Source organism: Paracoccus sp. SSK6, from assembly GCF_039770665.1.
Lineage (GTDB): Bacteria > Pseudomonadota > Alphaproteobacteria > Rhodobacterales > Rhodobacteraceae > Paracoccus.
In genome coordinates this window covers 1-43,685 of record NZ_JBDPNJ010000021.1, presented here as the reverse complement: position 1 = coordinate 43,685, position 43,685 = coordinate 1, and the positions used below count along the sequence as shown (strand labels likewise).

Here is a 43,685-nt window from a genome sequence, read left to right as displayed (position 1 = left end):
GCCGAACAGGTCAACCCCGCCGCGCCCATGTCCTGGATCGAGATGACGCTATCCGTCTGCATCAGTTCCAGACAGGCTTCCAGCAGGCATTTTTCGGTGAACGGGTCGCCCACCTGCACGGTCGGGCGCTTTTCCTCGATGCTGTCATCGAACTCGGCCGATGCCATGGTCGCCCCGCCGACGCCGTCGCGGCCGGTCTTGGCGCCCAGATAGACCACCGGCATCCCGATGCCCGAGGCGGCGGAATAGAAGATCTTGTCCGCGTCGGCCAGACCCGCCGCAAAGGCGTTGACCAGGCAGTTGCCGTCATAGCTGCGGTGGAAGCGGACTTCGCCGCCCACGTTCGGGACGCCGAAGGCGTTGCCATAGGCGCCGATCCCTTCCACCACGCCCTTGACCAGATGCGGCGTCTTGGGGTGTTCGGGGCGGCCGAAGGACAGCGCGTCCATGGCAGCGATGGGTCGTGCGCCCATGGTGAAGACATCGCGCAGGATGCCGCCAACGCCGGTCGCGGCGCCCTGGTGCGGCTCGATGTAGGACGGGTGGTTGTGGCTCTCCATCTTGAAGACCACGGCCTGTCCGTCGCCGATATCGACCACGCCCGCGTTCTCGCCGGGACCGCAGATCACCTGCGGGCCGGTGGTGGGCAGCGTGCGCAGCCATTTCTTGGACGACTTGTAGGAACAATGCTCATTCCACATGGCGCTGAAGATGCCCAGTTCGGTAAACGTGGGTTCGCGCCCGATGATCTGCAGGATGCGGTCGTATTCGTCGGGCTTCAGCCCGTGCGCGGCGATCAGGTCGGGGGTGATCGTCGGATCCTGCATGGTCGTGCCTTCCTGCGGATGGAAATCTGGCGCCTTTTAGGCACAGACGCCCCGCAAGGAAAGGCCCGCGCGACCAAGCCCCCGCGCAGGACCAAAAAAAAGCCGGGCACAAGGCCCGGCCTAAGTCCAACAGGGAGGTAGAAGGTGATGAGCGGTTACGCTGACCATCGCCTTCACAGCCCGATTTATGGGCAGGGTGTTAACGGTTCAAGAGGGATCACGCTGCACCCGCAGCATAGCGGACATGCAGTGACGGAATAGCTACACGCGAAAGTTGTAGCTAGGCCTGCGATGCCGGGACTTTCGTCGCAGGCGCCTCCAGCAACTGCGCCTCGCCCTGGCGGCGGCGGAAGGCCTGGATTTCCTCCAGCATGAAGTCGCGGAACACCGTGACCCGGCGGGTCTGGCGCAATTCCTCGGGATAGGCCAGGAACACCGGCACCTCGCCGGATTCGATATCGGGCAGCACCCGCACCAGACGCTTGTGATCGGCGGTCAGATAGTCGGGCAGGACACCGATGCCAAGGTTGGCCAGCACCGCCTGCAGGACGCCGAAGTAATTGTTCACCGTCAGGGTCGATCCGATGTTCTGGGACATGATTTCCTGGACCAGCCGCGCCCCCGCCGCGACCTGCGGCTGATCGGGCTTCTGGCAGATCAGGCGATAGGGCGACAGGTCGGCCATGGTCTCCGGCATCCCCGCCTTGTCCAGGTAATCCTGCGTCGCATAAAGCCGCATCCGAACGCTCAGCAACCGGCGGCGGATCAGGTCGGACTGGCTGGGCTCCTTCATGCGGATCGCCACATCGGCTTCGCGCATGGGCAGGTCCAGCACCCGCTCCTCCAGCATCAGGTCGATCTTGAGGTCGGGATACTTGTCATACAGCTTGACCAGCTTGGGCGCCAGCCACAGCGTCCCAAAGCCGACCGTCGCGGTCACCTTCAATTCGCCGAAGACATGTTCCTCGCTGTCGCGGATGCGGGCCGAGGCCGTATCCAGCTTGCGCGCCATGGACGATGTCGCCTCGAACAGCAATTCGCCCTGTTCGGTCAGAATCAGGCCGCGGGCGTGGCGATGGAACAGGGTGGTGTCCAGCATCTCCTCAAGCGCGCGAATCTGCCGGCTGACGGCGGATTGCGACAGATGCAGCACATCGCCGGCATGGGTCAGGCTGCCCGCATCGGCAACGGCGTGAAAGATTCGAAGCTTGTCCCAGTCCATGCTGTTACAATCCTGCCGTGTCTGCCATGCGATTTTTGCAGACCTATCCTGAATGCAGCATTCCGGCAAGCGAAAGCATCCGGCTGCATTTTTCCGTTGGTCGGTCAGCAAAGCTGACCTATACTGAAGGCCGGTGGAGGAGTCATTGGAATGAGCAAGCAGGAATTCTCGCTAGCCGACCGCTTCGATCTGGAAAAACCGCAGGTTCTGCTGAACGGCACGCAGGCCTTGGTGCGGCTGATGCTGATGCAGGCCGCGCGCGACAAGGCGGCGGGACTGAACACGGCGGGTTTCGTCACGGGCTATCGCGGATCGCCGCTGGGGGGCGTCGATCTGCAGATGATGCGCGAAGGCAGGCGGCTGTCCGACGCGAACATCCTGTTCCAGCCCGGCCTGAACGAGGATCTGGCCGCGACCGCCATCTGGGGCAGCCAGCAGGCGGAACTGCGCGGCGAGGGCAAATACGACGGCGTCTTCGCGCTGTGGTATGGCAAGGGTCCGGGCGTGGACCGTTCTGGCGACGCCATGCGCCATGCCAACATGGCGGGCACCTCCCCGCATGGCGGCGTGGTGATGGCGATGGGCGACGACCATACGGGCGAGAGCAGCTCGGTGCTACACCAGTCCGACTGGGCGATGGTGGACCGCTATATCCCGGTGCTGTCGCCTGCGGGTGTGCAGGAGATTCTGGATTACGGCCTTTACGCCTTTGCCTTGTCGCGCTTCGCGGGCGTCTGGACGGGGCTGAAGACCATGAAGGACACGGTCGAGGCGACTTCGGTCGTCAATGGCGATCCGTTCCGGCTGTCCTTTGTGACCCCCGACTTTCAGATGCCCGAAGGCGGGCTGAACATCCGCCTGCATGACACGCCGGTGGCATCCGAGGCGCGGATGATCGACTATAAACGCTGGGCGGCCGAGGCGTTTTCCCGCGCCAACAAGATCGACCACAAGGTCTGGGGCAAGCCGGGCGCCAAGATCGGCTTTGTCGCGGCGGGCAAGAACTGGCTGGATCTGGTCCATGCCCTGTCCCTGCTGGGCATCGACGAGGACGAGGCCGAACGGCTGGGCCTGACCACCTACAAGGTCGGGCAGACCTGGCCGCTCGATATGAAGTCCTTTCAGGAATGGTCGGAAACGCTGGAACTGATCGTCTGCGTCGAGGAAAAGCGCAAGCTGATCGAGGTGCAGTTGAAAGAGGCGATCTTCGACAACCGCCACGGCCGCCGCGTCCACGGCTGGAAGCATGACCGCACCGGGGCCGAACTGTTCCCCACCCGCTATGCGCTCGACCCCGTGATGATCGCCCAGAAGATCGGCGAGATCCTGATCGAGGAAGGCCGGGGCACCGACCACATCAAGGCGGGCCTGACCCGCCTGTCCGAGGTTCGCCGCGCCGACAACGCGCCCGAAATCGCCACCCGCACGCCTTGGTTCTGTTCGGGCTGTCCGCATAACACCTCCACCAAGCTGCCCGAAGGCAGCCGCGCCTATGCCGGGATCGGCTGCCACTACATGGTGCAGTGGATGGACCGCGAAACCACCGGCTTCACCCATATGGGGGCCGAGGGCGTGAACTGGGTGGGCGAGGCGCCGTTCTCGAACCGCAAGCACGTCTTCCAGAACCTGGGCGACGGCACCTACAACCACTCGGGGTCGCTGGCGATCCGGGCGGCCATCGCGGCGGGCACGACCATCACCTACAAGATCCTGTTCAACGACGCGGTTGCCATGACCGGCGGGCAACCCAACGAAGGCGGACTGACGGCGCATCAGATCGCCGCCGAACTGGTTGCCATGGGCGTGAAGCCGTTGGTCGTGGTTTATGACGAAAAGGAAGACATCGACCGCGCGCAGTTCCCGGCGGGCCTGCGCTTCGAGGAACGGGCCGAGTTGATGGCCGTTCAGCGCGACTTGGCGGAAACGCCGGGCGTCAGCGCGATCCTCTATATCCAGACCTGCGCGGCCGAAAAGCGCCGCCGCCGCAAGAAGGGCAAGTTCCTCGATCCCGACCGCCGCGTCTGGATCAACCCCGAGGTCTGCGAGGGCTGCGGCGATTGCGGCGTCCAGTCGAACTGCGTGTCCATCGTGCCGCTGGACACCGAACTGGGCCGCAAGCGCCAGATCGACCAGTCGTCCTGCAACAAGGATTATTCCTGCCTCAAGGGCTTTTGCCCCAGCTTCGTTACCGTCCAGGGCGGCAAGCTGCGAAAGCCGCAGGCCGAGGCCTTCGACATCCCCGACCTGCCCGCACCCGCCCTGCCCGCGATCAGTGGTACCCATAACGTCGTCATCACCGGCGTGGGTGGCACCGGGGTCGTGACGCTGGGCGCGGTGCTGGCCCAGGCCGCCCATATCGACGGCAAGGGCGCGGGCATGATGGAGATGGCGGGCCTCGCCCAGAAGGGCGGCGCGGTCCATATCCACCTGCGCCTGGCCAACCGCCCCGAAGACATCAGCGCTATCCGCGTGGCGGTGGGCGAGGCCGACTGCATCATCGGCGGCGACCTGGTCGTCACGGCGGGCGCCAAGACCATCGGGCTGATGACCACGGGCCGCACCAGCGCGGTGGTCAACGACCACGAGATCATCACCGGCGACTTCACCCGGCTGCGCGATTTCCGCGTGCCCTCGGACCAGTTGAAGGTCTCGCTTCAGGCGCGGCTGCGCGACCGCGTGGCCTTCTTCGACGCCAACGACCTGGCGCTGCGGATGCTGGGGGATTCGATCTATTCCAACATGCTGGTGCTGGGCGCGGCCTGGCAGCAGGGGCTGCTGCCCTTGTCGCTGGAGGCGATCATGCAGGCGATCGAGTTGAACGGCGCCAAGGTCGCGGAAAACCAGCGCGCCTTCCAGATCGGCCGCTGGGCCATGGCTTTCCCCGACCAGACCCGCAAGCCTGCCGAAGTGACCCAACTGCCGCCCGATCCAGTGGCCTATCGTGAATCGCGGCTGGTCGGCTACCAGAACAAGCGGCTGGCCCGGCGCTTCCGCAAGCTGGTCGATGCCGCCCCTGCCCCCCTGCGGGAAAGCATCGCGCGCGGGTATTACAAGCTTCTGGCCTACAAGGACGAATACGAGGTCGCGCGGCTGCACCTGACCACCGCGCAGCAGGTCGCCGAACAATGGGACGGCGACACGAAGCTGACGCTGCACCTCGCCCCGCCGATCCTGGGCGGCAAGGGCGCGGACGGGCGCCCGAAGAAGCGCGAATACGGCGAGTGGATGCTGCGGGGCTTCAAGGTTCTGGCGCGCATGAAGTTCTTGCGCGGCACGCCCTTCGACCCCTTCGGCTACACGACCGAACGCCGCCACGAACGCGCCGCCATCCGCGACTACGAATCCGACATGCGCGAGGTTCTGGCCACGGTGACGGACGCCACCATGCCCATCGCCATCGAACTGGCCGAACTGCCCCTGACCGTGCGCGGCTATGGCCCGGTCAAGGCCCAGGCCGAAGCGATTGCCGCCGCCCGGCGGGCGGAGTTGCTGACGCAATTCCGCAGCGGGCAGGCGCCCCTGCAACAGGCGGCCGAATGACCACCTTTCGGTGACCACCTGATCTAAGTCATTTCCAAAATCCGCGATGCGCCCTAATAAGGCGCCTCGCGACAGGAAGAAGGGTGGCACCATGGCGGTAGGCGTTTTCGATTCGGGTTTGGGCGGGTTGACGGTCCACCAGGCCATCGCCGCGCGCCTGCCCGACCTGCCGCTGGTCTATCTGGGCGACAACGCCCACACCCCCTATGGCACCCGCACCGCCGACGACATCTTCGACCTGACCTGCGCGGGCGTCGAACGGCTGTGGCAGGAAGGCTGCGATTTGGTGATCCTGGCCTGCAACACCGCCAGCGCCGCCGCCCTGAAGCGGATGCAGGAAACCTGGCTGCCATCGGACAAACGCGTGTTGGGCGTCTTCGTCCCCATGATCGAGGCGCTGACCGAACGCCGCTGGGGCGACAATTCGCCGCCCCGCGAGGTTGCGGTGAAGCACGTCGCCCTGTTCGCAACCCCCGCGACCGTGGCCAGTCGCGCCTTCCAGCGGGAACTGGCTTTCCGCGCCGTGGGCGTGGATGTCGAGGCGCAGCCCTGCGGCGGCGTGGTCGATGCCATTGAAATGGGTGACGAAATCCTGGCCGAGGCGCTTGTAGCGTCCCATGTCGAGGCCCTGCTGCGCCGGATGCCCCACCCCGAGGCTGCGGTGCTGGGCTGCACGCATTACCCACTGGTCGAAGCCGCGTTTCAGAAGGCGCTTGGCCCCAACGTCAAGGTTTTCAGCCAGGCGGGACTGGTCGCGGAAAGCCTTGCCGACTATCTCCAGCGCAGGCCCGAGTTTCTGGGATCGGGCACGACATCGAAGAACCTGACGACCGGCGATCCGGTCCGCGTGTCCGGCAAGGCCACGCAGTTCCTGCGCCGCCCGATCCATTTCGAGGCAGCATGAGGTTATCGCCATGGCTGGCATGAAATCCTTGAAGAAACGCCGCCGCATCCAGGTGATCGTCGCGGCTGCCGTGGCCCTGCTGATCGCGGTGGGCCTGATCGGCTACGGCTTTCGCGACGGCATCAACCTGTATCGCTCGCCCGCGCAGGTGGCGGAGGCCGCGCCGGAAGCGGACGAGTATTTCCAGCTTGGCGGGCTGGTGAAGGAAGGCTCGATCGTGAACCGCGACGGGGTGCAGTTCGACTTCGTCATCACCGACGGCGCGGCGGAAATCCCCGTCAGCTATGTCGGCCGCGACCCGCGCCCGGACCTGTTCACCGAAGGCCAGGGCACCATCGCCAAGGGATACTATCGCAACGGCCGGTTTGAGGCCCGCGACCTGCTGGCCAAGCATGACGAGACCTATATGCCGAAAGAGGTCATGGACACGCTGAAGGAAACCGGCGTGTATCAGGAGCCCAGCAGCTAGGCGCGACATTGGCGGGGCGGGATCAGGAAACATATACGTTTCCCCCGCCCGCTTGACCGGATGCCATCAAGGACAGTGCCATCCCGCGCCCCCGAGAGGCCCGGCGGCATGGGTGGTTATGGAATCACGTGGCAAAGGCGATGGCCTTCGCCAGTCAGCCGGATCCCTCCCCACCTTCCAGCAACCCCGCAATATCCTCGAACACCGCCTGCCACTCCGCATCCTCCAGCGGCATGAAGCGCAGGAAGTGCAGCAGGAACGCCCCTTCGGCAGCAAGAAAGGCCAGCCGGGCGCGGCGCCCCTCGACGCTGCCGGTGTCCAGCCCGGCAAGCCTGTCTCGATACCACTCTTGGGTCGAGGCCAGATGCTCGGGCGTCTGCATCAACCCCGCCATCAGGCTGGCGGCCTTGGTCATCGACACCTCGTCCGCCTCGCGCGTGGCCGCCAGATGCGCGCGGATCCGCTGCATCGCATCCGCAGCGGAACCGGCAATGGCCGCGAACTTCGCGTCATAGTCGCGGCCCCAACGCGCGAACATCGCGTCGATGATATCGTCCTTGGTGCCGAAGGCATATTGCACACCGCCCTTGGTGATCCCGCAGGCGCGGGCCAGGGCGTCGATGGTCAGCGCCGCCGCGCCCTGGCGGTGGACGATCTCCTCGGCCGCGTCCAGAAGCTTGTCCCGGTCGATGCTGCGCGGTCTTGCCACGGGGCCTCCATTTCCATACGATCGTATTTAAACCATCCGCAATCGACTCGCCACCCCACCCTGCCTCACCCAGGTGAAAGATGACCGTTCGTTCCCCCTGGCTTGTCCTCGCCATCGTTTCCAGCGCGCTGTTCCTCATCGTGATCGACATGACGGTGCTCTACACCGCGTTGCCGACGCTGACGCATGACCTGGACGCCTCGGCCACGGAAAAGCTGTGGATCGTGAACGCCTATTCGCTGGTCGTGGCGGGACTGCTGCCGGGCGCGGGGGCGCTTGGGGATCGCTATGGCCACCGGCGGATGTTCACCATCGGGCTGGTGATCTTTGGCGCGGCCTCGGTGGCGGCAGGGTTCGCGCCGACCTCGGCGGCGCTGATCGCGGCGCGGGCGGGTCTGGCCATGGGCGCGGCGGCGATGATGCCCGCCACGCTGTCGATCATCCGCCATACCTTCGAGGATCCAGACCAGCGCGCGCTTGCCATCGGCATCTGGGCAGCCGTCGCATCCGGCGGGGCGGCGCTTGGGCCAGTGATCGGCGGCGCGGTGCTGGAGCATTTCCACTGGGGCGCGGTCTTCCTGATCAACCTGCCGGTTGTTCTGCTGGCGCTGGCTTTCACCGTTGCTTTCGTGCCCAGGGGCCAAGGTCACGGCCATCATCCCTTCGATCCGGTCGGGTCGGTCCAGGCCCTGATCGGACTGGTCGGCCTGACCCTGGCCATCAAGGAGATCGCCAAGCCCCACCCGTCGTTAGCCGTTCTGCTGTTGTCGGCATTGGTCGGCCTTGCCGCCTTGGCGCTGTTTGTCCGCCGCCTGCGCCGCAGCGCCAGCCCCATGATCGACCTGACGCTGTTTTCCGACCCGCGCTTTGCTGGCGGCGTGATCGGCGCCCTCGTCTCGGCGGCGGCCCTGCTGGGGGTGCAGCTTGTGATCACGCAGCGGCTGCAACTGGTCCAGGGGATGTCGCCCCTGCAGGCCGGGCTGTTCGTCCTGCCGATCCCCCTGACGTCCTTCATGGCGGGGCCGCTTGCGGGCATGATGCTGGGCCGCATTGGCGCGGGCCGGTTGCTGGCGGCGACCCTGGCGGTCAGCGGTGCGGGGATCCTGATCTATGCCGCGGGATTCGGCCGGACGGGGGTCGAGCTTGTCAGCTTTGTCCTGACCGGCGCGGGCATCGGGGCGGCCATGACCGCCGCGTCATCGGCCATCATGCTGAACGCGCCCGCGGACCGCGCGGGCATGGCGGCCTCGGTGGAGGAAGTGTCCTATGAACTGGGCGGCGCGCTCGGCATCGCCATCCTGGGCAGCCTGATGGCCGGGGTCTACAGCGCAAGCTTCGCCGCTGCGGGCGGCTTCGGCGCGGATGCGGCGGATTCGCTGGACGGCGCGCTGGCCTTGGCCGCGACCCTGCCCGCGCCGCAGGCCGACCGGCTGCTGGCCCTTGCCACCGGCGCCTTCGACCGGGCCACCTGGGCGGTCGCCCTGGCGGCGGGGCTGGCCCTGCTGGCGGCGGGTTTCTGGATCGGCCGGATCGACCGCGCGAACAGCCTGGCGCGGCAGGGCGCTTGACGCAAGGCGGGCTGCGGGGCAAGCAGTCCGCATGATCGACATCCGCCCCGTGGCCCATCCGATCGGCAAGATCATCGTGACCTTGGGGGTTTCGATGCTGGCGCCCATGCTGGTGGACTGGTGGCACGGCGACGGGCATTGGGTGACCTTTCTGCAATGCGCCGCGCTGACCATTGTCGCGGGCACGCTGGTCTCGATCGCGACTTGGGGGGATTACCGCAGCCTGTCGATTCAGCAGGCGTTCCTGCTGACCTCCGGGCTCTGGGCGGTGCTGCCGGTGTTCGGCGCCCTGCCCTTCATGCTGGGCCAGCCCCATGCCAGCTTCGCGGACGCCTATTTCGAATCCATGTCGGGCGTCACCACCACCGGCACCACGGCCTTTCCCCTGCTGGACAGCCTGCCGCGCGGCACGCATCTGTGGCGCGCCCTCCTGCACTGGATCGGAGGTCTGGGGATCGTCGTCGTGGCCATGGTCTTCCTGCCGATCATGAAGGTCGGCGGCATGCAGTTCTTCCGGTCCGAGGGCTTCGACACCCTGGGCAAGATCATGCCCCGCGCCGGAGAGATCGCGGCCGAGATGACGCGCATCTATGTCATGCTGACGGGCTTCTGCACCGTGACCTATCTGGTTCTGGGCATGAGCGGGTTCGACGCCATCGTGCAGGCCTTCGGCACCGTGTCCACAGGGGGATTCTCCAATTACGACGCCAGCTTCGGCGTCTTCCGGGGGCCGCTGGAATGGGCGGCGTCAGCCTTCATGGTGCTGGCCTCGGTCCCGTTCATCCGGCTGGTCCAGGGGATGCGCGGGCAATTTGCGCCGATCTGGCAGGACATGCAGATCCGCGCCTATCTGCGGTGGATCCTTTATGCCTGCGCGATTATCGTAGCCTACCGGGTGATCTTCCTGGGCCACCAGGGCAACATCTTCGACATCATCCGCGAAACGGTCTTCAACACCGTCTCGACCTTTTCGGGAACCGGGTTCTTTTCGACCGACGTGATGACCTGGGGCCACCTGCCGCTGGCGGTGCTGGTGATCTGCGGGCTGATCGGCGGCTGCACGGGATCGACCGCCTGTTCGGTCAAGGTGTTCCGGTACCTGGTTCTGTTCCAGGCCGTGCGCGCGCAGTTGCGCCGGATGCATTCGCCCCACCGCGTCTATGCCCTGCGCTATGAGGGCCGTCCGCTGGACCAGGACGTGATCGATTCGGTCATGGCCTTCTTCACGCTGTTCACCCTGACCTTCGGCCTGCTGATCGTGGGCCTGTCGCTGACCGGCCTGCACCCGCGCACGGCCCTGACCGCCGCCTGGACCGCCATCGCCAATATCGGCCCCGTCTGGGGGCCCGAGATCACGGCCAACGGCTCGGTCGCCCAGTTCCCCGAATCCGCGAAATGGCTGATGATCCTGGGCATGTATCTAGGCCGGCTGGAGCTGGTCTCGGTTCTGGTCCTGCTGCTGCCGCGGTTCTGGCGGGGTTAGGGGTTCGTCGGTTTGACCCCACAGCACACATTCGGCCCTTATGGTCTGACCTCTGTCGAACAGGACGACGTGACTTTCCAGCTCCGTCCAACTTGGACCGATGTATCGACCCATTTCACTTCACCAGGACCCCGTTTTTTCCAAAGGCAAATTACGTCGGTAAGCATGAGCGCAGTCAGATAAGTTGCTTCTTCAGAAAGGCTCGGGGATCGGATCGTCATAACGAAGAAATCCGGTGTTTCAGCCTGCGAGTAGGTTGCATGGAATGACTTTCCAAGAATTTCACCATCAAATTCATCCACTGGCGCATTCTCGAAGACTGGGCTTACAGTCTTGAAGGATGCCATGACGGCTGCAACGTCGACCTTGCCATTTGGCAGGCGAGGAACATCGTCTCCCTTAGCAAAAACAGGGGAGCCGCAGCAAAGCAGCAGAGCCAAGATACGCAGCATGCCATCCTCACAGATGTTGGCCAACCATCGACCGATATGAAGCAACTTGACCACTTCTCCGGTAGTGATCAACGGCTGCTTCGTCCCGCATAGCAGACCCCACAAACCCAGACTGCCCGTGATCCGATCTCACTCCATCGGCAAGGCCGCTTCGCTTGTCGCCCTGTCATTCGCCGCAGGCCCCTTACGCGCAAAACTGTCCGACATCTCCGCCGCGATCCGCGCCTGACCCTGCGCATCCGCTGCGGGCCAGATCAGCACGAAGCCCTCGGCCCGGCCGCCTTGGACCCAGCCTTCGGCGCGGCCGATATGGGCCTCGTTGGCGCCTTCCAGCAGAACATGGCCGGGCTTGATCGTGCGCGTCGGTTGCGGCACCCAGCCAAGCGCCGTCACCAGCCCCGACAGGTCCAGCAGCTCCTGCTGCCCGCCCGGCTGGCTGAACAGGATCAGCGCCGCGCCCGACCCGTCGCGAGGGCCATAGATCGACAACGCCCGTTCCGTGCGGTCAAAGGCCAGCCGGTCCATCGGCGCCATGACCGACAGGCCCGTCGCCTGGTCGTCCAGCATCGTCAGCCCGACCTCTGACCGCCAGGCGTCGCGGCGGGCGATCAACTCGCGCATCGCGGTGCCGGGATCGGTGGAGAGGCGGCTGGCCAGGATCTCGGCCTGGATGGCGTCGCGGGTGCGGGGGCCGGTCTTGCCGTCGATCTCGCCGTCATAGACGCCCGCCCACCGCAACGCGCGCTGCACCTGGTCCAGGGGCGGCATCTCGGCCGCCGCGGCGGGCGGCGCGGGTAGGTCGGGCGCCTTGCCGGGTTCGATCACCGATCCTAGTTCGGCGGCATCGGACACGAAGGCGTCCTTGGGCATCACGCCGCCATCCTTGAAGACTTTCAGCCAGGCGTCGGCGGCGGCCCGATCCACCGGCCCCAGCACCACCCCGAACCAGCCGTTCGGCAGTTCCGCCAACCCGGCCTCGGGGAAGGTCTTGCGCCATTGGGAAAGCGCGGCATCGGCATCGGCCCGCGCCTCGACCGATTGCAGGCGCAGATAGCTGCCCGGCGCGGGCAGGTCGGGTTGCGCGGCAGCAGGTTCCGGGGCCAGCGCCACCGGGGCGGCATCGCCCACTGGGGTCAGGACCACCCCCTCCTCCGGCACGGTGACAAAGCTGTCCATCGGGATCTGCCGCGCCTCTTTCAGCGCGCCGATCCGCTTGCCCGCTTCCTCGGACGACAGGGGCCCGATGGCGATGGCCGTCCAGCCGCGCGGCAGCGGAAAGGTCACCACGTCGTCGAACTGCCCGGCCCAGCGGGATGCGGCCTCAGCGGCTTCAGTGTCGCGCTTGGCCTCGATGCGGATCACGGCGTCCTGCGCCCATGCCGCCACCGGCAATCCTGCCGCCATCACCAAGAAAGCCAAGCGCCGCATTCCATCCCCCTCAGCCGGCCGTTCTTGCGGCCTTTATTGACCCTGTTCCCCGCCCCGCCTAGAAGGCGCGCAAGCATGTGCTGATCTATGCAAAGGACGGCCCCGATGACCAGCCCCAACCGACCCCGCAGCTTCCAGGACATCATCCTGCGGTTGCAGAACTACTGGGCCGCCCAAGGCTGCGCCGTGCTGCAGCCCTATGACATGGAGGTCGGCGCGGGCACCTTCCACCCCGCCACCACGCTGCGCGCCCTTGGCGGACGGTCCTGGGCCGCAGCCTATGTCCAGCCCTCGCGCCGCCCGACGGACGGTCGCTATGGCGAGAACCCCAACCGCCTGCAGCACTATTACCAATACCAGGTCATCATCAAACCGTCGCCCGCGAACCTGCAGGATCTGTATCTGGGCAGCCTGCGCGCCATCGGCCTGGACCCGATGATCCACGATGTCCGCTTTGTCGAGGACGATTGGGAATCCCCCACCCTCGGCGCATGGGGCCTTGGCTGGGAGGTCTGGTGCGACGGGATGGAGGTCAGCCAGTTCACCTATTTCCAGCAGGTCGGCGGCCACGACTGCCGCCCGGTGTCCGGGGAACTGACCTATGGCCTGGAACGGCTGGCGATGTATGTGCTGGGCGTGGAACATGTGATGGACATGCCCTTCAACGATCCCGACGCAGCCATTCCGCTGACCTATGGCGACATCTTCCGCCAGACCGAACGCGAATATTCCCGCTGGAACTTCGAGGTGGCCGACACCGACACCCTGTTCCAGCACTTCAAGGATGCCGAGGCGGAATGCGCCCGCATCCTGGCCGCCGACCCGGTGGACGCTGCGGGCCGCACCATCCCCATGGCGCATCCGGCCTATGACCAGGCGATCAAGGCCAGCCACATCTTCAACCTGCTGGACGCGCGCGGGGTCATCAGCGTCACGGAACGGCAGGCCTATATCGGCCGGGTCCGGGCGCTGGCAAAAGCCTGCGCCGACCTGTTCGTCACGACCGAGGCCGCCCAGGCATGAACGGCAAGATCGTTGGCATCGGGTTGCTGGCCGTGGCGGCAATCGCCGGGGCGGGCATGTGGTATCTGCAGGAATATTACTTCTACGACCGCCTTCCCGCCGCCGACACCTTGACCGTGCAGACCGCCAGCGGCCCGGCCACCCTGCCCGTGCGCGACTTCCAGGGCATCGACGCCGACAGCTCTCCCCTGCGCTGGCGGGCCTGCGCGGTCCTGACCCAGCCGCCGGTTGACCCCGTGCCCTTCGACGGCGCGACGCCGCTGGGCACGCCCGGCTGGTTCGACTGCTTCGACCACGGCCAGTTGACCGCCGACCTGGAATCCGGCGCCGCCCAGGCCGTGCTGGGCCAGGCCGAGATCCGCCCCGACGTGGACCGCGTGCTGGCGATCTATCCCGACGGCCGCGTCTATGGCTGGCACCAATACAACGACAAGACCCCGGAACGCGGAGTGATGGACTGATGCCCGACCTGTTGATCGAACTCTTTTCCGAGGAAATCCCCGCCCGGATGCAGGCCCGCGCGCGTGAGGACTTGCGCAAGCTGGTCACGGACGGTCTGGTCGAAGCCGGGCTGACGTATGGTAGCGCAGGCGCGTTCAGCACCCCCCGCCGCCTGACTTTGGCGGTCGAGGGCCTGACCGCCAACAGCCCCACCACGCGCGAGGAACGCAAGGGCCCCCGCACCGACGCGCCCGAGGCCGCGCTGGAAGGCTTCCTGCGCTCCACCGGCCTGACCCGCGAGCAGCTTGAGGCGCGCGACGACAAGAAGGGCCAGGTCTGGTTCGCCACCATCGAGCGTCCCGGCCGCCCCGCCGCTGCCATCGTGGCCGAGGTGCTGGACAGCACCATCCGCAACTTCCCCTGGCCCAAGTCGATGCGCTGGGGCGCGGGCAGCCTCCGCTGGGTCCGGCCGCTGCATTCGATCATCTGCCTGCTGTCCGACGAAGCAGGCGCCACCGTGGTCCCGCTGACCGTAGAGGGCATCGCCGTCGGCAACACCACGCGCGGCCACCGCTTCCTGTCCCCCGAGCCGTTCACCGTCACGGGCTTCGACGACTATGCCGCGAAACTCCGCCGCGCCCATGTGATCCTTGACAGCGCCGAGCGCGAAGCCGCCATCCGCCAAGGGGCCGAGAACCTCGCCTTCGCGCGCGGGTGGGAGATCGTGCGGGACGACGGGTTGCTGTCCGAGGTCGCGGGCCTTGTCGAATGGCCCGTCCCCCTGATGGGCGTGATCGAGCAGCGTTTCCTGGACCTGCCGCCCGAGGTGCTGCAGACCTCGATGAAGGAACACCAGAAGTTCTTCTCGGCCCGCAACCCCAAGACCGGGCGGATCGAGGGCTTCGTGACCGTCGCCAACATCGAGACCCCCGACGACGGCGCGACGATCCTGGCCGGCAACCAGCGGGTGCTGGCGGCGCGTCTGTCGGACGCGGCCTTCTTCTGGGAAAACGACCTGCGCGAGGCGAAGGCGGGGATGGGTGCCTGGGCCGAAGGCCTGAAGTCGGTCACCTTCCACAACAAGCTGGGCAGCCAGGCGGACCGGATCGAGCGCATCGCTGCCTTGGCGCGAGAGATTGCCCCGTTGGTTGGCGCCGATACGGACCAGGCCGAACAGGCCGCGAAGCTGGCCAAGCTGGACCTGCGCAGCGCAATGGTCGGCGAGTTCCCCGAACTGCAAGGCACCATGGGCCGTTATTATGCGCTTGCGGCAGGTCAGCCCGAGGCCGTGGCGGATGCCGCCCGCGACCACTACTCGCCGCTAGGTCCGTCCGATGCGGTACCGACCGCGCCGGTTTCAGTGGCGGTGGCTTTGGCTGACAAGATCGACACGCTGACCGGGTTTTGGGCGATTGATGAGAAACCCACCGGCTCGAAGGATCCCTATGCGCTGCGGCGAGCTGCGCTTGGAGTTATTCGGTTGGTTCAAAACCGGGGCATCCGGTTTGATCTCATCCCGCTGATGTATGTCGCCCTTCTCAATATCCAGTTAACAAGAATTCATTTGGCTAGTGTCGAACGCGAGTGGCGTGAAATCGCTCCTTATGTAAATCCGGGGGTTTGGTTTTCTAAGCTAAAGAGGGGTGAAATTTCGGAACAGAAGGTTCAGATTGAACTACAGTCCTCTGATCTTGGTCTGGTTGAAGACGCTATCGCAGCGTTCAAAAATCGTGCTTCCGAAGTTCCTGACCTCCTCTCCTTCCTCCACGACCGGCTCAAGGTCTATCTCCGCGACCAGGGCATCCGCCATGACATCATCGACGCCGTGCTGGCGCAGCCCGGCAACGACGACCTCGTGCTGGTGGTGAACCGGGCCATCGCGCTCAACGCCATGCTGCAAACGGATGACGGGCGGAACCTCACCCAGGGCCTCAAGCGCGCCGGCAACATCCTCGCCCAGGCCGAGGAAAAGGACGGCGTCGAATACAGCTTCGGCGCCGACCCGAAATTTGCAGAAACCGACGAGGAACGCGCCCTGTTCGCCGCCCTCGACACCGCCGAACCGGCGATCAAGGCGGCCATCGCGGCGGAAGACTTCCCCGCCGCCATGACGGCCATCGCGCATCTGCGCGCGCCCATCGACGCCTTCTTCGAAGCGGTGCAGGTCAATACCGACAACCAGATCGTGCGCCGCAACCGCCTGAACCTGCTGCACCGCATCCGCGCCGCAGGCCAGCAGATCGCGGATTTCACGAAAGTCGAAGGATAAGAGAAAGGGCCAGAGGCAAAAACCTCCGGCCCTTCTTCTTTGCCCAAATACCCTCGGGGGTCCGGGGGCGCGAAGCCCCCGGCCTGATCACACCATCCGGTCAACCATCATGTGCTTGATCGAGGCAATCGCCTTGGCCGGGTTCAATCCTTTCGGACAAGTGTTGGTGCAGTTCATGATCGTGTGGCAGCGGTACAGCTTGAAGGGATCCTCCAGCTCGTCCAGCCGCTCGCCCGTGGCCTCGTCGCGCGAGTCGATGATCCAGCGATAGGCGTGCAGCAGCGCGGCCGGGCCCAGATAGCGGTCGCCATTCCACCAGTAGGACGGGCAGGCGGTGGAACAGGAGGCGCACAGGATGCACTCATAAAGCCCGTCCAGCTTCTTGCGGTCCTCGATCGACTGCTTCCATTCCTTGCCGGGTGTGGGCGACTTGGTGATGAGGTAAGGGTTCACCGAGGCGTGCTGGGCATAGAAATGCGTCAGGTCGGGCACCAGATCCTTGACCACCGGCATATGCGGCAGCGGATAGATGGAAATGTCGCCCTTCACCTCGTCGATGCCATAGATGCAGGCCAGGTGGTTGCCGCCGTCGATGTTCATCGCGCAGGATCCGCAGATCCCCTCGCGGCAGGACCGGCGGAAGGACAGGGTCGGGTCGATCTCGTTCTTGATCTTGATCAGCGCGTCCAGGATCATCGGCCCGCATTTGTCCAGGTCCACGAAATAGGTGTCCAGGCGCGGGTTTTCCCCGGTGTCGGGATCCCAGCGATAGATCTTGAACTTGCGGACATTGGTCGCGCCCGCAGGCGCGGGCCAGGTTTTGCCGACCCGGATCTGGCTGTTCTTGGGCAGGGTGAACTGGACCATTGGGTGCTCCTCTCAGGAAGTGCCTTGCGACGGCACATCCGCCGCGAAAAGATGTTCTGCGCGCGCGACCAGATCGACGATCCGGCCATGCGCGTGGGGGTTCAGCGCAAGCCCGTTCAGGCGGCGCAGGAATTCGGTGGCGCCGTCGTTCAGGCGGCTGTTGGTGGGTCCGTCCAGCGGCTGAAGCGCGTCGATCCGGGCGTCGTCCAGACCGGCATGGCGCAGAAGCCGGCGGCCGGGGCGCAGGGGGTCCGGCTCATCCTCCAGCTTGAAGCGGGTCAGGCGGTCGCCGGTCGCGGGGCCCAGGCGGCGGACCAGGTCGCCCCAGCCGGGAAGATCGGCCGTCTCGGCCTCGAATTCAGCCAGGCTGCGCCCATAGCCATCGGTGCGCACCGCCTGCGCCCAGACCGAGGGGCGCCATGTCTTATGGTTCCGCGTATAGATCACGAAGTCCATCGCGAAATCCTGCGCCTCGGCCAGCAGAAGGGCTGCGATCTGCGGCATCAGCGGGAAAAGCCGCGTCTCGCCGCCATTGCCGGGCATGGCGCCGGCCAGGTTTTCGTGGCTGATCAGGACGGGCACGTCGTTTGCGGGCAGCGTGTCCAGAACCTCGCGGAAGGCAAGCTTCAGCGCCTGCGCCCGATCCTTCGAAGGATCCAGACTGAAGGCGATGGCCGCTCGCCCCAGGGGCCGCATGGGCGATCCTTCCTCGGGCGTGCGGACCACCAGATGGTCCGCCAGGGCCTCGGCATTGCGGCGCAGGTGCCGCTGGACCGAGGTGCTGCCGGTCTTCTGAACGCCCATATGGACGATCAGGCGCCGCGCCCCCTGCCCTTTCCGTGCCGCACCCGCCATGGCTCAGCCTGTCCAGCCCGGCTGTTCGGCCAGGGGACGGCGCGGCGGCTGGCCCGAGCGGCGCTGCACGCAGCGGTCATAGACCTGCGCGGGATCGCGCCCCATCAGGTAATCGCCCGACAGATCGACCGAGACGCTGCCAAAGCCGTGCGTGTCGCCGTCGAAGCCGGTGCCGACGCCCAGGGCGACATTGGTGCGCGGGCGGACGGCCAGTTCGGCGTCGCGCAGGCAGGTCAGTTCCGCCTGCTCGACCGGGACCGGGCCGCAAGCGGCCAATGTCCCGATCAGAGCCAAGGCCATATGTCCCGCCCGCGCGCGCATCACGTCACGCGCTGCGCGCCGCCGCAGCGATGCACTGCGTGGTCGCCGGGCGCGAGACGATCGCCGCCACGCTGTCCGCGGTGCCGGTCGCACCCGCGCGGGACGCCTGGGCGATGTCGATCAGTTCCGCCGTGGTGGCGTTGTTGACGACGCAATCGGTATAGGGCGCGACATTGGCGCCGGGCAGGCGCTTCTCCATCTCGGCGTTGATGACCGTCCGCGCGGCCTGACGCGAGGCTGCGTCCAGGACCGTGGGCGGGGTCACGACCGTGGTGGTGGTCGTCGTCGTCGTGGCTGCGGGCGGCATCGGGGCGACGCAGCCCGCCAGCGTAGCGGCGGCAAGACCCAGGGCGGCGAAAGTCTGGAAGCGCATCAGTAAACCCTTTTCTTGGGAGCAATCTTGTTCAGGTCGATCCCGCCATCCTCTTCCTTGGTCAAGGGGTCCAGATGGACGGGGCGGTAGTCCAGTTTAACCGCGTTTCCATCGACCCATGCAAGCGAGTGCTTGCGCCAGTTGGCGTCGTCCCGCTCGGGCCAGTCCTCGTGGGCGTGGGCGCCCCGGCTTTCCTTGCGCGCCTCGGCCGCGACGATGGTGGCCAGCGCGTTCGGCATCAGGTTGGTCAGTTCCAGCGTTTCCATCAGGTCGGTGTTCCAGATCAATCCGCGATCCGTGACCTTCAGGTCGTCCATCTTGGCGGCGATTGCCGTCATCTTCTGGGCGCCCTCGGCCAGGGTCTTGTCGGTGCGGAACACCGCCGCGTCGGCCTGCATGGTGCGCTGCATTTCCAGCCGCAGTTCCGCGGTGGGCGTGGTGCCATTGGCGTGGCGCAAGCCGTCGAAGCGGGCCAGCGCCTTGTCCACCTGCGCCTGGTTGGTTTCGGGGATATGGCCTTCGCGGTCGATCACCTGACCCGCGCGGATCGCGGCGGCGCGGCCGAAGACCACAAGGTCGATCAGGCTGTTCGACCCCAGCCGGTTCGCCCCATGGACGGATGCGCAGCCCGCCTCGCCCACGGCCATCAGGCCGGGGAAGATCGCGTCGGGGTTTTCCGCCGTCGGGTTCAGCACTTCGCCCCAATAGTTCGTGGGGATGCCGCCCATGTTGTAATGGACCGTCGGCAGGATCGGGATCGGCTGCTTGGTCACATCGACGCCTGCGAAGATCTTGGCCGATTCACTGATGCCGGGCAGCCGTTCGGCCAGGGCCTCGGGCGGCAGGTGCATCAGGTTCAGATACATGTGGTCCTTGTCGGGACCGACGCCGCGGCCTTCGCGGATCTCGATGGTGATGCAGCGCGACACCACGTCGCGCGAGGCCAGATCCTTGTAGGTGGGCGCATAGCGTTCCATGAACCGCTCGCCTTCGGAGTTGGTCAGGTAGCCGCCCTCGCCTCGCGCGCCTTCGGTGATGAGGCAGCCCGAGCCGTAGATGCCGGTCGGGTGGAACTGCACGAATTCCATGTCCTGGAGCGGCAGGCCCGCGCGCGCCACCATGCCGCCGCCGTCGCCGGTGCAGGTATGGGCGGACGTGGCGCTGAAATAGGCCCGGCCATAGCCGCCCGTCGCCAGCACCACCATCTTGGCGTTGAAGACATGGATGGTGCCGTCGTCCAGCTTCCAGCAGACCACGCCGGTGCAGGCGCCGTCGGTGACGATCAGGTCGATGGCGAAATATTCGATGAAGAATTCCGCGTTGTTCTTCAGCGACTGGCCGTAGAGCGTGTGCAGGATCGCGTGGCCGGTGCGGTCGGCCGCCGCGCAGGTGCGCTGCACCGGGGGGCCTTCGCCGAATTCGGTGGTGTGGCCGCCGAAGGGACGCTGGTAGATCTTGCCTTCCTCGGTCCGGGAAAACGGCACGCCGTAATGTTCCAGTTCATAGACGGCCTTGGGCGCCTCTCGCGCCAGGTATTCCATGGCGTCCGTATCGCCCAGCCAGTCCGACCCCTTCACGGTGTCGTACATGTGCCATTGCCAGCTGTCCGGTCCCATGTTCGACAGCGACGCGGCGATGCCGCCCTGCGCCGCGACGGTGTGGGACCGCGTCGGGAAGACCTTGGTCACGCAGGCCGTGCGCAACCCCTGTTCGGCCATGCCCAGCGTCGCGCGCAGGCCCGCGCCCCCGGCCCCCACCACGACCACGTCGTAATCATGCGTATGGATATCGTAAGCAGCCATGATGTCCTCAGATCGCGATGGTGACCAGCGTCATCTTGGCCAGGGCAAAGACTGCCGCCGCGATGACCGCCCAGGAAAAGACCACCGAGACGATGATCGCCACCTTGCGCGCCGTGTGTTGGAAATAGTCGTCGATCATGATCCGGGTGCCCTTGATGAAGTGCGCCATGCCCACGACGATGAACAGCGCCGTGATCAGCGCCGGATAGGGGCGGCCGAAATAGGCCACCAGTTCAGGATGCGTCAGGCCGATCGCCTTGCCGATGACCAGCAGGAAGGCCGGGACCAGCAGGACCAGGGCGCAGGACGTGACGGTCAGGAACCAGTGGTCCGCCGTGCCGCTGCGGGCCGATCCCAGGCCCATGGCTGCCTTGCGGGGGGTGATATAGCGCATGGTTTCCTTGGCCCCTTAGACGAAGAAGAACAGGATCAGCGACAGCAGCGTCAGCACCACCGACCCGATGACGACGGCCCAGCTTGCGCGCTCGGCCTCCTCGATCCGCAGCAGGTGGCCCGAATCGTAGAACAAGTGCCGGATCCCGGCCAGCGTGTGGAACCACAAGGCCCAGGCCGATCCGGTCAGCACGATGAAGCCGATCCAGGACCGCACCACCCAGTCGGCGGCGGCAAAGGCGCGCGGCCCGCTGACGGCGGCCACCAGCCACCAGACCAGCAGCAGGATGCCCGCGACAAGCGCGTGCCCCGTGATCCGCGTCATGATCGAGGTCACGGCGGCCATGGGCAGGCGATAAACCTGGAGATGGGGGGAAAGCGGCCGGTTGCCCCGGTTCACATCGGCCATGTGCGGCGCTCCTTCAAACGGTTGGCTTGACCCGTCGCAGGCGCGGCTGGCCTCGCGGGCTGGCGATTGGCGCGTGTTTGTCGGCCTTTGTCGCATCTGTCATCCACAGATGCCAGAGGCCAGGCAGAATTTCATCCGCTTTCCAGCTTTGTGATCACGACCTGCCGGGGTGTGATCACAAGCAATGCTGCACCTGCGAGAACCGCGAGTCGGCTTTTCACACCGGCATCAGCGCCCAGTAGTCCAGATCCAGCAGCACCTCGGGCAGGTATCGGCCGTCGCCATCCTTCAAGGCAAAGGCAGCCCTGTCGCCCTTGGTCGCCACCAGCCGCAGACGGATCGCACCCACGCCGGGTGCGTCCGTTTCCGCCTTGTCCAGAACTTCGGACCAGGCGCGAACGGTATCGCCCGCGAAACAGGGATTGGCATGGGCGCCGCCGTTCAGCGCGACGATCATCTGCGCATTGGCAAGCCCGTTGAAGGACAGCGCGCGGGCCATGCTGATGACATGGCCGCCATAGATCAGGCGCCTGCCGTCGTCGCGGTTCGTTGCGTCGAAATGCACCTTGGCGGTGTTCTGCCACAGGCGCGTGGCCAGCATATGCTCGGCTTCCTCGATGGTGACGCCATCGACATGGTCGATCTTTTCGCCGATCTGGTAATCGCCCCAGCGATGCGGCTCTCCGGCAAGGCCGAAATCGTAATCCGAGAAATCCAGCCCCTCGGGGATCACCAGATCCTCGGGCGCGACCACCGGGGCCAGGTCGGGCACCACCGCCTCCGGCGCGGGGGCGTCCGTGTCGCGCTTGCGCACCATCACCCAGCGGACATAGTCCAGCACGGGCTCGTCCATCTGGTTCAGGCCCTGCGTGCGGACCCACACCACGCCCGACTTTCCGTTCGAGTTCTGCCTTACACCGATCACCTGCGACTCCGACCGCAGCGTGTCGCCGGGCCAGACCGGGGCCAGCCAGCGGCCCTGCGCATAGCCCAGGTTCGCCACCGCATTCAGGCTGACATCGGGGACGGTCTTGCCGAAGACGATGTGGAAGGCCAGCAGGTCGTCCATCGGGCTGCCCTCCAGCCCGCAGTTCGAGGCAAACTCATCGCTGGAATAGAGCGCATGACGCGCCGGATAGAGCGCGTGGTAAAGCGCCCGTTCGCCTTCCGCGACGGTGCGCGGGACGGCGTGGCGGATCACCTGGCCCACGCGGTAATCCTCGAAGAAGCGGCCCGGATTGGTCTTGGTCATTGGCTCCCCAGCTTCATATCGGGATGATACTCGGCCTCGACCTGCTTGGTCACGGCCTGCGCCATGCGCATCACGCCCTTGACAGGATCGAAGGCCATCGATGGGCTGCCATGCAGGGACCAGCCCTTGGACAGCGCCTCGCTGACGCGGTGGCAGAAGCGGGAGGTGTCATCCTCGGTGATGCAGCGGTAAAGGGTCGTCAAATCAGCCTCCGAATGGCCAGGGTCCGATCCAGCCGTGGATCAGGCCCACGACCAGCATGACGACGACCGCGCCCACGGCCGCCATGATTTCGCGGCGGACGGGGAACGGCCCCGTGCGCCGCTTCCAGGCGCCCGCGCGGTTCAGCAGCACGATCTCGACCTGCGCCCAGACCAGCAGCCCGCCGAACAGGATGAAGGACGGCAGGTCGCCATTCACCAGCAGATGCGCGAGTGCCCAGAGCGAGAAGCCCGTCAGTTGCGGATGATGGATCCAGGCGGTGACGCGCGTCTTCATCCCGTCCGCGGCGTAGAGATAGAAGGCCAGCAGCATCAGCAGGTTGTTGATGCCGGTCGTCGCGGGCGAGCGCCCCCACCAGACCGGCCCATCCGCGCGCTGATAGCCGATGACCATCAGCACCACCGACAGGATCAGCAGGACCGCAATCAGACCCCTGCCCCTGGCGCCCAGGGCGGCGCGGCGTTCGGGAGCCACGCGCTTGAACAGATGCGCGGCCCACCACAGGGCCACGCCCGAAATCAGCAGAACCATCTGGCTTTCCCTTCGCTGGATGTCCGTGCCGCCATCCTGCCCTTATCCCGCCATGGCCGCAATCGCCTCCGCCCGGTCCAGCGTCTTGCGCGCGGTTTCGACATGCAGGTTCTCGACGATCTTGCCATCGACCACGGCGACGCCCTTGCCCTCGGCCGCCGCCGTCTGGAAGGCGTCGATCTGGCGGCGGGCTAGGTCGATCTCGGCATCCGTTGGGGCGAAGCATTCATTGGCGATGGCAAGCTGGGCGGGGTGGATCAGCGTCTTGCCGTCAAAGCCCATGTCGCGGCCCTGTTCGCATTCAGCGCGCAACCCGTCCTCGTCCTTGAAGGCGTTGAACACGCCGTCCACGATCACCTTGCCATAAGCCTTCGCGGCCAGCAGGCACAGGCCAAGCCCCGCCTGCATCGGCAAGCGGTCGGGGCGGAAGCGGCTGTTCAGTTCCTTGGCAAGGTCGTTGGTGCCCATCACCATCCCCTCCAGCCGGGGATGGGCTGCGATGGCGGCGGCGTTCAGCATCCCCAGCGGCGTTTCCATCATCGCCCACAAGGGCGTGTCGGGGACCAGCGCCGCCACGCGGTCCAGGTCGGCGGGGCCGTCCACCTTGGGGATCAGCACCGCATCCGCCCTGTGCAGCGCCGCGCAAAAATGCGCGTCCGCCCTGCCCCATTCCGTCGCCAGCCCGTTGATCCGCACGATCCGGGCACGCGGGCCATAGTCGTTCGCCAGCGCCGCCGCCAGGGCGTCCCGCGCGGCGGGTTTTTCCGCCGGGGCGACCGCATCCTCCAGATCGAAGATGATCGCGTCGGCGGGCAGCGCCTGCGCCTTCTCCATCGCCCGCGCATTGGCGGCAGGGATATACAGGACCGAACGGTAAGGGCGCGCCATGGAACCTCCTCGCAACTTTCTTGCGTGACGCTGCCCTGCGGCGTCAGATTTGGCAAGCGCAATTTTGCTGCGCTGCGGCGTCAGGCCAGAGCCTGCCAGATCAGCCGCAGCGACACGGCCAGCAGGCCCCAGGTGATCAGCTTGTAGAACAGCGCCTCGGGGATGATCCTGACCAGCCGCAGCCCCAGCCAGACCGAGACCAGCGCCGCGGGCGTCAGCACCGCCGCCGCCGCCAGGGCCGAGGGGTTCAACTGCCCAAGCGCGGCATAGGGAATCAGCTTGACCCAGTTGCAGACGGCAAAGAACCAGGTCGTGGTCCCGGCATAGATCAGCGCGGGCAGGCGCAGCGGCTGGACATAAACCTGCCAGGGCGGCGCGCCCGCATGGCTGACAAAGCTGGTATAGCCCGACAGCACCCCCCAGAACGTCCCGCGCCCATAGGATGCCGGGCGCTTCTGCGCCGACAGATGCGGCCGGATCAGCGCGTTCAGCGCGAAGACCGCGCCGATCACCCCGACGATCAGCGTCACGCCCCAGACCGGCACCACATGCGCGCCCGCCCAGCCGATGCCGATCCCGGCAATCGCGCCGGGCAGCGCGGTCGCCAGAACCCGGATGTCGAAATGGTGGCGAAAGGCCAGCAGCCCGCCGATGTCGGACACCACATAGACCGGCAGCATCAGCCCCGCCGCCTGCACCGGCGACATCACCAGCGACAGCAGCGGGACCGAGATCATGCCCACCATCGCCAGCCCGCCCTTGGCCAGTCCCACGGCCATGGCGGCGATGACCGCCAGCACCCAGCCCCATACCGTCAGATCCAGCATCGCCATCCCCTTGCCCGCGCGGCATGGATGCGTCGCAGCAGCCCGATTGGCAAGTGTCAGCGCCAACAGTGGCTTGCGATTTCTTGCCCGACCCCGTAACCACCGCGCAACAATCATCCCATTGATCGGAGGTTATCCATGGCCCGACCCAAAATCGCACTCATCGGTGCGGGGCAGATCGGCGGCACGCTGGCGCACCTGGCCGCGATGAAGGAACTGGGCGATGTCGTCCTGTTCGACATCGCCGAGGGCACGCCCCAGGGCAAGGCACTGGACATCGCGCAGTCGGGTCCGTCCGAAGGCTTCGACGCGGTGATGAAGGGCGCCAACGATTACGCCGACATCGCGGGCGCCGATGTCTGCATCGTCACCGCCGGCGTGCCGAGGAAGCCCGGGATGAGCCGCGACGACCTGCTGGGCATCAACCTCAAGGTCATGAAGTCGGTGGGTGAAGGCATTGCCAAGCACGCGCCGAACGCGTTCGTCATCTGCATCACCAACCCGCTGGATGCGATGGTCTGGGCTCTGCGTGAATTCAGCGGCCTGCCGCGCGAGAAGGTCTGCGGCATGGCGGGGGTGCTGGATTCCGCGCGCTTCCGCCACTTCCTGTCGCTGGAATTCGGCGTGTCCATGAAGGACGTGACCGCCTTCGTCCTGGGCGGGCATGGCGACACCATGGTGCCGCTGACCCGCTATTCGACCGTCGCGGGCATCCCGCTGCCGGATCTGGTGAAGATGGGCTGGACCACCCAGGAAAAGCTGGACAGCATCGTTCAGCGCACCCGTGACGGCGGCGCGGAGATCGTCGGCCTGCTCAAGACCGGCAGCGCCTTCTATGCCCCCGCGACCTCGGCCATCGAGATGGCGGAAGCCTACCTGAAGGACCAGAAGCGCGTGCTGCCCTGCGCGGCCTGGGTGGACGGCGCTTACGGACTGAACGGCATGTATGTGGGCGTGCCCACCGTGATCGGCGCAGGCGGCGTGGAAAAGGTCATCGACATCGCGCTGAACGACGACGAGCAGGCGATGTTCACCAAGTCGGTCGATGCGGTGAACGGGTTGGTCGCGGCCTGCAAGGGCATCGACGCCTCTCTGGCCTGATCCATCCGGCGAAACAGGCAAGGCGCGTCCCCTGCGGGCGCGCCTTTGCATTTGATGTTATGCATTTTTCGCGTTCCGTTTTATCATTGTCCTGTCCCAGTAACCGGAGGCGACCATGAACCGGACCGTCCTGCCTGCTGCCCTTCTTCCCCTGATGCTGCTGACCGCCTGCCAAGCGCCGCCCACCTCCCCCCGCCCCACGGACCAGTTGCCGTTCATGGGCAGTTGGAACTGCGGCGTCACGACCATGACCTTCACGCCCGATTCCTACCTGCCGTCGAACGACGCGCAGCCGATCAAGATCCGCAGCTTCTCGACCCAGAACCGGGCGACGACGATGACGCTGGATGACGGGGCGGTGATCCAGGTGCAGTGGCAGAACGACAACCAGATGACCTGGACCTCGCAAAGTACCGGCGACAGCTTCGACTGCAAGCGCGTCGCGGGCTGAAGCCCTGCGCCAGGGGCTTTGTGATCACGGCTTTTCCGGCTGTGATCACATTCCCTGCGTTCCCGCGGTTTTAGGCGCTTTTCCCGCAAATTCGTTTCCTGACGCCGTCCGGCTATGGCAAGACCCCCGGCAAATCTGTCGAACCGCAAAAGGGGGTCAGGATGAACATCCACGAATACCAGGCCAAGGCGCTGCTGCGTCAGTACGGCGCACCGGTCAGCGACGGCCGGATCGTGATGAAGGCGGACGAGGCGAAATCGGCTGCGGGTGAACTCGACGGTCCGCTCTGGGTCGTGAAGGCGCAGATCCACGCGGGCGGCCGCGGCAAGGGCAGCTTCAAGGAAGCCGCCGCCGGCGAAAAGGGCGGCGTTCGCCTGGCCAAGTCCGTGGCCGAGGCCGAGGAACTGACCCGCCAGATGCTGGGTCGCACCCTTGTGACCCACCAGACCGGCCCGGCGGGCAAGCAGGTCAACCGCATCTATATCGAGGACGGCAGCGACATCTCGCGCGAGTTGTACCTGGCCCTGCTGGTCGATCGCGGTTCGTCGCGCATCAGCTTCGTCGCATCCACCGAAGGCGGCATGGACATCGAGGAAGTGGCCGCCCACACGCCCGAAAAGATCGTCAGCTTCAGCGTCGATCCGGCATCGGGCCTGTCCGATTTCCACGGCCGCCGCGTGGCCTTTGCCTTGGGTCTGGAAGGCGCGCAGGTCAAGCAATGCGTTGCCCTGGTCAAGAACCTGTATCGCATGTTCATCGAACGCGACATGGAGATGCTGGAGATCAACCCGCTGATCGTCACCCCCGAAGGCAACATCAAGTGCCTCGACGCGAAGATGGGCTTCGACAACAACGCGCTGTATCGCCAGCCCGATATCATGGCGCTGCGCGACGAGACCGAGGAAGACCCCAAGGAACTGGCGGCGTCCAAGTTCGACCTGAACTACATCGCGCTTGACGGCGAGATCGGCTGCATGGTGAACGGCGCGGGCTTGGCGATGGCCACCATGGACATCATCAAGCTGTATGGCGCGGAACCCGCGAACTTCCTGGACGTGGGCGGCGGCGCGACGAAGGAGAAGGTGACGGAAGCCTTCAAGATCATCACCTCGGATCCGAACGTCAAAGGCATCCTGGTCAACATCTTCGGCGGCATCATGCGCTGCGACATCATCGCGGAAGGCATCATCGCCGCCGTGAAGGAAGTCGGCCTGCAGGTTCCGCTGGTCGTGCGCCTTGAGGGCACGAACGTGGACCTGGGCAAGCAGATCATCCGCGACTCGGGCCTGAACGTGATCCCGGCGGACGACCTGTCGGACGCGGCCGAGAAGATCGTGAAGGCGGTGAAGGGCTGAGCGGCCCGCGACCTGTAGGGTGCGCTTCAGCGCACCTTTCCCGAACAACGGTGCGCTGAAGCGCACCCTACGCCAAGGAAGCCACAATGGCCGTTCTCGTTAACAAAGACACCAAAGTCATCTGCCAGGGGATCACCGGATCCCAGGGCACCTTCCACACCGAACAGGCGATCGCCTATGGCACGCAGATGGTCGGCGGCGTGACCCCCGGCAAGGGCGGCAGCGAACACCTGGGCCTGCCGGTCTTCAACTCGGTCCACGAGGCTGTCGCGAAAACCGGCGCCACTGCGACCGCGATCTATGTTCCGCCCCCCTTCGCGGCGGATTCGATCCTGGAGGCCATCGACGCGCAGATCCCGCTGATCGTCTGCATCACCGAAGGCATCCCGGTGCTGGACATGATGAAGGTCAAGCGCGCCCTGCAAGGATCGCAGTCGCGCCTGATCGGGCCGAACTGCCCCGGCATCATGACCCCCGACGAATGCAAGATCGGCATCATGCCGGGCTCCATCTTCCGCCGCGGGTCCGTCGGCGTCGTGTCGCGTTCCGGCACGCTGACCTATGAGGCCGTGAAGCAGACCTCGGACGTGGGCCTGGGCCAGTCCAGCGCGGTCGGCATCGGCGGCGACCCCATCAAGGGGATGGAGCATATCGACGTGCTGCAGATGTTCCTGGATGACCCCGAGACCGAGTCGATCATCATGATCGGCGAGATCGGCGGTTCGGCCGAGGAGGAAGCGGCCGAGTTCCTGGCCGAGCAGAAGGCCAAGGGCAAGTGGAAGCCGACCGCAGGCTTCATCGCGGGCCGCACCGCCCCTCCGGGCCGTCGCATGGGCCATGCGGGCGCGATCGTGTCGGGCGGCAAGGGCGACGCGGAATCGAAGATCGAGGCGATGAAGCGCGCCGGGATCGTCGTGGCCGACAGCCCCGCGGGCCTGGGAGAGGCCGTGCTGAAGGCCATCAAGGGCTGAAACTGAACCCGTAGCCCCAAGCGGGCGTTCCCCCGGCACGTCAACCATTCTGGTCAAACACAGGAGACTGAAGGTGAAAATGCTTTCCGCTGCCATCATCGCCTCGACTGTCGTTCTGGGGGCCTGCGCACCCGAGCCGATCACGCGGGTGGAAACGACCGTGTCGGTGGACTCGGCCTCGACCGAGGCGCTTGGGGCCGCGACCGGCCTGCCCGCCGAGGCGGTCGTGGCCGTATCGCGCACCGGCAGCCAGTACACGGTGTTCTATCGCGGCGACGCGGTCACCGCCGAACAGGTGGCCGCGGCCCCGGCGGTGATCTGCGCCAATACCGCATCGACCGTGTTCACGGCCGCTCCGGTGGACCCGACCGGCCCGCAGTTCAGCGGCGGCGTCCAGAAGATGACCGTCACCTGTTCGTGACGATTTGACATGCCGTGCCCCCGGCATACCTATGGGGGCACTGGCAAGGCCAGGGGGATGACGTGGACCAGCCGCAACGCGCCGCAGACTTTCCGACGGATCGGGTTCTTGCCCGCGCCCGTGGCTGCATCGCGCCCTTGTCGCTAACGGCGCTGATGGCGCTGATCGCCTGCGGACGCGCGCCCACGGACGACATCCTGCGCGGCGGCATCCCCGCCATGACGAACCTTCACCAGGCCAGCGCCCTGCCCCCCGACGCCGTGCGTACGGTGGCGCGGCGGGATTTCGGCTGGCGCCTGATCTATCACCCGGCCCGCGCGCCCCTGGGCGCCGAGCAGGGCGCGGCCCGCGCGCTCTGCGGGTTGGAACGCCGCGCGGTGGCGCGGATCGAACGCATCCCGCGCGTAGATCCCTATGCCGATCCCGGCGCGGCCATCATCGACGTTTACTGTGCCTGAGGCGGTCATGACATCAAGAATCCCAGCAGTCCCCCTGAACATGCCCGGTCTGCCGGCCTTTCTTGCCGTCTGCGCCCTGGCCGGGTGCATGCAGCCGGTCGCGGCGCCTGCCCCGCAGCCGGCCCCCGTCGCGCCTGCCGCCCCGGCCGCGCCGCGCGTGGTCACGCCCAAGGCGCCCGTCGCGCCCCCCGTTGCCGAGCCTGCCGCGCCCGCCGTTCCGACCGGGCCCCTGGACAGCCGCACCGGGCTGCACCAGGCCTCGCTGATTTCCGTCACCGGGGATGCCGACAGCCGCTTCACCGTGCTGTTCCGCCCCGCCCAGACCGAGGCCGCCAGGATCGACGCCGCGCCCTCGCAGCTTTGCCGCGATGCGGGCCGCGACCTGAAGGACAGCCGCACCAACAAGCCTGGCGCGGGCAGCGCGATGCCCGGCGTCCAGATGATGATCGTCACCTGCAGCGCCGCCTGACGCCGCATCCCCATTCCCCATTGCGTCAAGGACGCGAGATCAGATGACCGAACAACCCAACAACGCCGATTTCCACGACTCTTCCTTCCTGCAGGGTCACAACGCCGCCTATATCGAACAGCTCTACGGCCAGTGGGCGCAGAATCCGCAGGCCTTCGACGCAGGCTGGGACGCCTTCTTCCGCAGCCTGGGCGATGCCGGAGAGGATGCCGCCCGCGAGGCGCAGGGCGCCACCTGGAAGCGCGCCGACTGGCCCCCCGTTCCCAACGATGAAACCACCGCCGCGCTGACCGGCGAATGGCCGATGGCGTCGAAAGGCGATGCTACCGCCGCGATGAAGAAGATCGCCGCCAAGGCCGAGGAAAAGGGCGTCAGCCTGACCGAGGACCAGATGCGCCAGGCGGTGCTGGATTCGATCCGCGCGCTGATGCTGATCCGCGCCTATCGGATCCGGGGCCACCTGCACGCGAACCTGGACCCGCTGGGCCTGCGCGACGTGCCGGACCACGGAGAGCTGAACCCCTCGACCTATGGCTTCGGCCCCGGCGACCTGGACCGGCCGATCTTCATCGACAACGTGCTGGGGCTGGAGATCGCCTCCATCCGCCAGATCACCGAGTTGATGGAGCGGACCTATTGCGGCACCTTCGCGATCCAGTTCATGCATATCTCGAACCCCGAGGAAGCCGCCTGGCTGAAGGAGCGGATCGAGGGTTACGGCAAGGAAATCCAGTTCACCCAGGAAGGTCGCCGCGCCATCCTGAACAAGCTGGTCGAGGCCGAGGGCTTCGAAAAGTTCCTGCATGTCAAATACATGGGCACCAAGCGCTTCGGCCTTGACGGGGGCGAGGCGCTGATCCCGGCGATGGAGCAGATCATTAAGCGCGGCGGCGCGCTTGGCGTGAAGGAGATCGTCATTGGGATGCCCCACCGGGGACGCCTGTCGGTGCTGGCCAACGTGTTGTCGAAACCCTATCGCGCGATCTTCCACGAATTCCAGGGCGGCAGCTTCAAGCCCGAGGACGTGGACGGTTCGGGCGACGTGAAATACCACTTGGGCGCATCGAGCGACCGGGAATTCGACGGCAATTCGGTCCACCTGTCGCTGACCGCGAACCCCTCGCATCTGGAGGCGGTGAACCCGGTCGTGCTGGGCAAGGCGCGGGCCAAGGGCGACCAGCTGGGCGACCAGGGCGACCGCACGGCGGTGCTGCCGATCCTGCTGCATGGCGACGCGGCCTTCGCGGGCCAGGGCGTCGTGGCGGAATGCCTGCAGCTGTCGGGCATCCGCGGCCACAAGACGGGCGGGACGATCCATATCGTCGTGAACAACCAGATCGGCTTCACGACCGCGCCGCATTTCAGCCGCACCTCGCCCTATCCGACCGATATCGCGCTGATGGTCGAGGCGCCGATCTTCCATGTGAACGGCGACGACCCCGAGGCCGTGGTCCATGCCGCCAAGGTCGCGACCGAGTTCCGCCAGAAGTTCCACAAGGACGTGGTCATCGACATCTTCTGCTATCGCCGCTTCGGTCACAACGAAGGCGACGAGCCGATGTTCACGAACCCCGCGATGTACACCCAGATCAAGGGCCACAAGACGACGCTGCAGCTTTACACCGAGCGTCTGACCGCCGACGGGCTGATCCCCGAGGGCGAGATCGAGGACATGAAGGCCGCCTTCCAGAACCTCCTCAACGAGGAGTTCGAGATCGGCAAGAACTACAAGCCGAACAAGGCCGACTGGCTGGACGGCAAATGGTCCGGCCTTGACCGCGAGGGGGCCGAATACGTGTCCGGCGAAACCGGGATCGAGCCCTCCACGATGGCCCAGATCGGCCGCGCGCTGACCACGGTTCCCGAAGGCCATAACCTGCACAAGACCGTGGGCCGCCTTCTGGAAGCCAAGAAGCAGATGTTCGAAACGGGCCAGGGCTTCGACTGGGCCACGGGCGAGGCCCTGGCCTTCGGATCGCTGCTCTTGGAAGGCAAGGGCGTGCGGCTGGCAGGCCAGGACAGCACGCGCGGCACCTTCAGCCAGCGTCATTCGGCCTTCATCGACCAGAAGACCGAGGACCGCTATTACCCCCTGAACCACATCGCGGAAGGCCAGGCGCATTACGAGGTCATCGACTCGATGCTGTCGGAATACGCGGTGCTGGGCTTCGAATACGGCTATTCGCTGGCCGAACCGAACGCCCTGGTGATGTGGGAAGCCCAGTTCGGCGACTTTGCCAACGGCGCGCAGATCATGTTCGACCAGTTCATCTCCTCGGGCGAGAAGAAATGGCTGCGCATGTCGGGCCTGGTGATGCTGCTGCCCCATGGCTTCGAGGGCCAAGGGCCGGAGCATTCGTCCGCCCGTCTGGAACGCTTCCTGCAGATGTGCGCCGAGGACAACTGGATCGTCGCCAACTGCACGACGCCCGCCAACTATTTCCACATCCTGCGCCGCCAGATGCACCGCCGGTTCCGCAAGCCGCTGGTGCTGATGACGCCGAAATCGCTGCTGCGCCATCCCAAGGCCATCAGCCGGGCCGAGGATTTCCAGACCGGATCCACCTTCCACCGGGTTCTGTGGGACGACGCGCAGCACGGCAATTCGGACACGGTGCTGGTGCCCGATCACCGCATCCGCCGCGTCGTGATCTGTTCGGGCAAGGTCTATTACGACCTGCTGAAGGCGCGGGACGAAGCCGGGATCGACGACATCTATCTGCTGCGGCTGGAACAGTTCTATCCCTTCCCGGCGCAGTCGATGGTCAAGGAACTGGCCCGCTTCAAGGATGCGGAAATCGTCTGGTGCCAGGAGGAACCCAAGAACCAGGGCGGGTGGAGCTTTGTCGAGCCCTATCTGGAATGGTCGCTGGACCGCCTGGGGGCCCAGCACAACCGCGCCCGCTATGTCGGCCGCAACGCCGCCGCGTCCGTCGCCACGGGTCTTGGATCGCGCCACAAGGCCGAACAGGAGGCCCTGGTGAACGAGGCGCTGTCGCTTGAAGGATGACGTGATGCCCACCGAAGTCCGCGTGCCCGCCCTGGGCGAATCCGTCACCGAGGCGACGGTCGCCACCTGGTTCAAGAAACCGGGTGACGCCGTCGCGGTGGACGAGATGCTGTGCGAACTGGAAACCGACAAGGTGACGGTCGAGGTGCCAAGCCCGGCGGCGGGCACCATGGCCCGGATCGTCGCGGCCGAAGGCGAAACCGTTGGCCCCGACGCCCTGCTGGCCGAAATCTCGGATGCCGCCAGCGTCACCCCCAAAGAACAACCCCAGGCCGCACCCCAGACGGCCCAGAAGACCCCGGAAGGACAGAAGAACATGAGCGGCAAAACCGTGGATGTGATGGTGCCCGCGCTTGGCGAAAGCGTGACCGAGGCGACGGTCGCCACCTGGTTCAAGAAACCGGGCGACAGCGTGGCGGTCGATGAAATGCTGTGCGAACTGGAAACCGACAAGGTTTCGGTCGAGGTGCCCAGTCCCGCCGCCGGCGTCCTGGCCGAGATCCTGGCCGAGGAAGGCGCGACCGTGGACGCCAAGGCACGCCTTGCCATCATCACCGAAGGCGCGGCCGGAACCGCCCCTGCCGGCGATGCGGGCGCCAACAAGGGCGCCTCTGGCAACGCCGAGGCCCCGGTGGGCTCGGCCTCGGGCGGCGAGGACGGCGTGACCGCGGGCGAGGTCGGATCGCCCGGCGCGGGCCCCGAGCAGATGAAGCCGCGCACGGATGTCGAGGATGCGCCCTCGGCCAAGAAGGCCATGGCCGAAAAGGGCGTCAGCCGCGACCAGGTGACGGGTTCGGGCCGCGATGGCCGCGTGATGAAGGAAGACGTGGCCAAGGCGCAGCCCGCCGCACGACCCGCGGCCCCTGCCCCGGCAGCCCCCCGCCCGGCCGAGGACGCCGCGCGCGAGGAACGCGTCAAGATGACCCGGTTGCGCCAGACCATCGCGCGGCGCCTGAAGGACGCGCAGAACACGGCGGCGATGCTGACGACCTATAACGAGGCCGACATGTCCGGCATCATGCAGCTTCGCAACGAATACAAGGACGCCTTCGAGAAGAAGCACAAGGTCAAGCTGGGCTTCATGTCCTTCTTCGTGAAGGCCTGCTGCCATGCCCTGAAGGAAGTCCCCGAGGTCAACGCCGAGATCGACGGCACCGACGTGGTCTACAAGAACTACGTCAACATGGGCGTGGCCGTGGGCACCCCCTCGGGCCTGGTCGTCCCGGTCGTCCGCGATGCCGACCAGAAGGGCTTTGCGGCGATCGAGAAGGAAATCGGCGAACTGGGCGCCAAGGGTCGCGACGGCAAGCTGACCATGCAGGAAATGCAGGGCGGCACCTTCACCATCTCGAACGGCGGTGTCTATGGCTCGCTGATGTCCTCGCCCATCCTGAACCCCCCGCAGTCGGGGATCCTGGGGATGCACAAGATCCAGGACCGTCCGGTCGTCGTCGGCGGGCAGATCGTCATCCGCCCGATGATGTATCTGGCGCTGTCCTATGACCACCGGATCGTGGACGGCAAGGGCGCCGTGACTTTCCTGGTCCGCGTCAAGGAAGCGCTGGAGGATCCTCGCCGTCTGCTGATGGATCTGTAAGATAAACGGCACCGCCGCATTGGTGGCGGTGCCATTTCAGCAACAGGAGACAGGCCATGCAACTGATCGCCCATTACAGCGTGAACGATTATTCCGTCTTCAAGGCATCCTTCGATGCCGATGCCGAAGATCGCGGCGCGAATGGCCTGTCCCTGCTGCAATTGTGGCGGGAAAACAACGGATCGGCCTGGGCGCTGTTCAGCGTCAGCGATTTCAAGGCAGCCCGCGCCTATCTGGACGGGGCGGCTGCGGTCTTCAACAGCCAGGCGGGCGTCACGGCCTTCAGCTATCACCTGGTGGAAACCGCCTGAGCCATGCTGACCACCGAACTGACGGTCCTCGCCCTGGCGGGCCTGCTGCAGGGGCTGCAATTTGCCGCCTTTTCCGTCGCGGCGAACCTTCAGGTCGGGCCGAAGGTGGCGATGGGGCCGCGCGACAATGCCCCGGCGCTGACCGGCACCGCAGGCCGGTTGCAGCGGGCGATGAACAACCATTTCGAAGGGCTGATCCTGTTCACCCTGGCCGTCGTCACTGTCACGCTTGGCGGGCAGGAAAGCGGGGTGACGGCGGCCTGCGCATGGATTTATCTCGCCGCGCGGATCCTCTATGTCCCCGCCTATGTGCTTGGCTGGGTGCCTTGGCGCTCGGTCATCTGGGCCGTGGGGTTCGCGGCGACGATGGTGATGATACTGGCCGCGCTGTTCTAGGCACCGGCCCCGAGGGACAATGAAGGAGAAATCGATGTCCACCTATGACCTGATCGTCATCGGCGCCGGGCCGGGCGGCTATGTCTGCGCGATCCGCGCGGCACAGCTGGGCCTGAAGGTCGCCTGCGTCGAGGGACGCGAGACGCTGGGCGGCACCTGCCTGAACGTGGGCTGCATCCCGTCCAAGGCGCTGCTGCACGCCAGCCACATGGCGCACGAGGCGCACGAGAACTTTGGCAAGATGGGCCTGAACGTGGGCCATGTCGAAGTCAACTGGCAGAAGATGCAGGGCTACAAGGCGGAAACCGTCGGCGGCAACACCAAGGGCATCGAGTTCCTGTTCAAGAAGAACAAGATCGACTGGCTGAAAGGCTGGGCCGTCATCGAGGCGCCGGGCAAGGTCAAGGTCGGCGACACGACCTACGATACGAAGAACATCGTGATCGCCACGGGCTCGGTCCCGACTGCGCTGAAGGGCGTGACGGTGGACAACGACGCGGGCATCGTGGTGGATTCGACCGGCGCGCTTGCCCTGCCCAAGATCCCCGCGTCCATGGTCGTGATCGGCGCGGGCGTGATCGGGCTGGAGCTTGGCTCGGTCTATGCCCGCCTTGGCACGCAGGTCACGGTGGTCGAATACCTGGACGCCATCACCCCCGGCATGGACGCCGAGGTGCAGAAGCAGTTCCAGAAGATCCTGACCAAGCAGGGGCTGAAGTTCGTCCTGGGCGCCGCCGTGTCGGGGGTCGAGACCGCCGAAGGCCAGGCCAAGGTCAGCTACACCCTGCGCAAGGACAACAGCGAGCACGCGCTGGAGGCCGAGGTCGTGCTGGTCGCCACCGGCCGCCGCCCCTATGTCGAAGGCCTCGGCCTCGACACCGTGGGCGTGCAGATGACCGATCGCGGCTACGTCAAGGTGGACAACCGCTGGGCCACCTCTGTTCCCGGCATCTATGCCATCGGCGACGCGGCCCCCGGCCCCATGCTGGCACACAAGGCCGAGGACGAGGGCATGGCCGTGGCCGAGGTGATCGCGGGCAAGCATGGGCATGTGAATTACGACGTGATCCCCGGCGTGATCTACACCATGCCCGAGGTCGCAAGCGTGGGCCTGACCGAGGAAGCCGCCAAGGCGGACGGCCGCAAGATCAAGGTCGGCAAGTTCCCCTTCATGGGCAACGCGCGCGCCAAGGCGGTCATGCAGGCGGAAGGCTTCGTCAAGCTGATCGCCGATGCGGAAACCGACCGGATCCTCGGCTGCCACATCATCGGCCCCAACGCGGGCGAGATGATCCACGAGGTTTGCGTGGCAATGGAATTCGGCGCCGCCGCGCAGGATCTGGCGCTCACCTGCCACGCGCATCCGACCACCTCGGAAGCGGTGCGGGAAGCCGCGCTTGCCTGCGGAGATGGCGCGATCCATGTCTGACCTTGGTCGTCGTGGCCTGATCCTTGCCACGCTTGCCCTTGCCGCCTGCGGTGGCGGGGGCAGCCAGAAGATGTCCTCCGGCCTTGGCCGCAACGGGCTTTATCCGAACGAGACGCCGCACCTGCGCTCGCGCATCAACTACTGGTCGAACCATTATGGCGTGCCATCGGCCATGGTGCAGCGGATCATCCTGCGGGAATCGCAGCACCGCCCCGGCGCCCGCAACGGTCCCTATTACGGGCTGATGCAGATCAACCCGGCGACCGCGCGCACCATGGGCCATCGCGGCCCCGCTGCCAGCCTGCTCGATGCCGACACGAACCTGCGCTATGGCGTGAAATACCTGCGCGGCGCCTGGATGGTGGCCGATGGCGACCCGGACAAAACCGTCATGTGGTACTCGCGCGGCTATTACTATGAAGCCAAGCGCAAGGGCCTGCTGAAACAGACCGGCCTGCGCAGCTAGGGCTTCTTCTTTGCCCAAATACCCTCGGGGCTTCTGAGCGCCTGGAAAAAGGTCCAGTGGACCTTTTTCAGCGAAGAAGGGGCCGACAGGGCCGACAATTGCGCCCCTGGGCGCAAGAGGGGGCGCGAGCGCCCCCTTTCTTCGTCACCCGTGCCGCGCCGCCTTCAAGGCCGCAACGCCGGGCAATTCCTTGCCCTCCATCCATTCCAGGAAGGCGCCGCCTGCGGTCGAGATGAAGGTGAAATCATCCGCCACGCCCGCCTTGTTCAGCGCCGCGACCGTATCGCCGCCGCCCGCAACCGAGGTCAGCTTGCCGTCTCGCGTCAGCGCCGCCGCAGCCTGCGCCGCCGCATTGGTGGCGCGGTCGAAGGGCTCGATCTCGAAGGCGCCCAGGGGGCCGTTCCAGATCAGCGTCTTGCAATGCGCCATCGCCTCGCGCAGCGCCTCGACGGTCGCCGGGCCCGCGTCCAGGATCATCGCGTCGGCCGGGCACTGATCGACCGGCAGCACCTGTGATTCCGCGCCCGCCTTGAATTCGCGCGCCACGACGATGTCCAGCGGCAGATGGATCACGCAGCCGCCCTGGTCGGCCTTGTCCAGGATCTGGCGCGCGGTGTCGGCCATGTCGCGTTCGGCCAGCGACTTGCCGACCTCGACGCCCTTGGCCACCAGGAAGGTGTTGGCCATGCCGCCGCCGATCACCAGGTGATCGACCTTGTCCACCAGGTTCATCAGCAAATCCAGCTTGGTCGAGACCTTGGCCCCGCCCACGACCGCCATCACCGGCCGCTGCGGAGTGCCAAGCGCCGCGTCGAGCGCCTTCAGCTCCGCCTCCATCAGCCGCCCCGCGCCCGAGGGCAGCAGCCGCGCCAGCCCCTCGGTGGACCCATGCGCCCGATGCGCAGCCGAGAAGGCGTCGTTCACGTAAACCCCGCCAAGCGCCGCGATGGAGGCCGCGAAGGTCGGGTCGTTCTTTTCCTCGCCTTCATGGAAGCGGGTGTTTTCCAGCAGCGCCACATCGCCCGGCTTCAGCGCGGCGACCACGCGCTTGGCCGGGCCGCCGATGCAGTCGTCGGCGAAGATGACGGGCTGCCCAAGCGCCGCTTCCAACGCCGGCACGATCTGCTTCAGGCTCATGCTGTCAACGCGCTTGCCCTTGGGCCGGTCGAAATGCGCCAGCAGGACCGGGATCCCCCCCTTGGCCTGGATGTCCTTGACCGTGGGCACGATCTTTTCGATCCGCATCGCGTCGGTCACGCGGCCGTCTTCCACCGGCACGTTCACGTCCACGCGGGTCAGCACGACCTTGCCGTCCATGTCCAGATCATCGATTGTCTTGAAATCGGCCATCGTTTCGTCCTTTCGGGCTTCTGGGGCTTGGATGGCTTGTCCCGCATGGGGGAAGCGGCGTCAACTCTCGCATAAGGGTGATTGGTCCGTGAAGGGGTTTGCGCGTTGCCCTTGGGGCGGCAAAGCCCTAGACCAAGGACCGAACGTGGCAAAGGAGGGCCGCATGGCCGAGATCAAGGATCCCGAAAACACCATCATCATCGAATTGAAGGATGGTCCTGTCGTCATCGAACTGCTGCCCGATGTCGCGCCAAAACATGCCGAGCGCATGAAGGAACTGGCCCGCGCCGGGAAATACGACAACGTGGCCTTCCACCGTGTGATCGAGGGCTTCATGGCCCAGACCGGCGACGTGCAGCACGCCAACATGGAAAACAACTACAACCCCGGCCGTTCGGGCACCGGCGGTTCCGACCTGCCCGACCTTCCGGCGGAATTTTCCAAGCTGCCGCATGACCGCGGCACGCTGGGCGCGGCGCGGTCGCAGAACCCCAACAGCGCCAACAGCCAGTTCTTCATCAACTTCAAGGACAACCACTTCCTGAACGGCCAGTACACCGTCTATGGCCGGGTGATTTCCGGGATGGAGCATGTGGACAAGATCGCGCGCGGAGAGCCGCCTGCGAACCCCGACCGCATGATCTCGGTCAAGGTGGCCGCCGATGCGTAACGCTCTGATCCCCGCCCTTTTGCTGGCGGCAACCGCCGCCCATGCCCAGGCCCCCGCGCATGAAGACGGCCCCGGCCCAAACATGGTGATCGAGGTGGCAGGGGCCGACGGCAAGTCCAAGGGCACCATCACGCTGGACCTGCTGGCCGACAAGGCGCCGAACCATGTCGCGCGGCTGGTGGAACTGGCCAAGGCGGGCAAATACGACGGCGTGGTCTTCCACCGCGTCATCGACGGCTTCATGGCCCAGACGGGCGACGTGGAACATGGCAAGCAGGGCGGCGCCAGCATCGCCATGGCCGGCACAGGCGGGTCCGACCTGCCGGATCTGGAGGCCGAGTTCAACGATGTCTCGTTCGGGGCGGGCACCGTCGGCATGGCGCGCGCGCAGGATCCGAACAGCGCCAACAGCCAGTTCTTCATCGACCTGGCGCCTGCCACCTTCCTGGACGGGCAATACACGGTCGTCGGCCAGCTGATCGACGGCTGGGACGTACTGACCCAGATCAAGAAGGGCGATGCCAACGCCAATGGCACGGTCGAAGCCCCGGACTACATGGCCAAGGTCACGATTGTCGAATAGAACCGGCGTCGAATGACCTTGCGAAAGGGGGCTGCGGCCCCCTTTTTCGCGCTTGCGGCATTGGCTTCCCCGCGCCTATGGTTCGCGCGACATGGAACCGCGCAACCTTCCCGATGTGACCGAAATCACCCCCTCGGCCGGGGTCGAACGCGCCTGTCACGGATGGCGCGCGAAATGCCTGCAACGGCTGATCAGGATGCGCCTGCCGGTGCCGCGCAGCTTTGCGATCCCTTCGGAAACCGTGCAGTTGATCGCCACCGGCAAACCCGTGGATCTGGCCGCGCTGTCGGACCTGTTCGCCGAAGGGGACGGGCTGGCCAGCGTCCGGCCCTCGGCGCTCATGCCCGAATGGGGCGGGCCGGGCACGGTGCTGAACGTGGGCATCAACGACAAGACCCACAAGCGGCTGGCGCACCGGATCGGCCAGGCGAATGCCGACACGCTGTATCGCCGCTTTGTCCAGGCCTATGCCATCCATATCGCCCGCCTCGATCCCGACATGTTCGCCCAGGAAGGCGACGGTGCCCTGGCCGAGGCGCTGCGCTGTTACCGCGACGAGACGGACGAGGACTTCCCCCAGGACCCTTGCGTCCAGCTGGCCGAGGTTCTGCGGTCCATGGCGCGTGCCTGGGACGGCCCGACCGCCCGCCTGCTGCGCCAGGCCAAGGGCGCCCCGGCCGAGGCGCCGCTGGGCCTTGTGGTCCAGCAGATGGCGCTTGGCCTGGGGCCCGGTCTGTGCGGGTCGGGCAGCATCCAGTTCGTCGATTCCGTCACCGGCGCCCCCCGCGTCACCGGACGCTTCCGCCGCCAGCACCACGGCGGCGCCGACGGGGTCGGGGCGGAAACGCAGTTCCTGACGCGCGACACCCGCGGCCCGTCCCTGGAGGAAACCGCGCCCGAGGTCTTTGCCGAGCTGATCCGCTTTGGCGTCGCCGCCCGCGAACGCCTGCGCGAGGAGATGCAGATCGAATTCGTGGTGGTCGATGGCCGGATCTCGATCATCGACGCGACGCGGGTGCAGCGCACCTCGCGCGCCAATGTCCGCATCGCGGTGGCCCTGGCGCGCGACGGCATTATCCCGGAAGCCGAGGCCGTGATGCGCGTCGAGCCCCGCGCGCTTGCCGACCTTCTGCACCAGCAGGTCGATCCCCGCGCCCCGCGCGAGGTGATCGCGCGCGGCATCAATGCCAGCCCCGGCGCGGCCACCGGCCGGATCGTCTTCACGGCGGCCGCGGCCCAGGCCTCGGCCGCGCGGGACGAGGCCTGCATCCTGGTCCGCCGCGAAACCGTGCCCGAGGATGTGCGCGGGATGCACGCTTCCGTGGGCGTCTTGACCGAACGGGGCGGCACGACCAGCCACGCGGCGGTGATCGCGCGCGGCATGGGCCTGCCCTGCATCGTCGGCGCGACCGGCATCAGCATCGACACCCGCAGCCGCACCCTGCGGGCGGGCGGCATCACCCTGCGCGAAGGCGACGAGATCACCATCGACGGATCGACCGGAGAGGTTCTGGCGGGGCGCGTCGCGCTCTTGGAACCTGCGCTTGACGACAATTTCGCGCAGCTTCTGGACTGGGCCGACGCGGCGGGCGGCATCGCGGTGCGCGCCAATTGCGACACACCGGAAGACGCCCGCACCGCGCGGCGCTTCAACGCGCAGGGCATCGGGCTGTGCCGGACGGAACACATGTTCTTCGACGCCGAACGCCTGCCCGCGATGCGCGAGATGATCTTTGCCGACACCCCGCAGGACCGCCGCCTGGCGCTGGACCGCATCCTGCCCATGCAGCGCCAGGATTTCGCCGCCCTGTTCGAGATCATGGCGGGCCTGCCCGTCACCATCCGCCTGTTCGACCCGCCGCTGCACGAATTTCTGCCCCATGACCGCGAAGGGCTGCGCGAACTGGCCGATTCCATGGACCTGCCGCTGTCGGACGTGACCCGCCGGGTCGAGGCGTTGTCGGAGTTCAACCCGATGCTGGGGATGCGCGGGGTCCGCCTGGGCATCACCGTCCCCGAGATCTATGACATGCAGGCCCGCGCCATCTTCGAGGCGACCGTCGAGGCCAGCCGCAAGGGCGACCCCGTCGTCCCCGAGATCATGATCCCCCTGGTCAGCGCCATGCGAGAGGTCGAGTTGGTCAAGAACCGCATCGACGCCGTGGCCGCCGCCGTGAAGAACGACCGCCATGCCGATTTCACCTATCGTCTGGGGGTGATGGTCGAAACGCCCCGCGCCTGCCTGCGCGCGGGCGACATCGCCGCCCATTCCGCCTTCCTGTCCTTCGGCACGAACGACCTGACGCAGATGACCTATGGCCTGTCGCGCGACGATGCCGGGCGCTTCATGGGCACCTATGTCGGCCAGCATGTCTATGAGGAAGACCCCTTCCACTGCCTGGACCAGGACGGCGTGGGGGAACTGCTGCTGATCGGGGCGCAGCGCGCGCGCCAGCAGCGCCCGCAGATCACCATATCCGTCTGCGGGGAACATGGCGGCAATCCCGAATCGATCGGCTTCTGCCATGACGCGGGCTTCGACTATGTCTCCTGCTCGCCCTTCCGGGTGCCCGTGGCGCGGCTTGCGGCGGCTCAATCGGCCCTGCGCGCCCGCCTGCGCGACGAACATGGCTGAGTGATTCGCAGCCGATTCCCGGCAATTTCCGCGCCGCGACGGACGATCAGCGCACCCGTGGAAGCTGCATTCACGCCAAAACTTGCCGGTCAGGCAAAAGACCGTCGGCAGGATGCTGCCGGAAACGGGCGATTTCAGGAGCCTGCGGCCTTTCACGAAGAAGTTTCGTGGCAGCGGCGATTCCTAAAACCGTAATCATTCCGCTGAACGCCGCGCCGCCCATCTGCTCTGGGACGCGGCGATCTTAACACCCTGTCCACCCGACACGGTTATGGGAATCGATATGGAAACGCTGCTTCAGCGGATGGCGCCGTTTTGCCTGTGCGCCGCCGCCCTTACCTTCACGGCGACAGGCGCCATTGCGGGCAACGGATCGCTGTTTTCGTCCGACGCCGGGCTGTTCGGTGCTGCGCAAAAGGCCGCCGCGCGACCGACGCCGCTTCTATACACGGGCACTGACCCTGTGAAGGTGGAAACCGCAGTCGCGGAAGAAAATTCGGACGCGAATTTCCTGCTGGCCAGCACGGCCAGGCGGGGCCGTTTCAACGAACGTGACCTGAACTGCATGGCCGAGGCGATCTATCACGAGGCGCGCGGCGAAAGCACACGCGGCCAGGCCGCCGTGGCCGAGGTGATCCTGAACCGCGTCGAAAGCCGCCAGTTCCCCTCATCGGTCTGCGGGGTGGTGAACCAGCCCAGCCAGTTCAGCTATACCATCGGCGGGCGCAAGGCGATCGGCAACAAGGCCGCCTATCTGCGTGCCCGCGACATCGCCCGCCGCGCGCTGTCGGGCGCGCCCCGCGTGCTGACCGGCGGGGCCACCTATTTCCACACGCCCTCTGTCAGGCCGTCTTGGTCGCGCCGCTTCCAGCGCACCGTGCAGATCGGGCGGCATATCTTCTATCGCCCCGGCGGGCGGCAAGTCGCCTCGAACTAG

At 66.2% G+C, this 43,685-nt stretch carries 43 protein-coding genes; 25 read left to right on the top strand and 18 right to left on the bottom strand.

The window, feature by feature from the left end; translation table 11 throughout:
* Both AAIL68_RS13150 and AAIL68_RS13145 read right to left on the bottom strand, forming a co-directional pair.
* Nucleotides 1-827 (bottom strand): AIR synthase related protein (locus AAIL68_RS13150; protein WP_347140236.1); only part of this gene is annotated, 827 nt, incomplete at its 3' end.
* Nucleotides 828-1,107: 280 nt separating this feature from the next.
* Nucleotides 1,108-2,049 carry a LysR family transcriptional regulator gene (locus tag AAIL68_RS13145; RefSeq protein WP_347140235.1) on the bottom strand — a complete coding sequence of 314 codons (942 nt, stop codon included), beginning with the start codon at nt 2,047-2,049 and terminating at the stop codon, nt 1,108-1,110.
* A gap of 150 nt (nt 2,050-2,199) precedes the next feature.
* Here AAIL68_RS13145 and AAIL68_RS13140 point away from each other — a divergent pair, with 150 nt between their 5' ends.
* The 3 genes from AAIL68_RS13140 to ccmE all read left to right on the top strand — a co-directional run bounded on the left by AAIL68_RS13140 (nt 2,200) and on the right by ccmE (nt 6,962).
* Nucleotides 2,200-5,589 (top strand): indolepyruvate ferredoxin oxidoreductase family protein, encoded by a 3,390-nt coding sequence (locus tag AAIL68_RS13140; protein ID WP_347140234.1) that lies wholly within the window; start codon nt 2,200-2,202, stop codon nt 5,587-5,589.
* Between the two features lie 91 nt (nt 5,590-5,680).
* Nucleotides 5,681-6,493, top strand: a complete 813-nt coding sequence (locus AAIL68_RS13135) for an aspartate/glutamate racemase family protein (protein ID WP_347140233.1) — start codon at nt 5,681-5,683, stop codon at nt 6,491-6,493.
* A 19-nt stretch (nt 6,494-6,512) separates the two neighbouring features.
* Nucleotides 6,513-6,962, top strand: coding sequence for a cytochrome c maturation protein CcmE (gene ccmE / locus AAIL68_RS13130; protein ID WP_347140232.1), 450 nt, complete (start codon nt 6,513-6,515; stop codon nt 6,960-6,962).
* A 154-nt stretch (nt 6,963-7,116) separates the two neighbouring features.
* Here the strand turns inward: ccmE and AAIL68_RS13125 are convergent, their stop codons facing one another.
* On the bottom strand, nt 7,117-7,671 hold the full coding sequence (locus tag AAIL68_RS13125; RefSeq protein ID WP_347140231.1) for a TetR/AcrR family transcriptional regulator: 555 nt from the start codon (nt 7,669-7,671) through the stop codon (nt 7,117-7,119).
* Nucleotides 7,672-7,751: 80 nt separating this feature from the next.
* On the opposite strand from AAIL68_RS13125, the gene AAIL68_RS13120 reads away from it, so the two are divergent.
* Complete coding sequence (locus AAIL68_RS13120; RefSeq protein ID WP_347140230.1) at nt 7,752-9,239, top strand: MFS transporter; 1,488 nt, start codon at nt 7,752-7,754, stop codon at nt 9,237-9,239.
* A 31-nt stretch (nt 9,240-9,270) separates the two neighbouring features.
* Nucleotides 9,271-10,722 (top strand): TrkH family potassium uptake protein, encoded by a 1,452-nt coding sequence (locus AAIL68_RS13115; protein WP_347140229.1) that lies wholly within the window; start codon nt 9,271-9,273, stop codon nt 10,720-10,722.
* Between the two features lie 38 nt (nt 10,723-10,760).
* On the opposite strand, the gene AAIL68_RS13110 is transcribed toward AAIL68_RS13115, so the two are convergent.
* Nucleotides 10,761-11,174: a hypothetical protein gene (locus AAIL68_RS13110; protein WP_347140228.1), complete on the bottom strand. Its 414-nt coding sequence runs from the start codon at nt 11,172-11,174 to the stop codon at nt 10,761-10,763.
* A gap of 129 nt (nt 11,175-11,303) precedes the next feature.
* Nucleotides 11,304-12,602, bottom strand: coding sequence for a peptidoglycan-binding domain-containing protein (locus AAIL68_RS13105; protein WP_347140227.1), 1,299 nt, complete (start codon nt 12,600-12,602; stop codon nt 11,304-11,306).
* A gap of 105 nt (nt 12,603-12,707) precedes the next feature.
* On the opposite strand from AAIL68_RS13105, the gene AAIL68_RS13100 reads away from it, so the two are divergent.
* From AAIL68_RS13100 to glyS, 3 genes are read left to right on the top strand one after another with little or no spacing between them, the layout of a single operon-like run.
* Nucleotides 12,708-13,625, top strand: a complete 918-nt coding sequence (locus AAIL68_RS13100; RefSeq protein WP_347140226.1) for a glycine--tRNA ligase subunit alpha — start codon at nt 12,708-12,710, stop codon at nt 13,623-13,625.
* Nucleotides 13,622-14,086 carry a DUF6446 family protein gene (locus AAIL68_RS13095; protein WP_347140225.1) on the top strand — a complete coding sequence of 155 codons (465 nt, stop codon included), beginning with the start codon at nt 13,622-13,624 and terminating at the stop codon, nt 14,084-14,086. Before AAIL68_RS13100 ends, AAIL68_RS13095 begins: the two co-directional genes overlap by 4 nt.
* Complete coding sequence (gene glyS / locus AAIL68_RS13090) at nt 14,086-16,335, top strand: glycine--tRNA ligase subunit beta (protein ID WP_347140224.1); 2,250 nt, start codon at nt 14,086-14,088, stop codon at nt 16,333-16,335. Before AAIL68_RS13095 ends, glyS begins: the two co-directional genes overlap by 1 nt.
* 87 nt (nt 16,336-16,422) lie before the next feature.
* Here the strand turns inward: glyS and AAIL68_RS13085 are convergent, their stop codons facing one another.
* The 12 genes from AAIL68_RS13085 to AAIL68_RS13030 all read right to left on the bottom strand — a co-directional run bounded on the left by AAIL68_RS13085 (nt 16,423) and on the right by AAIL68_RS13030 (nt 25,066).
* Nucleotides 16,423-17,202 carry a succinate dehydrogenase iron-sulfur subunit gene (locus AAIL68_RS13085; protein ID WP_207464695.1) on the bottom strand — a complete coding sequence of 260 codons (780 nt, stop codon included), beginning with the start codon at nt 17,200-17,202 and terminating at the stop codon, nt 16,423-16,425.
* 12 nt (nt 17,203-17,214) lie between these two features.
* Nucleotides 17,215-18,057 (bottom strand): hypothetical protein, encoded by an 843-nt coding sequence (locus AAIL68_RS13080; protein WP_347140223.1) that lies wholly within the window; start codon nt 18,055-18,057, stop codon nt 17,215-17,217.
* A gap of 3 nt (nt 18,058-18,060) precedes the next feature.
* On the bottom strand, nt 18,061-18,357 hold the full coding sequence (locus AAIL68_RS13075; RefSeq protein WP_347140222.1) for a hypothetical protein: 297 nt from the start codon (nt 18,355-18,357) through the stop codon (nt 18,061-18,063).
* Nucleotides 18,358-18,382: 25 nt separating this feature from the next.
* Nucleotides 18,383-18,751: a hypothetical protein gene (locus AAIL68_RS13070; RefSeq protein WP_347140221.1), complete on the bottom strand. Its 369-nt coding sequence runs from the start codon at nt 18,749-18,751 to the stop codon at nt 18,383-18,385.
* Nucleotides 18,751-20,553, bottom strand: a complete 1,803-nt coding sequence (gene sdhA, locus AAIL68_RS13065) for a succinate dehydrogenase flavoprotein subunit (RefSeq protein WP_347140220.1) — start codon at nt 20,551-20,553, stop codon at nt 18,751-18,753. Before sdhA ends, AAIL68_RS13070 begins: the two co-directional genes overlap by 1 nt.
* Before the next feature lie 7 nt (nt 20,554-20,560).
* Nucleotides 20,561-20,947 (bottom strand): succinate dehydrogenase, hydrophobic membrane anchor protein, encoded by a 387-nt coding sequence (locus AAIL68_RS13060; protein ID WP_347140219.1) that lies wholly within the window; start codon nt 20,945-20,947, stop codon nt 20,561-20,563.
* A 15-nt stretch (nt 20,948-20,962) separates the two neighbouring features.
* On the bottom strand, nt 20,963-21,355 hold the full coding sequence (gene sdhC, locus AAIL68_RS13055) for a succinate dehydrogenase, cytochrome b556 subunit (RefSeq protein ID WP_347140218.1): 393 nt from the start codon (nt 21,353-21,355) through the stop codon (nt 20,963-20,965).
* A 217-nt stretch (nt 21,356-21,572) separates the two neighbouring features.
* Nucleotides 21,573-22,607 carry a MaoC family dehydratase gene (locus AAIL68_RS13050; protein WP_347140217.1) on the bottom strand — a complete coding sequence of 345 codons (1,035 nt, stop codon included), beginning with the start codon at nt 22,605-22,607 and terminating at the stop codon, nt 21,573-21,575.
* Nucleotides 22,604-22,810: a DUF1737 domain-containing protein gene (locus tag AAIL68_RS13045; RefSeq protein WP_347140216.1), complete on the bottom strand. Its 207-nt coding sequence runs from the start codon at nt 22,808-22,810 to the stop codon at nt 22,604-22,606. Before AAIL68_RS13045 ends, AAIL68_RS13050 begins: the two co-directional genes overlap by 4 nt.
* A 1-nt stretch (nt 22,811) precedes the next feature.
* The gene (locus AAIL68_RS13040; RefSeq protein WP_347140215.1) at nt 22,812-23,360 is read right to left on the bottom strand and encodes an NnrU family protein; all 549 of its coding nucleotides are present in this window, start codon (nt 23,358-23,360) and stop codon (nt 22,812-22,814) included.
* A 42-nt stretch (nt 23,361-23,402) separates the two neighbouring features.
* Nucleotides 23,403-24,248 carry a CoA ester lyase gene (locus AAIL68_RS13035; protein WP_347140214.1) on the bottom strand — a complete coding sequence of 282 codons (846 nt, stop codon included), beginning with the start codon at nt 24,246-24,248 and terminating at the stop codon, nt 23,403-23,405.
* An 80-nt stretch (nt 24,249-24,328) separates the two neighbouring features.
* On the bottom strand, nt 24,329-25,066 hold the full coding sequence (locus tag AAIL68_RS13030; RefSeq protein WP_347140240.1) for a sulfite exporter TauE/SafE family protein: 738 nt from the start codon (nt 25,064-25,066) through the stop codon (nt 24,329-24,331).
* Nucleotides 25,067-25,213: 147 nt separating this feature from the next.
* Here AAIL68_RS13030 and mdh point away from each other — a divergent pair, with 147 nt between their 5' ends.
* The 13 genes from mdh (at nt 25,214) to AAIL68_RS12965 (ending at nt 37,510) form a co-directional block, all read left to right on the top strand.
* Nucleotides 25,214-26,176 (top strand): malate dehydrogenase, encoded by a 963-nt coding sequence (gene mdh / locus AAIL68_RS13025; protein ID WP_347140213.1) that lies wholly within the window; start codon nt 25,214-25,216, stop codon nt 26,174-26,176.
* Between the two features lie 115 nt (nt 26,177-26,291).
* Complete coding sequence (locus AAIL68_RS13020) at nt 26,292-26,627, top strand: hypothetical protein (RefSeq protein WP_347140212.1); 336 nt, start codon at nt 26,292-26,294, stop codon at nt 26,625-26,627.
* 161 nt (nt 26,628-26,788) lie between these two features.
* Complete coding sequence (gene sucC, locus AAIL68_RS13015) at nt 26,789-27,982, top strand: ADP-forming succinate--CoA ligase subunit beta (protein WP_347140211.1); 1,194 nt, start codon at nt 26,789-26,791, stop codon at nt 27,980-27,982.
* Between the two features lie 86 nt (nt 27,983-28,068).
* Nucleotides 28,069-28,953 (top strand): succinate--CoA ligase subunit alpha, encoded by an 885-nt coding sequence (sucD, locus tag AAIL68_RS13010; protein ID WP_347140210.1) that lies wholly within the window; start codon nt 28,069-28,071, stop codon nt 28,951-28,953.
* A 73-nt stretch (nt 28,954-29,026) separates the two neighbouring features.
* Complete coding sequence (locus AAIL68_RS13005) at nt 29,027-29,374, top strand: hypothetical protein (RefSeq protein WP_347140209.1); 348 nt, start codon at nt 29,027-29,029, stop codon at nt 29,372-29,374.
* Nucleotides 29,375-29,436: 62 nt separating this feature from the next.
* The gene (locus AAIL68_RS13000) at nt 29,437-29,832 is read left to right on the top strand and encodes a hypothetical protein (protein ID WP_347140208.1); all 396 of its coding nucleotides are present in this window, start codon (nt 29,437-29,439) and stop codon (nt 29,830-29,832) included.
* 88 nt (nt 29,833-29,920) lie between these two features.
* Nucleotides 29,921-30,301: a hypothetical protein gene (locus AAIL68_RS12995; RefSeq protein ID WP_347140207.1), complete on the top strand. Its 381-nt coding sequence runs from the start codon at nt 29,921-29,923 to the stop codon at nt 30,299-30,301.
* A gap of 43 nt (nt 30,302-30,344) precedes the next feature.
* Nucleotides 30,345-33,311 (top strand): 2-oxoglutarate dehydrogenase E1 component, encoded by a 2,967-nt coding sequence (locus AAIL68_RS12990; protein ID WP_347140206.1) that lies wholly within the window; start codon nt 30,345-30,347, stop codon nt 33,309-33,311.
* A 4-nt stretch (nt 33,312-33,315) separates the two neighbouring features.
* Complete coding sequence (odhB, locus tag AAIL68_RS12985) at nt 33,316-34,908, top strand: 2-oxoglutarate dehydrogenase complex dihydrolipoyllysine-residue succinyltransferase (protein ID WP_347140205.1); 1,593 nt, start codon at nt 33,316-33,318, stop codon at nt 34,906-34,908.
* Nucleotides 34,909-34,964: 56 nt separating this feature from the next.
* Nucleotides 34,965-35,219, top strand: a complete 255-nt coding sequence (locus AAIL68_RS12980) for a hypothetical protein (protein ID WP_347140204.1) — start codon at nt 34,965-34,967, stop codon at nt 35,217-35,219.
* Nucleotides 35,220-35,225: 6 nt separating this feature from the next.
* Nucleotides 35,226-35,615: an MAPEG family protein gene (locus AAIL68_RS12975; protein ID WP_347140239.1), complete on the top strand. Its 390-nt coding sequence runs from the start codon at nt 35,226-35,228 to the stop codon at nt 35,613-35,615.
* 34 nt (nt 35,616-35,649) lie between these two features.
* The gene (gene lpdA / locus AAIL68_RS12970; protein ID WP_347140238.1) at nt 35,650-37,044 is read left to right on the top strand and encodes a dihydrolipoyl dehydrogenase; all 1,395 of its coding nucleotides are present in this window, start codon (nt 35,650-35,652) and stop codon (nt 37,042-37,044) included.
* Nucleotides 37,037-37,510, top strand: a complete 474-nt coding sequence (locus AAIL68_RS12965; protein ID WP_347140203.1) for a lytic transglycosylase domain-containing protein — start codon at nt 37,037-37,039, stop codon at nt 37,508-37,510. Before lpdA ends, AAIL68_RS12965 begins: the two co-directional genes overlap by 8 nt.
* A gap of 144 nt (nt 37,511-37,654) precedes the next feature.
* Here AAIL68_RS12965 and AAIL68_RS12960 read toward each other — a convergent pair whose 3' ends face one another.
* Nucleotides 37,655-38,860 (bottom strand): phosphoglycerate kinase, encoded by a 1,206-nt coding sequence (locus tag AAIL68_RS12960; protein ID WP_347140202.1) that lies wholly within the window; start codon nt 38,858-38,860, stop codon nt 37,655-37,657.
* Between the two features lie 163 nt (nt 38,861-39,023).
* Here AAIL68_RS12960 and AAIL68_RS12955 point away from each other — a divergent pair, with 163 nt between their 5' ends.
* From AAIL68_RS12955 to AAIL68_RS12940, 4 genes are all read left to right on the top strand, one after another.
* On the top strand, nt 39,024-39,530 hold the full coding sequence (locus AAIL68_RS12955; RefSeq protein WP_347140201.1) for a peptidylprolyl isomerase: 507 nt from the start codon (nt 39,024-39,026) through the stop codon (nt 39,528-39,530).
* On the top strand, nt 39,523-40,113 hold the full coding sequence (locus AAIL68_RS12950) for a peptidylprolyl isomerase (protein ID WP_347140200.1): 591 nt from the start codon (nt 39,523-39,525) through the stop codon (nt 40,111-40,113). The genes AAIL68_RS12955 and AAIL68_RS12950 overlap by 8 nt, the downstream gene beginning before the upstream one ends.
* A gap of 91 nt (nt 40,114-40,204) precedes the next feature.
* Nucleotides 40,205-42,748 (top strand): putative PEP-binding protein, encoded by a 2,544-nt coding sequence (locus AAIL68_RS12945; RefSeq protein WP_347140237.1) that lies wholly within the window; start codon nt 40,205-40,207, stop codon nt 42,746-42,748.
* Nucleotides 42,749-43,031: 283 nt separating this feature from the next.
* Nucleotides 43,032-43,685: a cell wall hydrolase gene (locus AAIL68_RS12940; RefSeq protein ID WP_347140199.1), complete on the top strand. Its 654-nt coding sequence runs from the start codon at nt 43,032-43,034 to the stop codon at nt 43,683-43,685.

What these genes read in the sequence shown, in the direction of transcription:
- AAIL68_RS13145 (WP_347140235.1), bottom strand. Translation starts at nt 2,049, where the DNA reads ATGGACTGGGACAAGCTTCGAATCTTTCACGCCGTTGCCGATGCGGGC.
- AAIL68_RS13140 (WP_347140234.1), top strand. Translation starts at nt 2,200, where the DNA reads ATGAGCAAGCAGGAATTCTCGCTAGCCGACCGCTTCGATCTGGAAAAA.
- AAIL68_RS13135 (WP_347140233.1), top strand. Translation starts at nt 5,681, where the DNA reads ATGGCGGTAGGCGTTTTCGATTCGGGTTTGGGCGGGTTGACGGTCCAC.
- ccmE (WP_347140232.1), top strand. Translation starts at nt 6,513, where the DNA reads ATGAAATCCTTGAAGAAACGCCGCCGCATCCAGGTGATCGTCGCGGCT.
- AAIL68_RS13120 (WP_347140230.1), top strand. Translation starts at nt 7,752, where the DNA reads ATGACCGTTCGTTCCCCCTGGCTTGTCCTCGCCATCGTTTCCAGCGCG.
- AAIL68_RS13115 (WP_347140229.1), top strand. Translation starts at nt 9,271, where the DNA reads ATGATCGACATCCGCCCCGTGGCCCATCCGATCGGCAAGATCATCGTG.
- AAIL68_RS13110 (WP_347140228.1), bottom strand. Translation starts at nt 11,174, where the DNA reads ATGCTGCGTATCTTGGCTCTGCTGCTTTGCTGCGGCTCCCCTGTTTTT.
- AAIL68_RS13105 (WP_347140227.1), bottom strand. Translation starts at nt 12,602, where the DNA reads ATGCGGCGCTTGGCTTTCTTGGTGATGGCGGCAGGATTGCCGGTGGCG.
- AAIL68_RS13100 (WP_347140226.1), top strand. Translation starts at nt 12,708, where the DNA reads ATGACCAGCCCCAACCGACCCCGCAGCTTCCAGGACATCATCCTGCGG.
- AAIL68_RS13095 (WP_347140225.1), top strand. Translation starts at nt 13,622, where the DNA reads ATGAACGGCAAGATCGTTGGCATCGGGTTGCTGGCCGTGGCGGCAATC.
- glyS (WP_347140224.1), top strand. Translation starts at nt 14,086, where the DNA reads ATGCCCGACCTGTTGATCGAACTCTTTTCCGAGGAAATCCCCGCCCGG.
- AAIL68_RS13085 (WP_207464695.1), bottom strand. Translation starts at nt 17,202, where the DNA reads ATGGTCCAGTTCACCCTGCCCAAGAACAGCCAGATCCGGGTCGGCAAA.
- AAIL68_RS13080 (WP_347140223.1), bottom strand. Translation starts at nt 18,057, where the DNA reads ATGGCGGGTGCGGCACGGAAAGGGCAGGGGGCGCGGCGCCTGATCGTC.
- AAIL68_RS13075 (WP_347140222.1), bottom strand. Translation starts at nt 18,357, where the DNA reads ATGGCCTTGGCTCTGATCGGGACATTGGCCGCTTGCGGCCCGGTCCCG.
- AAIL68_RS13070 (WP_347140221.1), bottom strand. Translation starts at nt 18,751, where the DNA reads ATGCGCTTCCAGACTTTCGCCGCCCTGGGTCTTGCCGCCGCTACGCTG.
- sdhA (WP_347140220.1), bottom strand. Translation starts at nt 20,553, where the DNA reads ATGGCTGCTTACGATATCCATACGCATGATTACGACGTGGTCGTGGTG.
- AAIL68_RS13060 (WP_347140219.1), bottom strand. Translation starts at nt 20,947, where the DNA reads ATGCGCTATATCACCCCCCGCAAGGCAGCCATGGGCCTGGGATCGGCC.
- sdhC (WP_347140218.1), bottom strand. Translation starts at nt 21,355, where the DNA reads ATGGCCGATGTGAACCGGGGCAACCGGCCGCTTTCCCCCCATCTCCAG.
- AAIL68_RS13050 (WP_347140217.1), bottom strand. Translation starts at nt 22,607, where the DNA reads ATGACCAAGACCAATCCGGGCCGCTTCTTCGAGGATTACCGCGTGGGC.
- AAIL68_RS13040 (WP_347140215.1), bottom strand. Translation starts at nt 23,360, where the DNA reads ATGGTTCTGCTGATTTCGGGCGTGGCCCTGTGGTGGGCCGCGCATCTG.
- AAIL68_RS13035 (WP_347140214.1), bottom strand. Translation starts at nt 24,248, where the DNA reads ATGGCGCGCCCTTACCGTTCGGTCCTGTATATCCCTGCCGCCAATGCG.
- mdh (WP_347140213.1), top strand. Translation starts at nt 25,214, where the DNA reads ATGGCCCGACCCAAAATCGCACTCATCGGTGCGGGGCAGATCGGCGGC.
- AAIL68_RS13020 (WP_347140212.1), top strand. Translation starts at nt 26,292, where the DNA reads ATGAACCGGACCGTCCTGCCTGCTGCCCTTCTTCCCCTGATGCTGCTG.
- sucC (WP_347140211.1), top strand. Translation starts at nt 26,789, where the DNA reads ATGAACATCCACGAATACCAGGCCAAGGCGCTGCTGCGTCAGTACGGC.
- sucD (WP_347140210.1), top strand. Translation starts at nt 28,069, where the DNA reads ATGGCCGTTCTCGTTAACAAAGACACCAAAGTCATCTGCCAGGGGATC.
- AAIL68_RS12995 (WP_347140207.1), top strand. Translation starts at nt 29,921, where the DNA reads ATGCAGCCGGTCGCGGCGCCTGCCCCGCAGCCGGCCCCCGTCGCGCCT.
- AAIL68_RS12990 (WP_347140206.1), top strand. Translation starts at nt 30,345, where the DNA reads ATGACCGAACAACCCAACAACGCCGATTTCCACGACTCTTCCTTCCTG.
- odhB (WP_347140205.1), top strand. Translation starts at nt 33,316, where the DNA reads ATGCCCACCGAAGTCCGCGTGCCCGCCCTGGGCGAATCCGTCACCGAG.
- AAIL68_RS12980 (WP_347140204.1), top strand. Translation starts at nt 34,965, where the DNA reads ATGCAACTGATCGCCCATTACAGCGTGAACGATTATTCCGTCTTCAAG.
- lpdA (WP_347140238.1), top strand. Translation starts at nt 35,650, where the DNA reads ATGTCCACCTATGACCTGATCGTCATCGGCGCCGGGCCGGGCGGCTAT.
- AAIL68_RS12965 (WP_347140203.1), top strand. Translation starts at nt 37,037, where the DNA reads ATGTCTGACCTTGGTCGTCGTGGCCTGATCCTTGCCACGCTTGCCCTT.
- AAIL68_RS12960 (WP_347140202.1), bottom strand. Translation starts at nt 38,860, where the DNA reads ATGGCCGATTTCAAGACAATCGATGATCTGGACATGGACGGCAAGGTC.
- AAIL68_RS12955 (WP_347140201.1), top strand. Translation starts at nt 39,024, where the DNA reads ATGGCCGAGATCAAGGATCCCGAAAACACCATCATCATCGAATTGAAG.
- AAIL68_RS12950 (WP_347140200.1), top strand. Translation starts at nt 39,523, where the DNA reads ATGCGTAACGCTCTGATCCCCGCCCTTTTGCTGGCGGCAACCGCCGCC.
- AAIL68_RS12945 (WP_347140237.1), top strand. Translation starts at nt 40,205, where the DNA reads ATGGAACCGCGCAACCTTCCCGATGTGACCGAAATCACCCCCTCGGCC.
- AAIL68_RS12940 (WP_347140199.1), top strand. Translation starts at nt 43,032, where the DNA reads ATGGAAACGCTGCTTCAGCGGATGGCGCCGTTTTGCCTGTGCGCCGCC.